Annotated in this window: 53 protein-coding genes and 2 riboswitches (1 of these 55 running past the window's edge); of the genes, 17 read left to right on the top strand and 36 right to left on the bottom strand. The window is 69.2% G+C overall.

Annotated elements, in window-relative coordinates:
• The first annotated feature begins 202 nt into the window (after positions 1-202).
• The 5 genes from IG98_RS0104025 (at position 203) to disA (ending at position 4,404) form a co-directional block, all read left to right on the top strand.
• Entirely contained in the window at positions 203-901 is a 699-nt protein-coding gene (locus IG98_RS0104025) for a class I SAM-dependent methyltransferase (protein WP_030905571.1), read from the top strand.
• 110 nt (positions 902-1,011) lie between these two features.
• Positions 1,012-1,392: a MerR family transcriptional regulator gene (locus IG98_RS0104030; protein WP_030905574.1), complete on the top strand. Its 381-nt coding sequence runs from the start codon at positions 1,012-1,014 to the stop codon at positions 1,390-1,392.
• Positions 1,389-1,703 (top strand): thioredoxin, encoded by a 315-nt coding sequence (gene trxA / locus IG98_RS0104035; protein ID WP_030905578.1) that lies wholly within the window; start codon positions 1,389-1,391, stop codon positions 1,701-1,703. The genes IG98_RS0104030 and trxA overlap by 4 nt, the downstream gene beginning before the upstream one ends.
• Before the next feature lie 103 nt (positions 1,704-1,806).
• Positions 1,807-3,210 (top strand): DNA repair protein RadA, encoded by a 1,404-nt coding sequence (radA, locus tag IG98_RS0104040; protein WP_030905581.1) that lies wholly within the window; start codon positions 1,807-1,809, stop codon positions 3,208-3,210.
• A gap of 117 nt (positions 3,211-3,327) precedes the next feature.
• Positions 3,328-4,404, top strand: coding sequence for a DNA integrity scanning diadenylate cyclase DisA (gene disA / locus IG98_RS0104045; protein WP_030905584.1), 1,077 nt, complete (start codon positions 3,328-3,330; stop codon positions 4,402-4,404).
• Between the two features lie 173 nt (positions 4,405-4,577).
• Here disA and IG98_RS0104050 read toward each other — a convergent pair whose 3' ends face one another.
• Positions 4,578-5,276 carry a hypothetical protein gene (locus IG98_RS0104050; protein ID WP_030905587.1) on the bottom strand — a complete coding sequence of 233 codons (699 nt, stop codon included), beginning with the start codon at positions 5,274-5,276 and terminating at the stop codon, positions 4,578-4,580.
• Between the two features lie 134 nt (positions 5,277-5,410).
• Between IG98_RS0104050 and IG98_RS0104055 the strand changes: the two genes are divergently transcribed.
• Positions 5,411-6,286 carry an HhH-GPD family protein gene (locus IG98_RS0104055; RefSeq protein ID WP_030905590.1) on the top strand — a complete coding sequence of 292 codons (876 nt, stop codon included), beginning with the start codon at positions 5,411-5,413 and terminating at the stop codon, positions 6,284-6,286.
• A 213-nt stretch (positions 6,287-6,499) separates the two neighbouring features.
• Here the strand turns inward: IG98_RS0104055 and IG98_RS0104060 are convergent, their stop codons facing one another.
• The 7 genes from IG98_RS0104060 to IG98_RS50115 form a co-directional block, all read right to left on the bottom strand.
• Positions 6,500-7,465: a phosphotransferase family protein gene (locus IG98_RS0104060; protein ID WP_037969303.1), complete on the bottom strand. Its 966-nt coding sequence runs from the start codon at positions 7,463-7,465 to the stop codon at positions 6,500-6,502.
• Between the two features lie 160 nt (positions 7,466-7,625).
• The gene (locus IG98_RS0104065) at positions 7,626-8,501 is read right to left on the bottom strand and encodes a hypothetical protein (RefSeq protein WP_030905596.1); all 876 of its coding nucleotides are present in this window, start codon (positions 8,499-8,501) and stop codon (positions 7,626-7,628) included.
• Positions 8,502-8,514: 13 nt separating this feature from the next.
• On the bottom strand, positions 8,515-9,342 hold the full coding sequence (locus tag IG98_RS0104070; RefSeq protein WP_051751507.1) for an aspartyl/asparaginyl beta-hydroxylase domain-containing protein: 828 nt from the start codon (positions 9,340-9,342) through the stop codon (positions 8,515-8,517).
• A 161-nt stretch (positions 9,343-9,503) separates the two neighbouring features.
• Positions 9,504-9,833 carry a hypothetical protein gene (locus IG98_RS0104075; protein ID WP_030905603.1) on the bottom strand — a complete coding sequence of 110 codons (330 nt, stop codon included), beginning with the start codon at positions 9,831-9,833 and terminating at the stop codon, positions 9,504-9,506.
• Positions 9,830-10,198, bottom strand: a complete 369-nt coding sequence (locus IG98_RS0104080) for a hypothetical protein (RefSeq protein WP_030905606.1) — start codon at positions 10,196-10,198, stop codon at positions 9,830-9,832. Before IG98_RS0104080 ends, IG98_RS0104075 begins: the two co-directional genes overlap by 4 nt.
• Positions 10,182-10,622 (bottom strand): hypothetical protein, encoded by a 441-nt coding sequence (locus IG98_RS0104085; RefSeq protein WP_030905609.1) that lies wholly within the window; start codon positions 10,620-10,622, stop codon positions 10,182-10,184. The genes IG98_RS0104080 and IG98_RS0104085 overlap by 17 nt, the downstream gene beginning before the upstream one ends.
• Before the next feature lie 116 nt (positions 10,623-10,738).
• Entirely contained in the window at positions 10,739-11,206 is a 468-nt protein-coding gene (locus IG98_RS50115) for a hypothetical protein (RefSeq protein WP_157594142.1), read from the bottom strand.
• A gap of 279 nt (positions 11,207-11,485) precedes the next feature.
• On the opposite strand from IG98_RS50115, the gene IG98_RS0104095 reads away from it, so the two are divergent.
• Both IG98_RS0104095 and IG98_RS0104100 read left to right on the top strand, forming a co-directional pair.
• Positions 11,486-12,232 carry a GntR family transcriptional regulator gene (locus IG98_RS0104095; RefSeq protein ID WP_030905612.1) on the top strand — a complete coding sequence of 249 codons (747 nt, stop codon included), beginning with the start codon at positions 11,486-11,488 and terminating at the stop codon, positions 12,230-12,232.
• 32 nt (positions 12,233-12,264) lie between these two features.
• Positions 12,265-13,353, top strand: a complete 1,089-nt coding sequence (locus IG98_RS0104100) for a type III PLP-dependent enzyme domain-containing protein (RefSeq protein ID WP_030905617.1) — start codon at positions 12,265-12,267, stop codon at positions 13,351-13,353.
• 183 nt (positions 13,354-13,536) lie between these two features.
• Here IG98_RS0104100 and IG98_RS0104105 read toward each other — a convergent pair whose 3' ends face one another.
• The 3 genes from IG98_RS0104105 to IG98_RS0104115 all read right to left on the bottom strand — a co-directional run bounded on the left by IG98_RS0104105 (position 13,537) and on the right by IG98_RS0104115 (position 18,135).
• A complete protein-coding gene (locus IG98_RS0104105; RefSeq protein WP_030905620.1) occupies positions 13,537-14,487 on the bottom strand; it encodes a TIM barrel protein in 951 nt (316 codons plus the stop codon).
• 515 nt (positions 14,488-15,002) lie between these two features.
• The gene (locus IG98_RS0104110; protein WP_030905625.1) at positions 15,003-17,510 is read right to left on the bottom strand and encodes an ATP-dependent Clp protease ATP-binding subunit; all 2,508 of its coding nucleotides are present in this window, start codon (positions 17,508-17,510) and stop codon (positions 15,003-15,005) included.
• 292 nt (positions 17,511-17,802) lie between these two features.
• On the bottom strand, positions 17,803-18,135 hold the full coding sequence (locus IG98_RS0104115) for a histone-like nucleoid-structuring protein Lsr2 (RefSeq protein ID WP_012895497.1): 333 nt from the start codon (positions 18,133-18,135) through the stop codon (positions 17,803-17,805).
• Between the two features lie 450 nt (positions 18,136-18,585).
• On the opposite strand from IG98_RS0104115, the gene IG98_RS50120 reads away from it, so the two are divergent.
• A complete protein-coding gene (locus IG98_RS50120; protein ID WP_157594143.1) occupies positions 18,586-18,843 on the top strand; it encodes a hypothetical protein in 258 nt (85 codons plus the stop codon).
• 567 nt (positions 18,844-19,410) lie between these two features.
• On the opposite strand, the gene IG98_RS54175 is transcribed toward IG98_RS50120, so the two are convergent.
• Positions 19,411-20,508, bottom strand: coding sequence for an RDD family protein (locus IG98_RS54175; protein ID WP_084195132.1), 1,098 nt, complete (start codon positions 20,506-20,508; stop codon positions 19,411-19,413).
• A 228-nt stretch (positions 20,509-20,736) separates the two neighbouring features.
• On the bottom strand, positions 20,737-21,390 hold the full coding sequence (locus IG98_RS0104130) for an amino-acid N-acetyltransferase (RefSeq protein WP_084195117.1): 654 nt from the start codon (positions 21,388-21,390) through the stop codon (positions 20,737-20,739).
• Between the two features lie 335 nt (positions 21,391-21,725).
• A riboswitch (cyclic di-AMP (ydaO/yuaA leader) is annotated at positions 21,726-21,872 on the top strand.
• A gap of 14 nt (positions 21,873-21,886) precedes the next feature.
• Between IG98_RS0104130 and IG98_RS0104135 the strand changes: the two genes are divergently transcribed.
• Positions 21,887-22,930, top strand: coding sequence for a C40 family peptidase (locus IG98_RS0104135; RefSeq protein WP_281178426.1), 1,044 nt, complete (start codon positions 21,887-21,889; stop codon positions 22,928-22,930).
• Between the two features lie 169 nt (positions 22,931-23,099).
• On the opposite strand, the gene IG98_RS0104140 is transcribed toward IG98_RS0104135, so the two are convergent.
• From IG98_RS0104140 to IG98_RS0104165, 6 genes are all read right to left on the bottom strand, one after another.
• Positions 23,100-23,300 (bottom strand): helix-turn-helix domain-containing protein, encoded by a 201-nt coding sequence (locus tag IG98_RS0104140; protein WP_030905642.1) that lies wholly within the window; start codon positions 23,298-23,300, stop codon positions 23,100-23,102.
• A 922-nt stretch (positions 23,301-24,222) separates the two neighbouring features.
• The gene (gene lysX / locus IG98_RS0104145) at positions 24,223-25,725 is read right to left on the bottom strand and encodes a bifunctional lysylphosphatidylglycerol synthetase/lysine--tRNA ligase LysX (RefSeq protein WP_030905645.1); all 1,503 of its coding nucleotides are present in this window, start codon (positions 25,723-25,725) and stop codon (positions 24,223-24,225) included.
• A gap of 135 nt (positions 25,726-25,860) precedes the next feature.
• Positions 25,861-26,643, bottom strand: coding sequence for a type III pantothenate kinase (locus tag IG98_RS0104150; RefSeq protein ID WP_030905648.1), 783 nt, complete (start codon positions 26,641-26,643; stop codon positions 25,861-25,863).
• Positions 26,643-29,183 (bottom strand): L-aspartate oxidase, encoded by a 2,541-nt coding sequence (locus tag IG98_RS0104155; RefSeq protein ID WP_030905650.1) that lies wholly within the window; start codon positions 29,181-29,183, stop codon positions 26,643-26,645. The genes IG98_RS0104150 and IG98_RS0104155 overlap by 1 nt, the downstream gene beginning before the upstream one ends.
• Before the next feature lie 247 nt (positions 29,184-29,430).
• Positions 29,431-30,258, bottom strand: coding sequence for a pantoate--beta-alanine ligase (gene panC / locus IG98_RS0104160; protein WP_051751561.1), 828 nt, complete (start codon positions 30,256-30,258; stop codon positions 29,431-29,433).
• A gap of 158 nt (positions 30,259-30,416) precedes the next feature.
• Entirely contained in the window at positions 30,417-31,307 is an 891-nt protein-coding gene (locus IG98_RS0104165; RefSeq protein WP_030905654.1) for a Rossmann-like and DUF2520 domain-containing protein, read from the bottom strand.
• Positions 31,308-31,715: 408 nt separating this feature from the next.
• Here IG98_RS0104165 and IG98_RS0104170 point away from each other — a divergent pair, with 408 nt between their 5' ends.
• The 3 genes from IG98_RS0104170 (at position 31,716) to IG98_RS0104180 (ending at position 34,670) form a co-directional block, all read left to right on the top strand.
• A complete protein-coding gene (locus IG98_RS0104170; RefSeq protein WP_030905656.1) occupies positions 31,716-32,681 on the top strand; it encodes an SAM-dependent methyltransferase in 966 nt (321 codons plus the stop codon).
• A gap of 43 nt (positions 32,682-32,724) precedes the next feature.
• Positions 32,725-33,483, top strand: a complete 759-nt coding sequence (locus tag IG98_RS0104175) for a GNAT family N-acetyltransferase (protein WP_030905658.1) — start codon at positions 32,725-32,727, stop codon at positions 33,481-33,483.
• A 131-nt stretch (positions 33,484-33,614) separates the two neighbouring features.
• On the top strand, positions 33,615-34,670 hold the full coding sequence (locus IG98_RS0104180) for a DUF418 domain-containing protein (protein ID WP_051751512.1): 1,056 nt from the start codon (positions 33,615-33,617) through the stop codon (positions 34,668-34,670).
• Between the two features lie 40 nt (positions 34,671-34,710).
• Here IG98_RS0104180 and IG98_RS0104185 read toward each other — a convergent pair whose 3' ends face one another.
• Together IG98_RS0104185 and IG98_RS0104190 are read right to left on the bottom strand one after the other, a co-directional pair.
• A complete protein-coding gene (locus IG98_RS0104185; RefSeq protein WP_030905662.1) occupies positions 34,711-35,910 on the bottom strand; it encodes a cytochrome P450 in 1,200 nt (399 codons plus the stop codon).
• Positions 35,911-36,202: 292 nt separating this feature from the next.
• On the bottom strand, positions 36,203-36,946 hold the full coding sequence (locus tag IG98_RS0104190) for a TerC family protein (RefSeq protein WP_030905664.1): 744 nt from the start codon (positions 36,944-36,946) through the stop codon (positions 36,203-36,205).
• Positions 36,947-37,153: 207 nt separating this feature from the next.
• Positions 37,154-37,269, top strand: a riboswitch (SAM riboswitch).
• A 61-nt stretch (positions 37,270-37,330) separates the two neighbouring features.
• Between IG98_RS0104190 and IG98_RS0104195 the strand changes: the two genes are divergently transcribed.
• Genes IG98_RS0104195 through IG98_RS44465 form a run of 3 tightly spaced genes read left to right on the top strand, consistent with a single transcriptional unit; the run spans position 37,331 to position 41,000 of the window.
• Positions 37,331-38,617 carry an aminotransferase class V-fold PLP-dependent enzyme gene (locus IG98_RS0104195; RefSeq protein ID WP_037969355.1) on the top strand — a complete coding sequence of 429 codons (1,287 nt, stop codon included), beginning with the start codon at positions 37,331-37,333 and terminating at the stop codon, positions 38,615-38,617.
• Positions 38,618-38,634: 17 nt separating this feature from the next.
• Complete coding sequence (locus IG98_RS0104200) at positions 38,635-39,816, top strand: NADH-quinone oxidoreductase subunit D (RefSeq protein WP_030905669.1); 1,182 nt, start codon at positions 38,635-38,637, stop codon at positions 39,814-39,816.
• A gap of 17 nt (positions 39,817-39,833) precedes the next feature.
• The gene (locus tag IG98_RS44465) at positions 39,834-41,000 is read left to right on the top strand and encodes an acyltransferase family protein (RefSeq protein ID WP_084195119.1); all 1,167 of its coding nucleotides are present in this window, start codon (positions 39,834-39,836) and stop codon (positions 40,998-41,000) included.
• A gap of 9 nt (positions 41,001-41,009) precedes the next feature.
• Here IG98_RS44465 and IG98_RS0104210 read toward each other — a convergent pair whose 3' ends face one another.
• The 11 genes from IG98_RS0104210 to dacB form a co-directional block, all read right to left on the bottom strand.
• Entirely contained in the window at positions 41,010-41,462 is a 453-nt protein-coding gene (locus tag IG98_RS0104210) for a DUF3180 domain-containing protein (protein ID WP_030905676.1), read from the bottom strand.
• A complete protein-coding gene (gene folK / locus IG98_RS0104215; protein ID WP_030905678.1) occupies positions 41,459-41,956 on the bottom strand; it encodes a 2-amino-4-hydroxy-6-hydroxymethyldihydropteridine diphosphokinase in 498 nt (165 codons plus the stop codon). Before folK ends, IG98_RS0104210 begins: the two co-directional genes overlap by 4 nt.
• The gene (gene folB, locus IG98_RS0104220; RefSeq protein WP_030905681.1) at positions 41,953-42,315 is read right to left on the bottom strand and encodes a dihydroneopterin aldolase; all 363 of its coding nucleotides are present in this window, start codon (positions 42,313-42,315) and stop codon (positions 41,953-41,955) included. The genes folK and folB overlap by 4 nt, the downstream gene beginning before the upstream one ends.
• 185 nt (positions 42,316-42,500) lie before the next feature.
• Positions 42,501-42,941, bottom strand: coding sequence for a nuclear transport factor 2 family protein (locus tag IG98_RS0104225; RefSeq protein ID WP_030905684.1), 441 nt, complete (start codon positions 42,939-42,941; stop codon positions 42,501-42,503).
• Positions 42,938-43,789 (bottom strand): dihydropteroate synthase, encoded by an 852-nt coding sequence (gene folP / locus IG98_RS0104230; RefSeq protein WP_030905687.1) that lies wholly within the window; start codon positions 43,787-43,789, stop codon positions 42,938-42,940. Before folP ends, IG98_RS0104225 begins: the two co-directional genes overlap by 4 nt.
• 302 nt (positions 43,790-44,091) lie before the next feature.
• Positions 44,092-44,673 (bottom strand): GTP cyclohydrolase I FolE, encoded by a 582-nt coding sequence (folE, locus tag IG98_RS0104235; RefSeq protein ID WP_030905691.1) that lies wholly within the window; start codon positions 44,671-44,673, stop codon positions 44,092-44,094.
• Between the two features lie 2 nt (positions 44,674-44,675).
• Positions 44,676-46,685, bottom strand: a complete 2,010-nt coding sequence (gene ftsH, locus IG98_RS0104240) for an ATP-dependent zinc metalloprotease FtsH (protein ID WP_030905694.1) — start codon at positions 46,683-46,685, stop codon at positions 44,676-44,678.
• Positions 46,686-46,964: 279 nt separating this feature from the next.
• Entirely contained in the window at positions 46,965-47,522 is a 558-nt protein-coding gene (gene hpt / locus IG98_RS0104245; RefSeq protein WP_211263872.1) for a hypoxanthine phosphoribosyltransferase, read from the bottom strand.
• 13 nt (positions 47,523-47,535) lie between these two features.
• A complete protein-coding gene (tilS, locus tag IG98_RS0104250) occupies positions 47,536-48,549 on the bottom strand; it encodes a tRNA lysidine(34) synthetase TilS (protein WP_030905700.1) in 1,014 nt (337 codons plus the stop codon).
• A gap of 77 nt (positions 48,550-48,626) precedes the next feature.
• Positions 48,627-49,721 (bottom strand): zinc-dependent metalloprotease, encoded by a 1,095-nt coding sequence (locus IG98_RS0104255; RefSeq protein WP_211263879.1) that lies wholly within the window; start codon positions 49,719-49,721, stop codon positions 48,627-48,629.
• 51 nt (positions 49,722-49,772) lie between these two features.
• Positions 49,773-51,131 (bottom strand): D-alanyl-D-alanine carboxypeptidase/D-alanyl-D-alanine endopeptidase, encoded by a 1,359-nt coding sequence (dacB, locus tag IG98_RS0104260; RefSeq protein ID WP_245651390.1) that lies wholly within the window; start codon positions 51,129-51,131, stop codon positions 49,773-49,775.
• A gap of 121 nt (positions 51,132-51,252) precedes the next feature.
• Here dacB and IG98_RS0104265 point away from each other — a divergent pair, with 121 nt between their 5' ends.
• Entirely contained in the window at positions 51,253-51,750 is a 498-nt protein-coding gene (locus IG98_RS0104265; protein WP_030905709.1) for an inorganic diphosphatase, read from the top strand.
• A 35-nt stretch (positions 51,751-51,785) separates the two neighbouring features.
• Here IG98_RS0104265 and IG98_RS53090 read toward each other — a convergent pair whose 3' ends face one another.
• The 4 genes from IG98_RS53090 to IG98_RS0104285 all read right to left on the bottom strand — a co-directional run.
• Entirely contained in the window at positions 51,786-53,075 is a 1,290-nt protein-coding gene (locus IG98_RS53090; RefSeq protein ID WP_030905712.1) for a C40 family peptidase, read from the bottom strand.
• A gap of 219 nt (positions 53,076-53,294) precedes the next feature.
• Positions 53,295-55,100 (bottom strand): RNA polymerase sigma factor, encoded by a 1,806-nt coding sequence (locus IG98_RS0104275; RefSeq protein ID WP_169750062.1) that lies wholly within the window; start codon positions 55,098-55,100, stop codon positions 53,295-53,297.
• A 184-nt stretch (positions 55,101-55,284) separates the two neighbouring features.
• Entirely contained in the window at positions 55,285-56,103 is an 819-nt protein-coding gene (locus IG98_RS0104280) for a hypothetical protein (RefSeq protein WP_030905717.1), read from the bottom strand.
• A gap of 64 nt (positions 56,104-56,167) precedes the next feature.
• Positions 56,168-57,039: the 3' portion of an ABC-F family ATP-binding cassette domain-containing protein gene (locus tag IG98_RS0104285; RefSeq protein WP_030905720.1), read on the bottom strand. 739 nt of this gene lie beyond the right edge of the window; only the last 872 of its 1,611 coding nucleotides appear in the window; the start codon falls outside the window, past its right edge — the gene reads right to left on this strand; the stop codon is at positions 56,168-56,170.

Genomic DNA, 57,039 nt, shown 5'->3' on the forward strand with positions numbered 1-57,039 from the left:
GGCGAACACCGCTGGGCATACCGGCCCGCTCGCTCATGTCGCTCACCTTTGCCAGCCTAAGCGGGTCCGGCGAGCAGTGCTGTCCGCCACCACCGACGCGACCGAGATCACATCGTCCTGCTCGGCGAGGAGACCGCCGGGCGTTCGAAACTGTCAGGAACCGCTCTCCTCACCGAGACGGAGGAGTCAATACGGTAGGGGCATGCCGAGGTTCGCCAGGGGTGCCATCCCCAGCCCCAATATCTGGAACACCCCCCAGACCTACGAGCTGGAGAACCGGGCGGTGGATCCCGAGGGGCGGGTCGAGGCCGCGATGGCGGCCGTCAGGTCGTGGACCGGGGCGACGGCCCTCGACATCGGCTGCGGCACCGGCTACCACCTGCCGTCCATGGCCGCCACCGCCGCCCGCGTGATCGGCGTCGAACCGCACGAGGACCTCGTACGGCTGGCCAGGCGCCGCTGCCACACCCTGCGGAACGTCGAGATCCACGCCGCCACCGCCCAGGCCCTCCCGGTGCCCGACGCCTCCGTGGACGTGGCCGTCGCCCGCTGGGCCTACTTCTTCGGCCCCGGCTGCGAACCCGGTCTGGCCGAGCTCTCCCGGGTGATGCGACGCGGCGGCGCGGCCTTCGTGATCGACATCGACACCACCCGGGGCGCCTTCGGCCGCTGGTTCGGCCAGTCCATCCCCGCGTACTCGGCCAGGGCCGTCGAGAACTTCTGGAACCGCCAGGGCTGGCAGGTGGAGAAACTCGACCTGCGCATGTGCTTCGAGCGCCGCGCCGATCTGGAGGCGGTGCTCCGCATCGAGTTCACCCCCTCGATCGCCGACCTCGCCATCGCCGAGACCCCCGGCCTGGAGATCGCCTACCCCAACCTGCTGCGCTGGAGGCGGTTCTGAGCCTGTCCCGCGGCCACCCGCCCGCCGACCGGGCGCGGGGGAACAACGGGACACAGGCTTGACCTTGACGTTGATGTCAAGGTTTATCGTCGGGTCATGAGGAGGGCCGGATGCGGATCGGCGAGCTGGCGCGGCGGGCGGGTGTCAGCACCCGGGCGCTGCGCTACTACGAGCAGCAGGGACTGATCACGGCCCGGCGCTCGGCCAACGGCTACCGGGAGTACGGGGAGACCGACCTGCGGCTCGTCTCCGAGATCCGGTCGTTGCTCGCCGTCGGCTTCACCCTGGAGGACGCCCGCCCGTTCGTGGCCTGCCTGCGGGCCGGGCACGCCTCGGGGGGATCGTGCCCGGAGTCCGTGGCCGTCTACCAGCGCAAGCTGGCCCAGATCGACGACGAGATCCGCGCGCTTCTCACCCGGAGGGCGGAGGTGGCGGCGCAGCTGACCACCGCCTGCCCAGGATGCGTACTGAGGAAAGCGGAAAAACCATGATCACACTGACCAGCGACAACTTCGACGAGCAGGTACTACGGAGCGACAAGCCGGTCCTGGTCGACTTCTGGGCCGAGTGGTGCGGGCCGTGCAAGATGATCGCACCGGTCCTGGCGGAGATCGAGGCCGAGTACGGCGACCGCCTCACGATCGCCAAACTCAACGCCGACGACTACCCCGAGATCTCCGCGAGGTACGGCGTCCTCGGCCTGCCGACGCTCAACCTCTACAAGGGCGGCGAGGTGGTCCAGCAGATCAAGGGCGCCAAGCCCAAGCGCCTGCTCCTGGCCGACCTCGAAGGTCACATCTGACGGCACATCCGAAGGACCGTCCGGCGCCTCTCCCGATGACTTTCATCCGGTACGGCGCCCCCGCCGGGTGAAAGTTGTCGGGTCCTACGGGTAACGTGCGGCCATGGCGAAGAAGGCTGGTGGCTACCGCTGTGCCGAGTGCGGGTGGCAGACGGCCAAGTGGGTGGGGCGCTGCGGCGAATGCCAGGCATGGGGCACGGTCGAGGAGGAGACGGCACCCGCGGGTGCGCGGGTGGCCTCCGCCGGAGCGGTGTCGGCACCGGCGGTTCCGATCGGCCAGGTCAAGGCCGAGGTGGCGCACGCGCGCGGCACCGGGGTGCCCGAGCTCGACCGGGTCCTCGGCGGCGGTCTGGTGCCCGGAGCCGTCGTGCTGCTCGCCGGTGAGCCCGGTATCGGCAAGTCCACCCTCCTGCTGGAGGCGGCAGCCAAGATCGCCCGGCAGCAGACCGTCCTCTACATCACGGGCGAGGAGTCGGCCGCCCAGGTGCGGATCAGGGCCGACCGGATCGGCGCGATCCAGGACCGGCTCTACCTGGCCGCGGAGACCGAGCTGGGCGCGCTGGTCTCGCACGTCGAGAAGGTCCAGCCCGACCTGCTCATCGTCGACTCGGTGCAGACGATCGGCTCGGCCCAGGCGACCGGCGTGCCCGGTGGGGTGACCCAGGTCAGGGAGGTCGCGGGAAACCTGGTGCGGCTGGCCAAGGAGCGTGGCATGGCCACCGTGCTGGTCGGCCACGTCACCAAGGAGGGCTCGATCGCCGGCCCCCGCACGCTGGAGCACCTCGTCGACGTGGTGCTCCACTTCGAGGGCGATCGGCACTCCCGGCTCCGCCTGGTCCGCGCGATCAAAAACCGGTACGGCCCGGTCGACGAGGTCGGCTGCTTCGACCTGCACGAGAGCGGCATCGAGGGCATCGCCGACGCCAGCGGCCTGTTCGTCTCGCACCGCACCGACCCGGTGCCCGGCACATGCGTCACGGTCACCCTGGAGGGCACCCGGCCGCTGCCGGCCGAGGTCCAGGCGCTGGTCGCCAGGACCGAGGCCCAGCAGCCACGCCGCTCCTCCTCGGGGCTCGACACCTACCGGGTGACGATGGTGCTGGCCGTGCTGGAACGGCGGCTCAACGCCAAGCTGGGCGGGTGCGACGTCTTCACCGCGACCGTCGGCGGGATCAAGCTCAGCGATCCCGCCGTCGACCTGTCCGTGATGCTGGCGGTCGCCAGCGCGGCCGGTGACAAGGCACTCCCCGCAGGCCTGGTGGTGCTCGGCGAGGTGGGCCTGGCAGGGGAGCTGCGCCCGGTGCGCGACGTGCGGCGCCGCCTGTCGGAGGCCGCTCGGCTGGGCTTCACCCGGGCACTGGTCCCGGCGGGCTCCCTGGAGGTGGGCAAAAGGCGCAACGGCGACAACTCCCTGGTCCCGGTGGCCGGGCGCGGCGCGTCCTTCGCGCCCGGTTTCGACGTGGTCGAGGCGGAGAACGTCTGGGACGCCCTCACCCACGTCACCTGAGGCGTGACACCCCGCGGACCTCGCGCGGCCCATGGTCATCAGATGATTCCGGACCGTGCGGGTCCTTCGCCGGTAAGCTGAGCGCTATACGCAGACCACGGGGGTCATGTGGCAGCAATGTACAAAGGGCTCGACGAACGCCGCAGGGACGTCCTCGCCGCCGTCGCACCGGGCACCGCCCTGCGCGACGGCCTGGAGCGCATCCTGCGAGGGCACACCGGCGGCCTGATCGTGCTCGGATACGACAGCACCGTCGAGGAGATCTGCAGCGGCGGGTTCGAGCTGGACGTCGAGTTCTCCGCGACACGGCTGCGCGAGCTGGCCAAGATGGACGGCGCCATCGTCCTCAACTCCGGCGACCTGCGGATCGTGCGCGCGGCCGTGCACCTGATGCCTGATCCGTCCCTGCCCACCGACGAGTCGGGCACCCGGCACCGCACCGCCCAGCGGGTGGCCCTTCAGACATCCTTTCCGGTCATCTCCCTCAGCAAGTCCATGCGGATCATCGCCCTCTATCTCGACGGCATCCGCTACGTGGTGGAGGAGTCGTCGGTCATCCTGTCCAAGTCCAACCAGGCCCTGGCCACGCTGGAGCGCTACAAACTCCGTCTGGACGAGGTCTCCGGCACACTCTCGGCGCTGGAGATCGAGGATCTGGTGACGGTCCGCGACATCGCGGTGGTCGCCCAGCGGCTGGAGATGGTCAGGCGCATCTCCGAGGAGATCGCGGGCTACGTGGTGGAGCTCGGCACTGACGGCCGTCTGCTCTCCCTGCAGCTGGACGAGCTCGTGGCCGGCACGGAGAGCGACCTCGAACTGATCGTGCGCGACTACCTGCCCGTGACGGGCCGCCGCCCACGCAAGTTCGCCGAGGCGCTCCACGAGCTCGACCAGCTCTCCTCCGCCGACCTGCTCGACCTCTCGGTCGTCGCCCAGATCCTCGGTCACTCGGGCAACGACGCCCTGGAGACACCGGTGAGCCCCAGGGGCTACCGCCTGCTGGCCAAGGTTCCGCGCCTGCCGGGCACGGTGGTCGAGCGCCTCGTCGACCAGTTCGCCAGCCTGCAGAAGCTGCTGGCCGCCAGCATCGGCGACCTCCAGGAGGTGGGCGGGGTGGGCGAGGCCAGGGCCCGCCACATCCGCGAGGGCCTGTCCCGGCTGGCCGAGTCGTCCATCCTGGAACGCTACGTGTGACAGACCCCCGGCCTCGCCGGGTCCTTCCGGTACGCCTCGCCCGGCGGCCTGGACCGGCGGGGGCCGCCGGTTCCCCCGGCGCCGGTGCGGTGACCGCGAACCTCGGCCGGTTCTCCGGCCGCCGTCTCGCGGAAGCGGCCCTTCGGTGCCCCGGGGCACGCAGACGGACATCGCTAGCGAAGGTGGAAGACAGCCTTGCGGCTCCTCAGACCGGGGGCGTGAACCACCGCGACGTAGGTACCGGGACGCGCGGCGGTGCGGTCGGCGGTGCAGTCGTTCCCGGACCTGCGGCGGTCCCACACCAGCTCCCGGACATAGGGGATGCCCCGGTCGAGCTTGCGGATGTTCTCGGTCTCACCGCTGACACAGTCGGAGGAGGACCACACACGGTCGTCACCGGAGGTGATGCGCACCTCCATGGTGCGCGGCCCCACGTCCGTGGTGCACATCACCTTGCCGACATTGACGAGGGTGAGAATGAACCTGGGCCGGATGCCCGGCGGGTAGACCGTCCCCTGGCCCTCCATGCTCAGTACGAGCTGCGGGGAGGTGCAGGCCTCACCGGGGCGCCGGGGCCTGGGGGCCGCCTTGCTCTCCCTCGGCTCCGGGATCGGGCTCACGGAGGGGCTTATGGGCGGGCTCACGGACGGCGAGGGGATGACCGTCACGGTCGGCAGGATGGCCAGCAGCGGGTCCGGCGCGTCCTTCTCGGCGGCCGAGGTGCCTTTCTCCCGGGCGTCCTGCGGCCCGCTCGTCGACGAGCAGGCCCACGCCACGACGGCGACCACCACGAGCACACCGACGAGCGCGGCCATCCGGCGCCGCCAGTAGATGTCAGCTCCGATATCGCTACGGAACGTGTCGGGATCCATACCGACAGTATGGTTAGTCCGCGCGGACCACAGGGGGAGACCCGCCGCTACCGTCCCCGTTTCGGCCACCGATCACCGCCAGAAGGCAGGTGAAGGAGGGGCAAGGGGACCTGATCCCGCACTATCGTCAAAAGGTGCCCGAGTCGAACCGCCTCCTCGAACCCGTCCTCGACTGGTACGCCGGCAATGCCCGCGACCTGCCCTGGCGGGCGCCCGGCGCCTCACCCTGGTCGATCCTGGTCAGCGAGATCATGCTGCAGCAGACACCGGTGGTCAGGGTGCTGCCCGTCTGGACCGAGTGGATGGAACGCTGGCCCACGCCCGCCTCCCTCGCCGCCGAACCTCCCGGTGAGGCCGTACGCCACTGGGGCCGCCTCGGCTACCCCCGCCGGGCGCTGAACCTGCACGCGTGCGCCCGCGCGATCACCGACCGGCACGGCGGCGAGGTCCCCTCGGAGCACGACGTCCTGCTGGCGCTTCCCGGCGTCGGCGAGTACACCGCGGCCGCGGTCGCCAGCTTCGCCTTCGGGGGCCGGCACGCGGTTCTCGACACCAACGTACGGCGGGTCCTGGCGCGAGCCGTCAGCGGCGAGGAGTACCCGCCGAAGGCCACCACGCCCCCCGAGCGCAGACTCGCCGCCTCGCTGCTCCCCGACGCCGACCGCGCCCCCGTCTGGGCGGTCGCCGTCATGGAACTCGGCGCACTGGTCTGCACCGCTCGTGCCGCCCGCTGCGCCGACTGCCCGGTCAGCGACCTGTGCGCCTGGCGCCTGGCGGGCAAGCCCGCCTACGAGGGTCCCGCGCGCAGGGGTCAGACGTACGCGGGCACGGACCGCCAGTGCCGTGGCCGTCTCCTCGCGGTTCTGCGCCAGGCTCACGGCCCGGTGCCCAAGGATGCCCTCGACGTGGTCTGGGACGACGCCCCGCAGCGAGAGCGCGCCCTCGACGGCCTGATCTCCGACGGCCTGGCCGAGGTCCTCGACGACGGCACCTACCGCCTACCCGGCTGAGCGCGCCACGCTCTCCCGTAACAGCGCGAGCATCGAAATCGAGCCGGGAACGACAGCCATATGCCGTGGCCGGCCGTGCAACTCGACGCCTACCACGCGCTCTGCGCCGAGCTGCGCCGGAGTTCAACCCGCCCACGGCCAGGGTGACGGTCAGCCGCCGAGCCTCGGCTTGCGGCCTGAACCTCGCAGGAGGACCTACGCTGTGTCGCTGGGTCACCAGCCGGTGCGGTACATCGTCCATGCGATGGCAGCAGCAGCCGCTCGGCGTTGGTAGCCGCGAAGGTTCGGGACGCCCGGCGGCGCGGGCTGCCGACTCATCCGGGTCCAGTACCCGGCGAACGATGCCGCATAGCTGGTGATCACTTCTGGTAGGGCGAAATCCCAGGCCGGGACACCGATCAGCGTTTTCTCCGCCGACACTGGAGAATGGCCCGCCATGATCATATGAGGAACGAGGTCAGCGATGTCCTGCCAGGCGGCTCCCCGGCTAGGTTGTGCCCAGTCCACGACGAACACGACCTCGCCTGCAGTGGCGATCATGTTGTCGGGGCGAATGTCGCCGTGAATCAGGGTGGAACCGTCAGCATGCTGTGCCCAGTGGGTTTCCAGCTCCGATAGATCGCACAGGTGACGTCGTTCCCAGCCGCCGAGGTCGGCCGGCGGGCAGGTGACCAGTTCACGCCAGCCATGCAGGAGGGAAACGCGAGTGGTGGAGGCCGATGGGAGGTCGGACAGCGGGGAGGGCGTCAGTAGTTCCACCAGGCCGGATACGGCCGTGACGACAGCGGGGACATCGGCCGAGCCCGGCGACAGATCGGGGTGGCGACCATCGAGGTCTTCGAAGATCAGAACGATCCACCCCGCCGATGCGTCGTACCACCGTAGACGTGGAGTCGGCGCGGTGGCGGGGAGGTCGGCGGAGGTCGCAGCCTCGGTCAGGTACTTGCCGGACAGGACATGATCGTCCGGGATGGCCTTGATGAACACCCGGTCGTCGTTAGCCAGACCGAGACGTGCGGCGACTCCGGGTGTGAAGCCTCCCCCTTGGACATCGGCGGTGACGACGGCGGAACCGAGATGAGCAGTGATGGAGTTCCGCAGGTTCCTGGGAAGCTCTTCCCAGGACGGCCGTATCGCGGTGGCGCCGAGCGGCGGGTGGTCGTACGAGGCAGGCGACATGGGAAAACCCCTTCGTGTCGGTCGGGCAGAGCGCAAAAGCACGCACCGGACAGGATGAGGAGGTTCCTCGTTATCCCTGTCCGGCGCTGATAGCTCGCCGTCCCGTGTGAAGAGGCATGTCGTTCACGGTATCGCGTGGCGACGGCTGATGGTCGTGCGCTCAGTCGAGGTCGAGGTGGTAGCGGTAGGCGTCGATGGACAGACACAGCCCCTCGACGGCATGCGGGGCTGCACGGTGGGCGAGTGCGAGGATGCGTTCCAGTGTTTCGGCCAGGGACTCGTGGGTGGGCAGCGGCGGGGAAGCGATCAGCGCTTCCAGCTCCCGCAGACAGGCCCGGCCGATGGGTGTGGTGCCGATGTCGGTGTCGAGGTGGTACCAGCCGTAGAACGCCGTCTGCGGGGAAAGCGCAGTCCGGACCAGGGTGCGCGCGGCGGTGTGAAGCATGTGCGTTTCGGCGTAGGCCATGAACCGCTGCCCCCGAATGATCCGCTTGTGGATCATCCAGCTCAGCGCCAGCATCTCGATGATGAGCTGCTCGCAGGTGGGCGGCACCGCCATGCGGTCGGCGATGAACTGAGTCACAGCCGGTTCGGGGGTGGTGTCGTTGGCCTGCGCGGTGTAGATGATCTGCCTGCGGGTGAAGGCGGCGATGCTCTCGATCTGGTCGGACGGGGCCAGGTACAGGTCGAGCTGGTAGAGCTTGCCGTCGTACTCGACCAGGTGGACGTAGCCGAGCCCGCCCATTCGGGGAACGATCGTGTCGAACCAGCCGGGCATGATCGCACCGAGCTGCGTGGCGGCGAGGGCATCGTGCATGGTGACGAAATCGATGTACGCCGAGGGGGCGATGCCGATGACAAGGTCCACGTCGGACAGCCGATCGGAAGTGCCCCGGGCGAAAGAGCCGCGCACGAGCAGGTGAGTGACGAAGGAACTGGTGGCCAGGAAGTCGGTGACGTTCTCCATGATGGTGAACTGGCGGGGCCGGTTCGCTGCCGCGAGCCGGTCGATGGCGTCCAGGCAAATAGCGGGCATGGGGTGTCCCTTCTCACGCAGTGAGGCCGAGCAGGATGGATTTCCGACTCCGCCATCTCTGGGCGATGTCGGGGGCGCCGATGGCGTCGTACATGTCGCTGATCAGGTCGTAGGCTCTGCCCTCGGGCAGGGAGTGCTTGAAGAACAACCGCAGCAGGTGCTGCTCGGCGGCCTGGGAGTAGCCGAGCCGGGCGAGACATATCGCCTGGTCGAGCTGTTGCTGAAGCGATTCGCCGTGCAGGGGCGGTAGGTGACGAACGTAGTTGTCAGGAAGCTGCTGGTCAGCGATGAGGGCGTCGAGTTCGGCGCTGGTGTAGCAGTCGAGAATCAAGTGGATACGGGTAGGCCCGTACAGGTTGCAAGCGCCGTGGACGAAAGTCGGAGTGAGCCTCCACAGAGCACCGGCCGCCAGATGCACAGCAGACCCGGCCAGAACCAGAAAGGCCGAGGGGCTGGTGACGATGGGGATGTGCAGGCGGTAGCGCTCAACCGATTGCAGCTCTCCGTAGTCGCGGTGTTCCCACAGGAAGGAGCCGGGAGTTAGCCGGGCGATCCGCGCCCACATGTAGTGAAAGCCGAGCCCGGACAGGAGCTGTTTCGTGGCGGGCATCGAGGCGAGCACGCTGGTCTCGACTGGCTCACAGTCGGTGATGGTTACGTCGGTGGCCACGCCGCTGGCGTTCAGCAGCGACAGCGTCCCCCAGCCGCCGGACTGGTAATCGCCGTACTCGGTGACCCACCCATCCGGAACCGTGAGCGTCTCGTGGCGGACACGCTCCAGGAGCGCGGCATCGAGGGCGCCGCTGGTGCAGGCGACTTGCTGGGTGAGCAAGGTTGTCATGGTGGAACCTCCCCTTACACATGCGGCCTTCTGGCCGCTGGATGTACGCGGTTGGTCGTGTCCGTCCCTGCGGGCGGCCCCTGGTGATGCACACCACCGCCCGCAGGGAGTTGGGGGCGCGACGGCACTGGAGATCAGGTCTCGCCGTGCCGTCACGCGGCTTAGGGCGGATCTATCGGTTCGGCGTAGTGCTTGCCGAGTAGTTCGGCGACGCGGCGCGCGACCTGCGGCATGTTGTCGGTCGGTGCCTGGTCGGCGGGCTCTTCGAGGAAGCAGGCTCCCCAGCAGAAGACCGTGCCCGCCTGGTCGGCCCATACGGTCAGCTCGGCACTGATCACGAGGCGGGGCTGGCCCTGGTCGTAGGCGATCTCTGGGTAGACGCGGTGGGTGTGCAGTTCGGTGCGCAGGTGCTTGAGTGCGCTGATGGCACCGGGGCGCCAGATGGCCACGCTCAGCCGGTCGCCTGCCGGGGTGCCGGGGTGCGGGATCACGGGCGCCTCCTTTTCCACGACGAGGGGCGTGGCCTCGGGGCTTGCTCGGTATGCGCTGGGAGCAGGGCGCGGGGGTGGGGAACGAGCCCCGGGGTCACCGGGAGTGGCGGCTCCAGGCTGGCCGCGCCGGGGGGCGGCGTGGCGCCGTATGGTGAGGTCCGCCACAGGTCGACTTCGGTCTGTTGCATGAGGTTCCACAGGGCGATGGCGCTTTGCGCGTAGACGATGCGGCATTCCTGAGGGTCGGTGCATTGCCAGGCTTCGAAGCGGCGGTGGCGCAGGCTCCAGATGACGAACCAGTCGGGTGCGTGCTGTTGGACCTGCTGGGCGGCTCGGGCCGCGTCGAGGTCAGCGAGGGTCAACATGCTCGGCACCGATCACGTCGGCCAGCAGGGGCAGCCCACCGCGCACCACGTCGGTAGCCTCCCGCGCACTCAGGATGGCGTGGTGTTCGGCGAGCTGGGTGGCGGCTTCGGCCAGGGTGAGCACGGAGCTGAGGATCGGTGCTCCGGCGTGGTTGAGTTCGGGGCTGGTCCACCAGAAGCTTTCGCCGTCGGTGTAGGCCAGCAGCCCGTAATGGACGGACACGATGGCGTTGCCGGAGGTGAACTCATGGACGTCGGCCACGATGCCGTGGACGTCGGCCAGGAGAGCGGCCAGGTCCTCGGCGTGCTGCACGGGGGACAGCCGCTCGGCAGCGGTCGACAACGTGGCGGCGATCGTCCGAGCGGCGGGACTGCCGCCGCGCCAACCGGTGGGGGCGTCGCCCCGTTCCGGAGTCTCGTTCATGCCGCGACCTCCTGACGATACGGGGCGAGTAAGGGAGAAGGCAGGGAGGTCGGTGGGTGGCCCCGGCCGAGGGCGATGGCCGCCCCGGCCGGAGGATCTGGTGCGGCTGACGCCGCTCACCCGCGTCGGGAAGGTGCGCGAGCTGCTGGAGAGGGGGCGTGTGCTTGCGCGCGCGGGCTGCGACGCAGGCTCGGCGGCGGGCGCACGGGTCTCGGGCGAGTGCCAGGCGGGCCGCGCGGTCCTGCCGGGTCTCGATGGGGCGGGGCGTCGGCCGTCGTCGCGCCCCGGCGGTGCGACGACGGCGGGGCGGATGTCTGACGGGGGAAGGGCCGAGATGTGCGCTTGGGCAGCGGCGTCGGCGCGGCCGGGGCGGGCTGCTCAGGGCGGCGCTGCGCGGGCACGAGGGGGATGATCTCGGCGTCGGCGAACGCCTCGGAGGCGGGCAGCGGGACGCCGAGGCGGCGGGCCTCCAAGCGGACGGCCATCAGCTCCCGGGACGGCTGGGCGTAGTCGTGGTCGGCGCCCTGGCCGGGGCAGCCGTGCGCGTAGGGGGCGTGCCCGCAGAGGGCGCAGCCCATTGGCATCGGTGAAGCCTCGGCGAAGCAGCCGCAGCCGATTGCCGCAGTCCGGTCGAGAACTGGGGTATTAGGGTTGTTCACGGGTTAGGAGCGCCTTCCTGATCAAGGGCCTGTTCGGTGTTCTCAGCACCTAGCAGGCCCGATCTTTTCTCTGACAGCTCAAGGCGGTACTCTAAACAACAAACGTTTAACATCTCCAGCTTGGCGCGACTGAGACCCCACGTCAAGAGATGACAAACGTTTGACCCTTATGCTGAGGTAGCTGCGAGAGAGGAAGACTGGATCATGAAGTTCACATACAGGGACATAGCCGAAGACCTACGTAAGTTGATCCGGAGTGGAACCTACGCTCCCGGTAAGACTCTGCCGTCCGAGACAGCCCTCGCCTCGGACTACGGCGTCTCTCGTAGCCTGGTGAACAAGGCGTTGCAGCTCCTGGCCGCTGAAGGCCTGGTACGTCCCCGGCAGGGAGACGGGACCCGAGTGACTTGGCTTCCGCCCCTGTCTCGGTCCGGCGCCCGCTATCGGCGCGACACGCGTGAGCACGAAGGAGCGAAAGGAGCGTTCGACGCTGAGATCCGTGCCATCGGCCTGGAACCGCAGCATGAGATCGCGGTTACGCGGACGACCGCTCCGAACGACATCTCCGCCCTCTTCGGCCTCTCGGAGATCACCGTGGTGCGCCGGTCACGTCGCCTGCTTGCCTCCGGTATACCCGTGAGCCTCGTCATTTCCTATATGCCTGCTGACATCGCGGTCGGCACCGCGCTCGAAGAGCCTGAGCCGGTGATCGTCGGGGGCATCAAGTCCCTGTACGCCAGTCTCGGTCATCCTCAGGTAGAGGCAGACGAGCGGATCTTGGTTCGCCTCCCAACCGACGAAGAGGCGGAGAAGCTGGAGATCAGTGCCGAAAGGCCGGTCTTCGACATTCTTCACACGGGGCGCATGGCTGACGGCCGGACCGTGGAAGTGACCACGACCGTCACGCCCACCAGCTACCTGATCATCGAATCCACGTTCCCTCTCACCTGATCCTCGGCATCCCACATCGATCGGAGATTTTTGTGGACGCTCTCACCGTAAGAGCCCGTGAGCTGGCGGCGGCTGGAAGGCTGCCCGCCTACGTGTACGACCTGGCCGCCCTGGACGCGCACGCGGCGGCGGTGCGGGCCGCGCTGCCGGGGATCGAGCTGTACTACGCGGCCAAGGCCAACCCGGACCCGGAGCTGCTGCGGGTGCTGGCCCGGCACGTGGACGGGGTCGAGGTCGCCTCCGGCGGCGAGCTGGAGCACGTGCTGGGCGTGCTCCCCTCGGCCAAGGTCGCGTTCGGCGGCCCCGGCAAGACCGACGGCGAACTCCGGCTCGCCCTCGATCGCGGCGTCGAACGGCTGCACGTGGAGAGCCCGAACGAGCTGCGCCGCCTGATCGCCACCGGGCGGGAGGCCGACGTGCTGCTCCGCGCCAACCTCGCCCTCTCGCTGGGAGACGTGGCCCTGGCGATGGGCGGCGGCGCGACCCCCTTCGGCATGGACCCGGCCGGCGTCGCCGAATGTCTCGCGCTTCTGGAGCGCCAGGACGCGGTACGCCTGCGCGGCGTTCACGCCCACTTGGCCAGCGGCCTGGACGCCTCGCGCATGCTGGAGGTCGCCGACGGCGTGCTCGACTACACCCGCGGCCTCGGCCTGACCGAGATCAACCTTGGCGGCGGCATGGCCGTCGACTACGCCGACCCCGGCGCCGTCTTCGACTGGGAGGCCTACGGCAAGGGCCTGGCGGGGCTGCGCCGTCCCGGCGAGACGCTGCGGATCGAGCCTGGCCGGTCGGTGTCGGTCTACTGCGGGCGGTACGTGACCCGTGTGCTGGACGTCAAGCGGGTCCACGGCGAGCTGTTCGCCATCGTGGCAGGCGGCACCCACCACATCCGCACGCCCGCGACCAAGGGCCACGACCAGCCGATGGTCATTGCCAAGGAGGGCGAGCCGGTTACGATCGTTGGCCAGCTCTGTACTCCCAAGGACACCCTCACCCGCCGAGTCCCGGCGGCCTTGGCAACTGGCGACATCGTGCAGTTCCTCATGGCCGGCGCCTACGCCTGGAACATCTCCCACCACGACTTCCTGATGCACCCGCATCCGGAGTTCTCGTACATCTGAGGTGTGCCATCTCGGTGACACAGAAGCCCTTGGCTCTTGTTGGAGCCGAGGGCTTCGATGATTCCTCGGCGATGAGCGCTGTGACACAGAGAGATCATGAAACCCCTCTCAGATCTGTCTGGCGCCGAGTTCCGTAAATCCAGCCTCAGCGGCGGCACAGACACGATGGGGCGGAGGGGTCAGTCAGGCGGCGAGGCGCAGACCGAGGGCCGTGAGGCTGGTGCGGGCCCAGTCGAGCTCCTCGGCGATCACGTTGACCAGTGCGCCGGGCCCCTTGGCCCGAAGCGGCACGGCCAGGTCGTGCGTCTCCACCTCGATGTGCGCGGTGCCGTTCACCGCACCGGAGAGCATCGCGGTGAGGGTGTCCTCCAGGACCGAGCGGGTGCTGGGCAGCTCCTGGCAGGCGGCGGCCATGTGGTTGTGCACGTGTCCGAGCTTGACGACCGGGGCTCCGGCATCCGCCAGGCCGCGCAGGGCGACTCCGGGCTCCTCAGCGCCGCCGGAGAGGTAACAGGCGTCCAGGCAGACCCCCAGGTGCTCGGGGTCGATGCCGGAGACCCTGTCGAGCGCCTGCTTGGTGGTCTCCAGGACGCAGCCGGGCCACGGCTCGAAGCCGACCCTGATCGTCTTTCCGGTGACGCTGTACAGCCCGCGCAGCTCGCGGGCGAGGCGCTCCAGCCGGCGCGAGGCTATCGCGTGCAGGTCGGCCGGCCAGTCGCGGCGCCAGCCGATGGGGATGGTGGAGATGCTTCCGAAGCGGACGTCCTGCGGGAGCAGGAAGGCCAGGATCTTGGCGAGTGCCATCGTGTAGCGGTAACGCTCGGGCTTGGCCCAGTCGGGACCGGGGGACTCCTGGTTCCTGCCGCCGGTTCCGTTGAGGCTGACGACCTCCAGGCCGCGTTCCTCAAGGGAGCGGCGCAGGCGCACCAGCTCTATCCTGTCCGCGGTGAGATGATCGGCGACGCTCGGGGAGAGCCAGAGGCCGACGCCCATGCGCTCCACTCCGAGGCGCTTGCGCACCGGCACCGCGTACCTCGTCAGGTGCGCGATGAGGTTCTCGAGGTCCTCGGCGGGGTGCACGCCCGCGTTGTAGGCCAGGTGAACGAGCGTCCCGTCCTCGTGCCGTAAACGCATGCGTGCCTCCAAAGAGTACTTCCGTGTAAGCGTCTCCGATCGCCCCGCGCCGGTGTTCCAGCGCCGTGAGCCGGAGGCCCTCCCTGCCGGAGCTCGACCCCGCCGTCTGAAGCATTCCGTGCGGCCACCGGGCTCCGCGTCACTCACGGAGCTGATTTCCCGGTACGCCGCCAGGCTGACCTCGGCGCCGATCTCACCAGGATCACTGCGACCCACGGATCACTCGGCAAGACTTATCGAACTCGCTCTACGCAGTGTAGTACTACCTATCGTGGCGAGACACCTTCTTTGGTAACAAATAGACAGACCCCGCCGTGAGTATCCTCACGGCGGGGTCTGTCCTTCCTGCCTGATCAGGCCATGCCCGGTGCCCTGCGCCTTGGACCTTCAGCCTGCTGCGGCCGGTCAGACGACACCTCGCCCGGCTCGTCGTCGGTCACCGCAGCACGCTGCGGTGACCTCCGCCGACCTTGCGAGGCACCATCCGACCAATCCTCAACGGTCAGGGCCCGCGGCTAGTTCTGGATCGGCTCCGCGATGGCGGCGGCCGAGTCGGGAACCCGGTCGACCGGCGCGTCCTCACCGACGAAGGTGAACTTCGCGTTCTCGCCCTCGCCCTCGATCCCGATCTTCACGATCTGGCCGGGACGGAGCTCGCCGTACAGGATCTTCTCCGACAGGGTGTCCTCCAGCTCGCGCTGGATCGTACGACGGAGCGGGCGGGCGCCCATCACCGGATCGTAGCCACGGTCGGCCAGCAGCTGCTTGGCCTCCTGCGTGAGCTCCATCCCCATGTCGCGGTCCTTCAGACGCAGACCCACCTGGGCCAGCATCAGGTCGACGATGCGGATGATCTCCTTCGGCGTGAGCTGGTGGAAGACCACGATGTCATCGACACGGTTGAGGAACTCCGGCCGGAAGTGCTGCTTGAGCTCCTCCTGCACCTTGGACTTCATCCGGTCGTAGTTGGACTCGGCGTCGTTGCTCTTCGCGAAGCCGACCCCCTGACCCTTGGAGATGTCCCGGGTGCCCAGGTTCGTCGTCATGATGATGACGGTGTTCTTGAAGTCCACCACCCGGCCCTGGGCGTCGGTCAGGCGACCGTCCTCCAGGATCTGCAGCAGCGAGTTGAAGATGTCGGGGTGGGCCTTCTCGATCTCGTCGAACAGCACGACCGAGAACGGCTTGCGCCGCACCTTCTCGGTGAGCTGGCCACCCTCCTCGTATCCGACGTAGCCGGGAGGCGAGCCGAACAGCCTGGAGACGGTGTGCTTCTCCATGAACTCCGACATGTCCAGCATGATCAGCGCGTCCTCGTCCCCGAACAGGAACTCGGCCAGCGCCTTGGACAGCTCGGTCTTACCGACACCGGAAGGACCGGCGAAGATGAACGAGCCACCGGGACGGCGCGGGTCCTTCAGACCGGCACGCGTACGACGGATCGAGCGGGACAGACCCTTGATGGCGTCGTCCTGGCCGATGATCCGCTTGTGCAGCTCGTCCTCCATGCGGAGCAGTCGCTGGGACTCCTCCTCGGTGAGCTTGAAGACCGGGATGCCGGTGGCGGTCGCCAGGACCTCGGCGATGAGCTCCTCGGTGACCTCGGCGACGACGTCCATGTCGCCGGCCTTCCACTCCTTCTCGCGGCGCTCGCGCTTGAGCTGGAGCTGCTTCTCCTGGTCCCGGAGAGCGGCGGCCTTCTCGAAGTCCTGCGCGTCGATCGCGGACTCCTTGTCGCGCCGCACGTTGGCGATCTTCTCGTCGTACTCGCGGAGGTCCGGCGGCGCGGTCATCCGGCGGATGCGCATGCGCGAGCCGGCCTCGTCGATGAGGTCGATCGCCTTGTCCGGCAGGAACCGGTCGCTGATGTAGCGGTCGGCCAGCTGCGCGGCGGCCACCAGGGCACCGTCGGTGATGGAGACGCGGTGGTGGGCCTCGTAGCGGTCCCGCAGACCCTTGAGAATCTCGATCGTGTGGCTGAGGCTGGGCTCGGCCACCTGGATCGGCTGGAAACGCCGCTCAAGCGCCGCGTCCTTCTCCAGGTGCTTGCGGTACTCGTCCAGGGTGGTGGCACCGATGGTCTGCAGCTCGCCTCGGGCCAGCATCGGCTTCAGGATGCTGGCGGCGTCGATCGCTCCCTCGGCGGCGCCCGCACCGACGAGCGTGTGCAGCTCGTCGATGAACAGGATGATGTCGCCGCGGGTGCGGATCTCCTTGAGGACCTTCTTCAGGCGCTCCTCGAAGTCACCGCGATAGCGCGAACCCGCCACCAGGGCGCCCAGGTCCAGGGTGTAGAGCTGCTTGTCCTTGAGCGTCTCGGGCACCTCGCCCTTGACGATCTTCTGGGACAGGCCCTCCACGACGGCGGTCTTGCCGACGCCGGGCTCACCCACCAGGACCGGGTTGTTCTTGGTCCTGCGGGACAGGACCTGCATGACCCGCTCGATCTCCTTCTCCCGGCCGATGACCGGATCGAGCTTGCCCTCGCGAGCGGCCTGGGTCAGGTTGCGGCCGAACTGGTCAAGCACCAGAGAGGTCGAAGGAGCGGCCTCGGCCGGACCGCCGGCGGCGGTCGGTTCCTTGCCCTGATAGCCGTGGAGCAACTGGATGACCTGCTGCCGGACCCGATTGAGATCGGCGCCCAGCTTCACCAGCACCTGGGCGGCCACGCCCTCGCCCTCACGGATGAGGCCGAGCAGGATGTGCTCGGTGCCGATGTAGTTGTGACCCAGTTGCAGCGCCTCGCGCAAGGACAGCTCAAGGACCTTCTTGGCACGCGGGGTGAACGGAATGTGCCCCGACGGCGCGGACTGGCCCTGGCCGATGATCTCCTCGACCTGCTGACGCACACCTTCAAGACTGATGCCGAGGCTCTCCAGAGCCTTGGCGGCAACGCCTTCACCTTCATGGATCAAGCCAAGAAGAATGTGCTCCGTACCGATGTAGTTGTGGTTGAGCATCCGGGCCTCTTCTTGGGCCAGGACGACAACCCGCCGTGCGCGGTCGGTGAACCTCTCGAACATCTCGTCGCTCCTCACAGAGCGGTCAGGCAGGTCCGGGATATCCGGGCCCTGTCATCCCGCATGGTAGCCCCGACCCGGCGACCGCTCTATGCAGAAGACGTTCCCCGAGAGCAGGGCGTTCACCCTCCATCCAACTACTTACGGGGGGTGGGATGTTCCCGCTACGCCGCAAGCGAACGACGTTTGTCCGTCAGACAAACACATCATGCGGTCATGGCCGCCACCGGACCCCACCGTGACCGCCATAACCGCATGATTCACTCGATCTACTGAGCCGATCTAGTGAGCCGATCTAGTGAGCCGCTTCGTACTGCTCGACGATCTTGGAGGCGATTCGACCGCGCTCGCTGACATTAAGGCCGTGGGACTTCGCCCATGCCCGGATGTCGGCGCTCTTCTCTCGCGTGAGTGCCCGCGCGCCACCCGCGCGGCGACGGCGGGGTGCCAGCGCGCCGGAACGACGGGCGCTCTGCACGAAAGGCGACAGGGAGTCGCGGAGCTTCTTCGCGTTAACGTCACTCAGGTCAATCTCATAGCTGGTGCCGTCAATCGCGAAGGCGACAGTCTCATTGGCCTCGCCCCCATCGAGGTCGTCGATGAGAATCTCCTGGATCTGCTTGGCCATCTACACAATCCTTTCGCGGAGTATTGTTTCATTCGCAAGCTAAACATATACCCGAGATCGAAGAGCGGCAATTCCAGGAGCCCGGCGATTCTCACAGGCAACCGAGACACTCTCAGTCGGCGCTCCGGTGGATCAGCTGTTCTGCGACTCGGCCGGGTCGGAGTGTTTTGGCCGGCGACCGGCGGCTTCACTCCGAAGTAGCTTGACGACTCCGAAGATGAAGGCTCCGCCGACGACCGCCGGAGGTATCAACGCGGACAATACGTCGTACATTCGTCCTCGCTCCGTACCGCTAGGTGGCTTTCTGGAGACCATGAAAATTTGGCGACGACTCCCGAAGCCACGCGGGTGTCCGCCCGATCAGTCTGGAACCGCCCACAGATGACCATAGCGCCACCGGACGGCGACGCGTGTCAGCAGGGGCGACCATGCCCGTCACTCTCCAGCCTAATGCTTCTCTCCAGCCGCCTTACCGGTTGCAGTCGTAAAGCCGCAGGGAAAAACCGACAGGACGATCAGGTGATCATCGCCGCCTTCGGAAATACCAATGCCCGCCCGCTCTCCGGCCGCCGCGCCACCGGCCTCGGAGGAGCGAAGCTCCTGGTGGGAGCGCCTGCCCGTCGGGATGAACAACGCCTTGTCACGGAACCGGAGATCACCTCGGGCGGGTTCATCACGAGAATGTCCACCGTCGGCAGAACATCCTGATGGAGAGCGGCTCGCTTCATCACCCGGGTGGCAGCCGATGCGACGCAAGCCTGCGGAACAAGACGGATCTTCAACGCTTTCTTGCCAAGAGTACGGCCCACTCTGGTGTGGAGTACATAGTCGTAGACCGTATAACCACCAAAGACGATGGGCTCACCGGACAACCCAGGCAACACCACACACCCATGATCCAGCTCCGCGAGAAGACCCCTGAACGCGCGACGGAAGGTGAAGGAGAGAAACCCGCGGACCGTCACCGGGGATGCGGGAGGCGAGCCGGTCCCACCATTCGATGACTGGTGTACGAACCCTCGGCGGGGGCAGATCCGGCATTGGCGTCTCATAGCGGCTTGCGGGCTCTCCTGAGCCCCTTGTCCGGCCTCAAACACGAATATTCCGCCACACCGGGGCCCGATCATAAGTCCCCCCGCGTCACCCAAGGCACGGCAAATGATTTTTACGCTTCCGCGGCCGAGGCGGTTACCCAGCCCTAACGGTCCCCGTTTTTCTGGTTCGGGCGCGAAATCGGGGCCGACGGTTCAACCGCCGGCCCCGATTTACCCGGAACTACTTGATCTTGACGACGACCGTCCCGGCCACCTTGTCGTGCAGCGCCTGCTGCAGGGGCTTGTCCCACAGCAGCCACAGCACGTTCACGAGGCTGAAGATGTTGATAATCCAGCCGACGAAGGGGATCCAGCTCAGGAACTGCGGGCCGAAGAACACACCGCCGCGCTTGAGCGCGACGTCGGAGCTGAGCCCGCCCGGCGGCAGGGTGCTGCCGACGGGCACGATCTTGATACCCATGACCATCTTGCCGACGGTCTGCCCACCCCTACTGATCATGAAGAACTCGTAGGCGAAGTAGATCGCCGCGGAGACCAGGGAGCTGAGCAGAGTCGCGAGGAAGACGCCGCTTCCTTCGGTGACGACACCCGTCTCAAGGTTGAAATCGGAAGACGTCACGAGGATGCCGGTCAGCACCGCGCCGATGATCAACGTCGGGATCACCAGGATGATCCCGTCGACGATCCGCGCCACCAGGCGCTGCCACCACTCGGCGAGCGGGGCAGGAGCGCCGGGGGGACCACCATAGGGCTGGCCGTACCCCTGCTGCTGACCGTAACCGGGCTGCTGACCGTAGTCGGGCTGCTGACCGTAACCGGGCTGCTGACCGTAGTCGGGCTGCTGACCGTAACCGGGCTGCTGGCCATAACCGGGCTGCTGACCGTAGCCCGGCTGCTCGTGGGACGCCTGCTGCCCGTAGCCGGGTTGCTGACCGTACTGCTGCTGGCCATAACCGGGCTGCTGACCGTAGCCCGGCTGCTCGTGGGACGCCTGCTGCCCGTAGCCGGGTTGCTGACCGTACGCGCCGGTCCCGCCCTGCTGCCCGTAGCCCGGCTGCTCATGGGACGCCTGCTGCCCGTAGCCGGGCTGCTGACCGTACGCGCCGGTCCCGCCCTGCTGGCCGTAGCCCTGCTGCTGGCCGTACGCGTCCGTCCCGCCCTGCTGACCGTACGACTGCTGCTGCTGCCCGTAGCCCTGCTGGCCGTAACCGGGCTGCTGCCCGTATCCCTGCTGCTGCCCATAGCCCTGTTGGCCGTAGCCAGGCTGAGCCACCCCCGGGCCGGTGTTCGGCTGCGACCCCTCCGACCGATATCCCATGATCGTCACGTCGGGGTCGAGTTCACCAGGGGCTCGACCCGGGTTGTGCTGTCCGTAATCCGGCTGTCCCGAAGGTGTGCGACTGCGCTCGGGATCATCCTGCGGATACGGCGGCTGTCCGGTGCTCACCGCGTCACCTCACTTAGACTGCGCATGTGGCAAATGTCAGACGCACATGCTTGCTGTTGCACAAGGTATCGACATAGGAATCAACAGTCACCTTTCCAGTCAGTCATCTCTAAAGTCATCAGAGTCGGGCTCGCGTGTCAGGTGCAGCAGCATCCGGGTGTTTCCCAAGGTATTGGGCTTGACGTGCTCCAGATCGAGGAACTCCGCGACGCCCTCGTCGTAGGAGGCGAGAAGTTCGGCGTAGACCTCCGGGGCGACGGGTGTGCCCTGGATCTCCTGAAATCCGTGCCGGGCGAAGAAGTCGACCTCGAAGGTCAGGCAGAAGACCCTGCGCAGACCCAGCTCGGCGGCCGTGCGGATGAGCGCCGAGACGATCCGATGGCCGATTCCCGTTCCCCTGCGGGTCGGATCGACGGCAACGGTCCGGATTTCGGCAAGATCCTCCCAGAGAACATGAAGCGCCCCGCAACCGAGGATCATCCCCTCCGCGTCAGTCGCGACCCAGAACTCCTGGATGTCCTCGTACAGGGTGACGGTGGCCTTCTCCAGCAGGCGCGGGCCGGCTCCACCGTAGGTGTCGACGAGCCGCCTGATGGCGCGGACGTCCGGGGTGCGGGCACGGCGGACCGTGACCGCCGGGGGTGCGCCGGGGGCGGGTGATTCCCGCCCCTCTCCCTCGGATCCGGTTCGCCGCTCCCCCTCTTTCCCGGGGTTCGCGAACGGCACGGGAGAATGCTCCGCAAGCTGCTCCATGACCGATCAGCGTACGTCCTCTCCGGCCTTCAATTACGGCTCACCCTTAACTCTCGCCCCGAGGGCATCACATGACCCTTGGTAGTTGGATTACCACGCTGGGTGCACGGCGCCTCTAATGTGTCACAGCTCATCTTTGGCACGGTCCCGGACCTGGGAAGACCCGCGCCAGGCCCGCGACAGGGAAGGCAAAGGCAGCGTAATGGCCATGTTGATCATATTGCCATGTGATCTTTCCGTGACATTTCAGTTGCGAAACCTCTACTGAGTTCGCAGTTCTGGTTGAGCAGGAACCACGAGTGCACTAATCTCCGTGCTCGATGTCAGAGACGTAAAAGCCTGACCCGCCGAATCTCCCGACAGGGGAACCGGGGACCCAACACGTCCTTCGGGGTGAATCCGAGTGCCACCGGCGCACCCGGTAGGGCTGCCTCCGGCCCGAACCCGTCAGCTAACCCGGTAGGCGGCCGAGAAGAGGAGCCCGTTGGTGAAGCGCATGCGCGACCGCGCAGCAGAGCACGCGGGCGGCGACGCCCGCTGTCGAGAACGCGCGCCGCGGAGGCGAAGTCGCCGCCGGATGGCGGTCATCGGCATGGCGTTCGCCATCATGACCCTCGGCACCCCCCTGGTCTCGGCCACGGCGGATCCCGAGCCCAGCCTCCAGCAACTGGCCAAGCAGGCCGAGAAGCTGCACGAGGAGATCGGCACGCTCGCCGAGCAGTACAACGGCGAGCGGGTCAGGCTCAAGCAGGCCCAGCGAGCCGCGGAAAGCGCCAAGAAGACCCTCGCGACGAGCGAGTCGGAGCTCGCGACCCGGCGCACCAAGGCCGCCCTCCTCGCGCAGAGCAGCTACATGTCCGGCGGCCTGAGCTCCGGACTCGCCTTCAGCCAGTCGACCGACCCCGACACCTTCCTCGACCAGGCCACCACCAACTACGCCCTCCAGCAGCAGCAGAGTGAGGAGGTCGCCCAGGTCGGCCGGGCGATCGAGGCCGCCGAGCGGGCACAGGCCAGCGCCAAGGCGAGGACCTCGGAGGTCAAGGTGCTCCTGGAGGAGATCGAGGGCAAGCGCAGCAGGATCGAGCGACTGGTCACACGGGTCGAGAGCGACCTGTTCAGCGAGGTGCGCACCAGGGCCGTCAACAACAGGAGTGCCCGGGTGAAGGTCGACGTGCCCATCGTGGGCAGCGGCAAGGCGGCGGAGGCGGCCCGCTGGGCGCTCACCCAGCAACTCAAGCCGTACGTCTGGGGCGCCGAGGGCCCCAACTCCTTCGACTGCTCCGGCCTGGTCATGTGGGCCTACCAGAAGGTCGGCATCAGCCTGCCGCACTACACCGGCAACCAGTGGACCGCGGGCACCCACATCTCCAGAAACGACCTGCGCCCAGGCGACCTGGTCTTCTTCTACAGCGACCTGCACCACGTCGGGATCTACATCGGCGCGGGCCTGATGGTCCACGCGCCCCGGACGGGTGACGTCATCCATATCGCCACGATCGACAACCGGCCCTTCGCCGGCGGGGTGCGGATCGCCGACTGAGCGGCCGAGCCGCCCGGCCCCTGGCCGGAGCGAGCCCCGCTCCGGCTCCTGTCCGGCGGACCCTGCCCTGCCGAGGGCCGGTCAGATGGTGTCCCGCGGGCACGGTGACGATGACAGCGCGGCGAGGCGCCACCCGACCGCGGTGGGCGGAAGCCCCAGGGGGCAGGGCCTAGATCAGGCGGCGGCGGGCCGCCCAGGCCACGGCCTCGATCGCCGTGGCGACACCGATGCGGTCGCAGATGCCTCTGAGCCTGCGTCTGACGGTCCGGCCGCTGATATCGAGGCGGCGCCCCACCCTGTCGACGGTGACACCCTTGGCGAGTTCAGCCAGCAGCACGAGGTCGTCGTCGCTGAGACCGATATCACTCATGCCCAGGGGGCTGTCGCCATGGCGAGAATCCACTTCTGGATATGCCATCAAGAGTCACTCCCCCCACTCTGGAAACCGGGTGCGAGACGCCGGAAATGAATACCGTCCGCCAGGAACGGTAAACGCCTTGTTCAAAGGTCGTCAAGTTCTACTCTTCATAGCGCGCGCCCACTATTGACATACTAGGTGCTACGTGAAGTACTCATGATATGTCAGTGCCTTTGGGGTTAAGTCACCACCGTGCCCCCGCACGAGCCCGCAGGTGCCCCCCTGGCTGCGACAACAGAAGTCCTGGCAGAACAAGGTTTTGCCGGAACCGTCGCGGCGGCGCGCACCCGCGGGGCCGCATCCTCGGCGGAAGCGAGCCGTCCGCTTTTCCCCGGGAAAACTGATCTCTTCCTGACGCTCTTCGACGGCCACGCCGCCTGGCGCCTTGACGGCACCTCACGGAAAACTCTGAAATGGGAAGCCTGCGAGAGCACCTTTGCGGCATTCGCGAAGTATCGGGTGCCGACAACGGACGTCAGGCGATATTGGACATGCTTAAAAGGGAGTTTCTGCGCGATGCAGAAAGCCGTCCGAAATTGCATGGGGGAGAGTGAGCACGGCCCCACGATTTCCGGCCCATCGGGATTCGACCCGTCCGCCCAGGCGTCGTCCGCGTGCCGCGTTCGTGCCCACCCGGGCCGGCACGGAGCCGTGCGGGACGGTGCGGAGGTGCCCGCGAGGTGGCGAGGGCGCTACCCGGTACGCCGGCCGGGATTCGAAGGTGCGCGCCGAGCCCGACCGGCCCGCCCCGGAGATGCCGTCGCAGGCCGTCATCCGGGCTTCGGTCCCGGCGGACACCGCCTGGCGGAAACGGTCGCGTCGCCGGACCGGGTGGGACGGGGTCCCACCCGGTCCGGCGACGCCGCCCTCGGACTCAGCCGGTCGGCTTGACCAGCGGGAACAGGATGGTCTCGCGGATGTTCTTACCGGTGAAGGCCATGATGAGGCGGTCGATGCCGAGACCCATGCCACCGGTGGGCGGCATCGCATATTCCAGTGCGGTGAGGAAGTCCTCGTCAAGCTGCATGGCCTCGGCGTCCCCGCCCGCGGCGAGCAGGGACTGCTCGGTGAGGCGGCGGCGCTGCTCGACCGGATCGACCAGCTCCGAGTAGGCGGTACCGAGCTCGGTGCCGAACCCGATCAGGTCCCACTTCTCGGTGAGGAGCGGGTTGTCACGGTGCTGGCGGGTCAGCGGGGAGGTCTCCACCGGATAGTCCATGACGAACGTGGGCTGGACGAGCGTGTGCTCGACGAGCGCCTCGAAGATCTCCTGGACGAGCTTGCCCTGACCCCACTTGGCGTCCCAGTGGATCTCCCGGGCGTCCGCCAGCTTGCGTACGTACTCCAGGGACGTCGCGGTGGTGATCTCCTCGCCCAGTGCCTCCGAGACCGACCCGTAGAGGGTGATCCGCGGCCACTTCGCCAGGCCGAGGTCGATCTCCTGCCCCTGGTGGACGACCACGGAGTGGCCGAGGGCCGCCACGACCGCCTTCTGGATCATCCGCTGGGTCAGGTCGGCCATGTCGTTGTAGTCGAGATACGTGCCGTAGGCCTCGAGCATCGTGAACTCGGGATTGTGCGTGGAGTCCGCGCCCTCGTTGCGGAAGTTACGGTTGATCTCGAAGACCTTCTCGATACCGCCGACCACGAGCCGCTTGAGGTAGAGCTCGATCGCGATGCGAAGGTAGAGCTCCATGTCGTAGGCGTTGATGTGGGTCTTGAAAGGCCGGGCCGTGGCTCCACCGTGGATCGGCTGGAGCATCGGCGTCTCGACCTCCAGATAGCCCTCCTCATGCCAGAAGTCGCGGATGGACCGCACCACGGCGCTACGGGTGTAGGCCAGCTTCCTGGCCTCGTCGTTGACGATGAGGTCGATGTAGCGCTGGCGGACCCGCGCCTCGGGGTCGGTGAGCCCGGCGTGCTTCTCCGGCAGCGGGCGCAGGCACTTCGAAGTGATCGCCCAGCGGTCGGCGAGGATGGACAGCTCTCCCCTGCGGGAGGTGATGACCTCACCCTCGATGCCCACGTGGTCGCCGAGGTCGACGTCGCGCTTCCACGAGGCCAGCGCCTCCTCGCCCACCCTGTCCAGGGAGATCATGACCTGGAGATCGCCGGAGCCGTCGCGGATGGTGGCGAAGCAGAGTTTGCCACCGGTCCTGGACAGCATCACCCGGCCGGTGACACCTACCGTGTCGCCCGTCGCGGTGTCAGCGGAGAGATCGGCGTATTTCCGGCGGATCTCGGCGTTGGTCGCGGTGCGCGGGAAGTTCACCGGGTAGGGGTCGACCCCCTCGGAGCGGAGGCGGTCGAGCTTCTCCCGGCGCACGCGCATCTGCTCGGGCAGATCCTCGGCGATGTTGGTCACTTCATCGGTCACAGTTCCAAAGGGTACCGATGTGGCGAACCTCGTGAGGTCGTCGACCGCCGGGGGCCGGAGAGGACTCCAGGGCGCCATGGGGTCCTCCGGGAACACCGCGGCACCCCCGGCCGCGGCACCGGTGTCGTAACGCTCTCAGGTGGCGTTGCGGTGGTAGATCAGGCGCAGCCCGATCAGCGTGAGCCAGGGCTCGTGCATGTCGATCGAGCGCGCCTCGCTGACCACCAGCGGCGCCGCGCTGCCGGTGGCGACCACCGTGACGTCGTCGGGGTTGGCGGCGAGTTCGGCCGCCATCCGCTCGACGATCCCGTCCACCTGACCGGCGAAGCCGTAGATGATGCCGGCCTGGAGCGCCTCGACGGTGTTCTTGGCGATCACGGAGCGGGGGCGGACCAGCTCCACCTTGTGGAGCTGCGCCCCCGCCGCGGCGAGCGCGTCCACCGAGATCTGGATGCCGGGGGCGGTCACCGCGCCGACGTACTCCCCCTTGGCGGAGACGGCGTCGAAGGAGGTCGCGGTCCCGAAGTCGACGATGACGCACGGCCCGCCGTACAGCTGGATGGCCGCCAGCGCGTTGACGATGCGGTCGCTGCCGACCTCCTTCGGGTTGTCCATCCGGACCGGCACCCCGGTGCGGACGCCCGGCTCGACGATCACCGCCGTCACGTCGCCGTAGTAGCGGCGACACATCTCGCGCATCTCGTTGAGCACCGACGGAACGGTGGAGCAGATCACGATGCCGTTGACGTCGGTGCCCTTGAGCAGCGGTGACTGCCCGAGCAACCCCTGGAGCACGACGGCGATCTCGTCCGCCGTACGCCGGGCGTCCGTGGCGATCCGCCAGTGCTCGATGACGTCCTCGCCCTCGAAGAGGCCGAGAACGGTGTGAGTGTTGCCGACGTCAATGGCAAGCAGCATCAGTTCCCCCGAAGGTCCAAGGCGATGTCCAGCGCCGGCGCCGAATGCGTGAGCGCGCCCACGGCAAGGTAGTCAACACCTGTCTCGGCCACATCACGAGCGAGTTCGAGGGTCAGCCCTCCGCTGGACTCCAGCCGCGCCCTGCCGTCCACCAGCCGTACGGCCCGTGTCAGCTCCTCGACCGTGAAATTGTCCAACAGGATCTCCTCCGCTCCCTCGGCCAGCACCGGCTCGATCTGGTCGATCCTGTCGACCTCGACCTCGATCGGCAGACCGGGGTAGGCGTCACGGACCGCCCGGAACGCCTCGGCGACCCCACCGGAGGCCACCACGTGATTGTCCTTGATCAGCGCGGCGTCCGAAAGTGACATGCGGTGATTGATACCACCGCCGCACCGGACCGCGTACTTCTCCAGGGCACGCAGCCCCGGCAGCGTCTTGCGGCTGTCCCTGATCCGGGCCCCGGTCCCCTCGACGGCCTGGACCCACCTACCGGTCAGGGTCGCGATACCGGACAGGTGGGTGAGCAGGTTGAGCGCGGTGCGCTCGGCGGTCAGCAGATCCCTGGTGGGACCGGTGACGGTCATCAGTACGTCGCCCCGCTCGACGTACTCGCCGTCCTTGACCCTGCGCTCGGCCGTCAGACGGCCTCCGCTGAGGTAGGAGAAGGCACCCTCGGCCACGGCCAGCCCCGCGACCACGCCGTCCACGCGGGCGACCACGTCGGCGGTGTCGCGCCGGTCCGCCGGGATGGTGGCGATGCTGGTGACGTCACCCTCCGCCACGTCCTCGGCCGCCGCGGCCTCAAGGACCGCGACCACCCCGACCGGGTCGAGACCCGCCTCGGTGAGATCGTTCTCCACCTGCGGCGGCAGCACGGTCGCTCGCTGCCCGTGCGGTACGTATGTCATGGTCGGTCCCTCCGCTGTCAGGGTCACATCGAGGTGCCCCAGCCACAAGGCGTCGTCTCTCTCGGAAAAGTCCTCGCGCCAGTGTGACCCCCTGGTCTCCTGGCGGGCGCGGGCGGCCGCCACGAGCGTGGAGGCGACCGTCAGCAGGTTGGTGGTCTCCCACGACTCGGTACACGGCTCGACCGCCACCGGGGTCCATCTGAGGTTCAGCAGGGTCCTGGCGGCCTCTCCCAGCGACTCCCGGCTGCGCAGCACGCTCGCCCCCCGGCTCATGTGCCCCTGGATCCTGCCCCGGGCCCGGGGGTCGATCAGGCCGGTGGGGCGGTCGTCGGGCACCGGTTCGCCGGCTGTGGCCCGCCCCTCGCGGACATCGGCGTGGATGTCGGCGGCGATGCGCCCGGCGAAGACCAGGCCCTCAAGCAGCGAGTTGGAGGCCAGCCGGTTGGCACCGTGCACGCCGGTGCACGCGACCTCGCCGCACGCGTACAGACCGGGCACGCTGGTACGGCCGCGCAGGTCGGTGCGGACGCCGCCGCTGGCGTAGTGGGCGGCGGGGGCGACGGGGATGAGCTGGGTGACCGGATCGATGCCGTGTTCCAGGCAGACCGCGTGGATCGTCGGGAAGCGGGTGCGCCACTTCTCCTCGCCGAAGTGGCGGGCGTCGAGATACACGTGGTCGGCGCCGGTGGCGTGCATCCGTCGCATGATCGCCTTGGCCACGACGTCACGGGGGGCGAGGTCGGCCAGCTCGTGGACGTCCCGCATGAACCGGGTGCCGTCCGCGTCGACCAGTACCGCGCCCTCGCCCCTGACCGCCTCGGAGATCAGCGGCTGCTGGCCGCTCGCGTCCTCCCCGAGCCAGAACACCGTCGGGTGGAACTGGACGAACTCCAGGTCCCTGACGACAGCCCCCGCCCGCAGCGCGAGCGCCACCCCGTCCCCGGTGGAGACGACGGGGTTGGTGGTGGCGGCGTAGACCTGGCCCATGCCGCCGGTGGCCAGCACCACGGCCCCGGCCGTGACCGCGCCCACCCCGTCGCGCTCGCCCACACCCATGACGTGCAGGGTCACCCCGGCGGCGCGCCCCTCGGCGTCCTTGAGGAGGTCGAGGACGAGGGCGTGCTCGATCACCTCGATCCCCGACTTCCGGACCGCCGCCACGAGCGCCCTCTGCACCTCGGCCCCGGTGGCGTCGCCGCCCGCGTGCACGATGCGATCGCGCCGGTGGCCGCCCTCCCGGGTGAGCTGGAGCTCCCCGGTCTCGTCGGTGTCGAATCTGGCGCCCATCGCGATCAGGCCGCGCAGCGCGTCGGGCCCCTCCGTCACCAGGACCCGGACGGCCTCCTCGTCGCAGAGGCCCACCCCCGCGAGGAGCGTGTCGGACAGATGCTCGGCGGGGGTGTCCCGCGGGTCGAGCACCGCGGCGATGCCGCCCTGGGCCCAGCGGGTGGACCCGGACGACAGGACGTCCTTGGTGACGACCAGGACCTTCGCCTCGGGGTCCAGGTCGGCGTACCGCAGTGCCAGGGTGAGACCCGCGATGCCGGAGCCCACCACGACCACGTCCGCCTGGACCGTCCATCCCGGAGCAGGAGCGGTCAACCTCTGGGGTATGGCCGGGATGCTCATTGCCGCCTCCTCGCGGAGTCATAGAGGCCGTTCATTTCGTCAGCGTGACGATAACGCCAACCCCGGCGCGGCTGTTCCCCGGGGTGGGGCATTTCGCCCGCCCTCCGAAACCACCGTGCCTCTGGGCCGCGGACGGCGGGAACGGGACCCCGCGTCGGGAACTCACCATCGGGGCAGAAGGGCACGGCGGCCCCGGGCGCCGGGCGCGGGGGAACCGGGCAGCACCGGGGACGAGGGCCTCCGGAGCTCAGCGAAGGGTGAGCGTGACATTGTCGATCAGCCGGGTGGACCCCACCCGCGCGGCCACCGCGAGGACCGCCTCACCCGCGTGGCCGTCGCCGACCTCGGTGAAGGTCGCAGGGTCGACCAGGACCAGATAGTCGACGGCCAGCGACGGCTCGGCCGCCAGAACGGCGAGCGCGGTCCGGCGGATCTCCACCGGCGTGCGCTGCCCGGCTCCCGCGTTCAACGCGCGGGACAGGGCCAGACCGGCCACCCGGTCCTCCGGCGACAGATAGCGGTTGCGGCTGGACAGCGCCAGCCCGTCCGGCTCGCGGACCGTGGGCGCCCCGACGACGGAGACCGGCAGATTCAAATCGGCGACCATCCGGCGGATCATCGCGAGCTGCTGGGCGTCCTTCTGCCCGAACACCGCCACATCCGGCTGGACCAGGTTGAACAGCTTCAGCACCACGGTCAGCATGCCGTCGAGGTGCCCCGGCCGGAACTCTCCCTCGACGATCGAGCCCATCTTCCCCGCGGAGACGCTGACCTGCCTGTCCGGCAGGTACATGTCCTCGACCGACGGGGCGAACACCACGTCCACCCCCTCGGCCGCGCAGACCTCCAGATCGGCATCGAACGTACGGGGATAGCGGGAAAAATCCTCGTTCGGGCCGAACTGGAGCGGGTTCACGAAGATGCTCACCGCCACGTGGGCCGCCCTCTGCCGGGCCAGCCGGACGAGCGAGCGGTGTCCCTCGTGCAGCGCGCCCATGGTCGGCACGAGTGCCAGCGCGCCGCCGCCCCCTGAGGCGCCCGCGCCGATTCCCAGGGCCTCTCGGGCCTTGAGCAGCCCTGCGCGGTCGTCCGCCACGATCAATGGAACCTCCCGGGGGTGCTCCGGCCTGCCGGCCGGAGAGGGGCGACGTTCAGCGAAATTCCTGGAGAGTGGAGACCCCCGACCTCAAGCGTACGGAAGGAGAGAACGGCACCGACCGGCTCCCCCGGATCTCAGGTCCACACGTTGCCCCCCAGGGCGTCCAGGAGGCGTTCGGCGGCCTCGGGCTTGAGCAACCCGGCCGCCAGCGCCCGGTCGGCCGTGAGCCTGGCGAGCGCCACGTAGGCGTCCGCGGCCTCCGGGGCCGCGAGGATCAGCGCGTCCACATGCCTGCGGACAGTACCCGCGTCACCGCGCACCACCGGGCCGGTCAGCCCTGAGATGCCGAGTCTCAGCACGTTCTCCAGCGCCGCGCCGAGCAGCGGACCGAGCATCCGTCCCGGCTGCTCCACGCCGATCTTCTCCAGCAGCTCGGAGGACTCCGCGATGAGCGTCACCATGTGGTTGGCCGCTCCCGCGAGGGCCGCGTGGTAGAGCGGCCTGTCCTCGTCGGCGATCCAGACCGGCTCGCCCTCCATCTCGATGACGAGGGCCTCGGCCACCGGGCGGAGCCCTTCGGGCGCGGTCACCCCGTAGGAGATGCCGGTGAGGCGGCGCAGGTCGTCGTCACGGCCGGTGAAGGTCATCACGGGATGCAGCGCCAGCGGCAGCGCTCCGGCCTTGATCGCCGGATTGAGCACGGCCAGGCCGTACGCGCCGCTGGTGTGCGCCACCAGCTTGCCCCGCAGGTTCGCACCGGTCTCCACCAGGCCGGAGACCAGCTCGGGCAGCGCGTCGTCGGGAACCGTCAGCAGGACGAGGTCCGCTCCGGCCACCACGTCCTCGGGCCGTACCGGGACGAGCCCGAGGCGCTCGACCGCACGTTCCCTGGAGTCGTCGGAGACACCGCTCGTCGCGACGATCCGGTGTCCCGCCCTGACGAGCGCCGCACCGAGCGCCGAACCGACCTTGCCCGCTCCAACCACTCCGACGGCCAGCCGTGCCGGGCGATCGACTGCGTCCATGACGTCACGTCCTTCGACCATGTAGGGCTTCGTGCCTGATTAACCAGCGTAACGGGCCGCGCCGCCGCAACCGCGGCAAGACGCGTGTTCCGTCGCGACGGCCCCGGTCTCACCCTGGGAGCCCGGAACCGGGAGTGTATGAGACTCGCCGGGGAGTCCGGCCCACCCGGTGATCAAGGTGACAGCGCGTCAACCTCCCGCCAAGGTCCCCGAACCGGGCGACACACACCGTACGGGGCCCACCCAGAGCCGGAAAACCCGGCCCACACGGCGATCCCGGTGGCGACGCGCCGACCTGGCATCAACAACGATCATGCGAGCCGGTGACAGAATGCAGTCATGTACCCAGTCGAAGCGTCAGCGCGAGTTGATCTCGTTCCTCCGCCTCGGCGGGTAGCGTCTGAGAGTGTGTGGCTCACCTGGCGCGCCGCGATGGAGCACGCGCTCTACGGCGAGAGCGGTTTCTACCTCCGCGAACGACCCTCCAGTCACTTCCGGACCTCGGTCGGCGCCTCCCCCGTCTTCGCCGAGGCCGTACTGCGCGAGCTGATCTCGGTTGACGAGGCGCTCGGCGGCCCCGAGGTGCTCGACCTGGTCGACATCGGCGCCGGTGAGGGCCTGCTGGCGACCGGGGTGCTCGCCGCCGCACCACCCGCGCTGCGGTCGAGGCTCCGAGTGACCGCGGTGGATCTGGCGGCCAGGCCGCCGGCGCTGTCCGAGGAGATCGTCTGGGTAAGGGCCGCGCCGGACGGGATCTGCGGCCTGGTGATCGCCAACGAGTGGCTGGACAACATTCCCGTCGACATCGTGGAGCAGACCGCCGACGGACCCCGGCTGGTCCTGGTCAACGTCACCGACGGTGAGGAGCGGCTCGGTGGCAGGCCGGCCGAGGCCGATCTCGCGTGGCTGGCCCGCTGGTGGCCGATGCGCGCCACCGGTGAGCGGGCCGAGATCGGCAGGCCACGCGACCGGGCCTGGGCCTCGGTGATCGTACGGTTGGCACGCGGCCGGGCGATCGCGATCGACTACGCCCACTCCCTGGCCGACCGGCCGCCGTACGGCACGCTGGCCGGATACCGCGACGGGGCGATGGTCGCGCCGGTGCCCGACGGCTCGTGCGACATCACCGCCCACGTGGCGCTCGACGCCTGCGCGGCCGCCGGCGAGAGCGCCGGGGCCGTCACAACGGCGCTGACCACGCAGCGGGAGGCGCTGCGCGCCCTCGGCGTCACCGGGAACCGCCCGCCGGTCGAGCAGGCCAGGATCGACCCGCGCGGCTACCTGCACGCCCTCGCGCGGGCCTCCGAGGAGGCGGAGCTGATCGCCTCCGGCGGCCTCGGCGGCTTCGGCTGGCTCTCCCAGACCCGCCTCTGAGGGGGCCGAACAAAGATTCTTTTCGCCTCGTAGGGTCGGTGCCATGAGCACTCCCCCGACACACGCCGTTCCCGCCGGACACACGGCCTCTCTCCAACTGGCCGTCCAGAACTCCGCCGCCTTCTGGGCGGCTCTCGCCCGGACCCGGGGAAACGAGCCGATCCGCCGCCCCGGCTTCCTCGGCTCGGACGGACGCGAGCGCGGCGGGCTGCGGATCCTGCTGCTCTCCCCGGACCCCGGTCCGGACGATCTCGCCGAACTGACGGACCTGGCCCGGCGCCGGCTTTCCGGCGGGGTCATCGTCGAGGACCCGTTCGGCTCGGTCGACATGAGCGCTCTGGGCCTGGCCCCGGAGCGGCTCCCCATCATGATCCGTCACCCCGGCCCGCTCCCCGCACCACCGGCCGTGGAGATCATCCACGTGGAGACGGTGGCACGGCTGCGGGCCGCGGAGAACATCGTGGTCCACGGATTCCCGCTGACCAACTTCCAGCCCTACCGCCCGGGTGACGCCTTCCCCGAGGACCTGCTGGGCCACCCCGGCGTCGATCTGTTCCTCGCCGTGCGGGACGGGGTGCCCGCCGGGGCCTGCATGACCGTCGTCGACGGTACGGTCGGCGGGACCTACTGGGTGACCACCCTGCCCGACCACCGCTCCCACGGAGTCGGACGGGCGCTCATGCACACGGTCCTGGCACACCTGGGAGACCTCCCCGCCACCCTGACCGCGGCCAAGGCCGGCAAGCCGCTCTACGATTCCCTCGGCTTCGACACCATCACCGATGCGACCTGGTGGATGTGAGTGAACGCGTGAGCGTGGACGACCGGCCCGTACCAGGCCGCGCACCCTACCGGTCAAAAGTACGACCGAGACGGTGCGAACCCTGCTTTTGACCGATGCCGGGTACCGAACCGGGTCCGCAGGATGCCTCCATGCCAAACGACGACTCCTCTCCGGCGCCGAAGGTCGCGGACCTGACCAGGCGTTACGACAGCGGGCCTGGCCGGCCGCGCATCTCCGCGCTCGACGTACTGCGCGGGTTCGCACTGTGCGGGATCCTGCTGGTCAACATCAAGCCGATAGCCAACGTCGACGTCGGCCATGTCGTCGTGGATTCGCCGGCGGACCCGGAGGGCGCCTGGCTGGGGCTGCTCGCCGATCAGCGCTTCTTCCCGATCTTCTCCCTGCTGTTCGGCGTCGGCTTCTCACTGCTGCTGAACTCCGCCGCGGACCGCGTCGCCGGCCCACGGCTGCTCCTGCTCCGCCGGCTCCTGGTGCTGCTCGGGGTGGGCCTGGCACACATGTTCCTGCTGTGGCGGGGCGACATCCTCACCATCTACGCCGTCGTCGGCCTGCTGGTGCTGCTGCCCTCGACCTGGCTGCCCCGGTGGGCCGTGGCCGGCCTCGCCCCCGTGCTCCTCGCGGCACCGTTGATCGCCGGCCAGAACGGGATCGTGCTGGTCCCCGGGCTGTTCCTGCTGGGCTCGGCCCTGGTCAGGTACGGGGTGATCGACCGGATGGAGCAGTCCACCCGGGTACCGGCCGCGCTGGGCCTGGTCTTCGCGGCGGGGGCGGTGCCCGCCCTGCGGTGGCAGATCGGGACGGCCGGCGACGCGAACGACCCGAGTTTCGGCCTCTCGATGGCCGTGACCGGGCTGCTGCTCGCCGGAACGTACGTGTGCGCGCTGCTGGTCCTGCTCAGGACTCCGCTCCGACCGGCGCTGCGGGCCGTCTTCGCGCCGCTGGGCCGGATGGCGCTGACCAACTACCTGACCGCCACGATCCTGGTGCTGGCGGTCGGTCGTGTCCTTGGCGGCTCACCGGAGAGCTGGTCCCTGGCGACCGTGTTCCTGATCGCCGGCGCCATCCTCTCCGCCCAGTGGCTCCTCTCCACCCTCTGGCTGCGCCGATACCGCTATGGCCCCCTCGAATGGCTCTGGCGCTGGGCCACCTGGGCCCAGCGCCCGCCCTTGCGCCGCGCCCTCTGAACAGCACCGCGCCCTATGACAGCACCGCGCACGAGCCGGGTCAGACCCGTACGTCGAGCGCGGTGAGGCCGCGGATGACGTAGCCGGGACCCCAGCTGGGCTCGGTGGCGAGTTCCAGCTTCGGTGCCTTACGGAGCAGGGCGCCGAAGGACTCGATCAGTTCGATCCTGGCCAGGGGGGCGCCCAGGCAGAAGTGGATGCCCGCGCCGAAGGAGATGTGCGGGTTGTCCACCCGGCCGACGTCGAAGCGGTCGGGGTCGGCGAAGACCTCGGGGTCCCGGTTGGCCGAGCCGAACAGCAGCGCCACCTCGGTGCCGCGCGGGATGTCCACCCCGCCGACGGTGATGTCCTCCAGGATCCAGCGCTCGAACATCTGCAGCGGGGTGTCCCAGCGCATCATCTCCTCGATCGCGGTGGGCAGCAGGCCGTGATCGGCGCGGAGCCGCTCCAGCTCGCCCGGGTTGCGGAAGAGCGACCACCAGCCATTGCCCGTGACGTTGACGGTGGCCTCGTGCCCGGCGTTGAGCAGCAGCACGCAGGTGCCGACCAGCTCCTCCTCGGTGAGCCTGTCGCCCTCCTCGGCCACCAGGGCGAGCGCGCTGATCAGGTCGTCGCCGGGGTTCGCCCGGCGGGCGCGGGCCAGCTCGACGAGGTAGGCGGAGAACTCCTCGGCCGCGCGTACCGCGGTGTGCTGGGCCTCGACGGAGGGGTTCAGCTCGTACATCCCGCAGATGTCGGCGGACCAGGGGCGGAGCAGGTGCCGGTCGGCCTCGGGCACGCCGAGCATCTCCGCGATCACGGTCACCGGGAGCGGCTCGGCGACCTCGGAGATCAGGTCTCCGCCGCCGCACTCGACGAAGCGGTCCACCAGTCCCCCGGCGATCTCGGCGACCTTGGGGCGGAGCGCCTCGACCATGCGCGGGGTGAACGCCTTGGAGACCAGGCGCCGGAGCCGGGTATGCACCGGCGGCTCGACGTCGAGCATCCCGGCCCTGACCACCCGCCAGAACGGGTCCTGGAACTCGGGGTCGTCGGGCCTGCCGAACTCGGCGTGGGTCGCCATGTGCAGGTAGGAGCGGCCGAGTCGACGGTCGCGCAGCAGCGCGTTGACGTCGGCGTGCCGGGCGACCAGCCACTGGCCGGTCGGTTCAAAGAAGCTGACCGGCCGCTGCCGCCTCAGCTCGTCGTAGACGTCGTACGGATGGGCGACGAATTCCGGATTCCAGGGATCAAAGCGCACATGGACATCGTAATGTCGCCCATGCGTCAATTGCCTGGTCCGCCCCTTGGAGCTGGGCAGACGGATGCCCGGATGAGAACACCATCGCACGGGGCCGGGTCCTTCGCCCCCCGGGCCGCCGCGCTACCGGATCGCGGGCCAGTGCTCACGCCTTCAGACCGGAAACGCCTGTGGAGGCCAGGTGGGACCACCGCTTTCGGTGGCACAGGCCGACGAGGCAGGAAGCCACCCAAGTGCCGCATGAGCATGTGCGGCACAGGCGGAATCCCCGGGCCTCAGCCCGAGGAGCACGTCAGACCTCGGTCGGGCTGTCCGACTTCTCGGACTGGGACGTCTTGGTGCGCAGCCGGATGTTCAGCAGTTCCACGATGAGCGAGAAGGCCATCGCGAAGTAGATGTAGCCCTTGGAGATGTGCTGCCCGAGACCCTCGGCGATCAGCACGACGCCGATCAGCACCAGGAACGACAGGGCGAGCATCTTGATGCTCGGGTGCTTGTCCACGAAGCGGCTGATCGGGCCCGAGGCGAAGAGCATCACCAGGACCGAGACGATCACGGCCGCGATCATGACGCCGAGCTGGTCGACCATGCCGACCGCGGTGATGACCGAGTCGAGGGAGAAGATGATGTCCAGCAGCATGATCTGGACGATCACCGAGCCGAAGGAGGCCGCGACCTTGGTGCTGCCGTGCCCGGCCTTGCCCTCGATGCTGTCGTGCATCTCGATGACGCTCTTACCCAGCAGGAAGAGACCGCCGGCGAGCAGGATGAGGTCCCGCCCCGAGATCGACTGACCGAGGACCTCGAAGAGCGGCGAGGTGAGTTTCACCACCCACGCCAGTGCCAGCAGCAGCGCCAACCGGCTGACAAGGGCCGCGAGGAGGCCAAGTTTGCGAGCCTTGTCGCGCTGCTCGGGCGGGAGCTTTCCGGCCAGGATCGAGATGAAGATGATGTTGTCGATGCCGAGCACGATCTCCAGCCCGACAAGGGTGACGAACCCTATCCAGATCTCCGGGTTGGTCACCCAATCCAGCATTCGTGCCTCCAACTGGTTCTACTTGATCACCACCGGCACGACGAGACCCGTCGTTCGGCATTGTTCAGCCACTACCAGGACAAACACCACCAGCCGCCCGGCTTCACCCTGCCCACTGCCCAGACGAACGGGACTCCTCATGAGTTCCCGAACATGCGAGACAGCACTTGCGAATTCCCGCCAGACGTCGGTTATAGTTCCCCCGTAGGTCATGAGTGCCAGTGACAAGCCCCGGCTCGCTGGCCGGCAACCCTCGCGTCCGCGGCGGGGTGCCCCGGGTGAGGACCTGGTCCGGCACGAGGTGTGCCGGGCAAGCGCGGGCTCCAGGCACCTGTGCCATGGGTTGGGGTCCGATGACCTCGAAGGAGCCCTGGCGTGTCCGTACTGACGACCCTCACCGCCGACGCAGCCGACGCTGCCACCCCCGCGACCCGTACGTCCGACGACCGGCCGATCCCCGGCGTGCTCGGCTCCGACCTGGAGGTTCCGGTCAGGGGCGGCAGGCTCGTCCGTTACGCCAACCTCGACTACGCCGCGAGCGCCCCCTGTCTGGAGCCGGTGAGCGCCGCCGTCGCCGCCGCGCTCCCGGCGTACTCCAGCGTCCACCGAGGCGCCGGATACGCGTCCCAGCTGACCACGGCCCGCTACGAGCAGGCCCGGCAGACGGTACGCGCCTTCGTCGGCGCCCGCACCGACGACTCGGTGATCTTCACCAGGAACACCACGGACGCGACCAACCTGCTGGCCCGCAGCCTGCCCGAGGGCACCACCGCCGTGGTCTTCGACACCGAGCACCACGCCTCGCTGCTGCCCTGGGAGCGTGCCCTGCGGCTGCCGGTCCCCGCCTTCCCCGGCGAGGCGGTCCGCGCCGCCGACGAGGCCCTGGCCTCGATCGAAGGTCCCAAGCTGCTGGTCGTGACCGCCGCCTCCAACGTCACCGGGGAGCTCTGGCCGATCGCCGCGCTGGCCCACATCGCCCACCGCCACGGCGCCCGCGTCCTCGTCGACGCCGCACAGCTCGTCCCGCACCGCCGCCTCAACCTGACCGCGCTCGACCTGGACTACGTGGTCTTCTCCGGTCACAAGCTCTACGCTCCGTTCGGTGTCGGCGCGCTGATCGGCCGTTCCGACTGGCTGGCCGACGCCGAGCCGTACCTGCGGGGCGGCGGTGCGGTGAAGGCGGTGAACGACGACGGGACCGAGTGGCACGACGACCCCGAGGCCCGCCACGAGGCCGGGACCCCGAACGTCCTGGGTGCCGTCGCGCTGGCCGCGGCCTGCGACGCGCTGACCGCCACCGGCTGGACCCCGCTGGTCCGCGAGGAGGAGCGCCTCCTCGACCGGCTGCGCGCGGGCCTCGCCTCCGTCCCCGGCGTGCAGGAGCTGTCCCTGTGGGGTCCCGACCACCCGCGCGTCGGCATCGTCTCCTTCGTGGTGAACGGCTTCACCGCCCGCGAGGTCGCCGAGACCCTGTCCGGCGACCACGGCATCGGCGTCCGGGACGGCAAGTTCTGCGCCCACCCCTTCGTACGGCACCTGCTGGACGCCAAGGACGGCGGCTGCGACGACCCCACCGCCTCCGCGGTACGCGCCTCCATCGGCATCGGCACCACCTCCGAACACGTCGACCGGCTGATCGCCGCCCTGCGGGATCTTGCCTCGCGCGGCTGACGTGACAGCATGGACATATGACTGAGCCTCGCCGTGAGCTGAACGTGGGGATGGGCGCGGGGGCCGCCGCCGTGCGGGAGGCGCACGGCAAGGAGCTCGCGACCGAGGACATGATCCTCAACATCGGGCCGCAGCATCCGTCCACGCACGGCGTGCTGCGGCTGCGGCTCACCCTGGACGGGGAGCGGATCAGCTCGGCCGAGCCGATCGTGGGCTACATGCACCGGGGCGCGGAGAAGCTGTTCGAGGTGCGTGACTACCGGCAGATCATCGTGCTGGCCAACCGGCACGACTGGCTGTCGGCGTTCGCCAACGAGCTGGGCGTCGTCCTCGCGGTGGAGCGGATGCTCGGCATGGAGGTGCCGGTCAGGGCGGTCTGGACCCGCACGCTGATGGCCGAGCTCAACCGGGTGCTCAACCACCTGATGTTCCTCGGCTCCTACCCGCTGGAACTCGGTGCGATCACCCCGTTGTTCTACGCGTTCCGGGAACGCGAGACCCTCCAGGCCGTGATGGAGGAGATCGCCGGCGGCCGGATGCACTACATGTTCAACCGGGTCGGCGGCCTCAAGGAGGAACTGCCCGAGGGGTGGCTGGGCCGGGTCACGACGGCCGTGGCCGACGTGCGGCGACGGCTGCCCGACATCGAGAACCTGATCTCCGGAAACGAGATCTTCCTCGCCCGTACCCGCGGGGTGGGCGTGCTGGACCGCGAGACGGTCATGCAGTACGGCGTGAGCGGCCCGATCGCCCGTGCCTCCGGCGTCGACCTCGACCTGCGCAGGGACGAGCCCTACCTCGCCTACGGCGAGCTGCCGGTGAAGGTGGTCACCCGATCCGCCGGAGACTGCCACGCCAGGTTCGAGGTGCTGCTGGAGCAGGTGAAGGTCTCCCTGGACCTGGCGGACGCCTGTGTGCGGCGGCTCCGCGAACTACCCCAGGGGCCGATCAACCAGCGCCTGCCCAAGGTGCTGAAGGTCCCCGAGGGCCACACCTACGCCTGGACGGAGAACCCGCTCGGCCTCAACGGCTACTACCTGGTCTCGCGCGGGGAGAAGACACCGTGGCGGATGAAGCTCCGGTCCGCCTCCTTCAACAACGTCCAGGTGCTGCGCGAGATGCTCCCCGGCAACCTGGTCTCCGACATGGTCGCCATCCTGGGCTCGATGTTCTTCGTCGTCGGCGACATCGACAAATGAGGCACGGTCCGGAGGACATGATCGAACCAGGCGAGGACCAGGAGAAGGCGCCCCCTCCGACGACACCTGCGTCCCCCGCCGATCCCGGCGACTCTCCGGCCGCCGGCAGGCCACCGCGGGACCGGTACGTCGACTGGTTGCGCGCGTTCAGCCTGCTCGTCGTGGTGGTCTGGCACTGGGCTTTCACGATCCTCCAGTGGGGACCGGACGGCCCATCGCCGACGAGCCCGCTGGGCTTCACCTCGGGGCTGTGGATCCTGACCTGGCTGCTGCAGGTGTTGCCGCTCTTCTTCTACGTGGGCGGGTACGTCCACCTCCTGTCCTGGAACCGCGCCTGCGAAGGCGGGATGGGCATCGGCACCTTCGTGTGGCGGCGCATCCGCGGCCTCGCGATCCCGACGCTGGCGCTGGCCGGAACCTGGATCGTGCTGGGCTCGGCCGTGACCTGGGCATTCGGGATCAGGTGGATGGACCGGGTGGTCCTGCTCGTCATCAGCCCGCTCTGGTTCATCGGTGTCTACCTCACGCTGATCGCCCTGCTCCCGGTCGCGCTCTGGCTGCACCGGCGCTTCGACGTGCTGATCCTGATCTGGCTGGCCGGGGCGGCACTCGTCGTCGACGTGCTGCGGCTGCGCTACGGGTACGAGGCCGTGGGCTGGCTCAACATGATCATTGTCTGGGGGCTGGCCCACCAGGCCGGGTTCTTCTACGCGAGGGTGGTGGCGCTTCCCCGCCGCTTCGACGTCGCCATCCTGTGGACCGGGCTGTTCGCGCTCTTCGGCCTGGTCTACTCGGACATCTACCCGGGGTCGATGGTCGGCGTGCCCGGCGACAAGCTGTCCAACATGGCGCCGCCCACCTTCGTCATCGTGGCATTGCTGATCTTCCAGATCGGCCTGGTGGAGGTGCTGCGGCCGGCCATGGAGCGCCTGCTCGACCACCCCAGATGGCAGCGCGTGAACGAGACGGTCAACCGGTTCGCGCTCCCGCTCTTCCTGTTCCACACGACCGGCATGGCCATCTGGGTGGCGCTGACCTGGTGGCTGGCGGGCAGCGGGCCGGGCAGCCGGGTCCGGCCCGACCTGCTCTGGTGGCTGGAACGCCCCCTGGCCGTCGCCGGGCCGCTGCTGTGCACCCTCCCGGTCATCATGCTCTTCGGCCGGAAGTGGGCCAGGGGTCGCTGAGACGTCCCCTCAGCGGTCGTCGTCGGAGGAGTCCTTGGGCACCTTGCAGCAGTGCTCCAGGTACAGGGCCGCGCAGACCAGCAGCACGCACACCAGCATCGACCCGCCGGTGATGAAGAAGTCCTGACGGGGCACCCTCTGGTCGAGCAGTTCTGCGGTGTAGAGGGTGAATCCGGCGAAGAGCCCCGCGAAGAACACCCCGGCGTACGCGGAGGCCTTGGCCAGGGCCGCCAGCCGGGCCACCGCCAGGGCGTCGACGGGCTTGGTGTCGGGTCTGCGCTCGATCCTGGCCTTCGTCATCCACCCGCTGTACGCCTCGCCGATCGCCAGCACGAGCACCGTCGGGATCGCCGTCCACGGCACGGTCGGCAGGGACACGTAGAGCGGCTTGAGCAGCGCCCAGGTGAGGATGGTGACCACGACGAAGAGCCCGACGAGGATGCCGGGTCGGCTGGGCCTCACCCGGCCCCCTGCAGGACCAGCTCGGGACGGGGGCGAACGTAGTCCTGGTCGAGACCGGCCAGCAGATCGGCCACCCGACGCCCGGACAGGACCGCGTCCGGATCGGCCCGCACCCACGGGACCAGTACGAACGCCCGCTCGTGCGCCCTGGGATGCGGCAGGGTCAGGTCTGGGTCGTCCATCACGACGTCTCCCACGGTGATCAGATCGACGTCCAGGGTGCGCGCTCCCCAGCGCTCCACCCGGACCCGGCCGAAGGCGTTCTCCACACCTTGAGCACGATCGAGGAGGGCCCGGGGTTCCAGCGCGCTCTCGGCGATCACCACCGCGTTGAGGTAGGCGCCCTGCTCCGGTCCGCCGACCGGGTCGGTCTCGTAGACCGGCGACACCGCGACGAGCGTGAGCCCCGGCTCGGCGAGGAGGGCGTCCAGCCCGCCCCGCAGGGTGCCGAAGCGGTCGCCCAGGTTGCTGCCGAGCGCCAGGACCGCCCTCATACCCGGCCCCGGGTGATCGTCACGATCACGTCGTCGAACGGCAGCGGGATCGGCGCGGCGGGCTTGTGCACGCTCACCTCCGCCGCCCGGACGAGCTCGCGGGCCAGGCAGACATCGGCCAGGCGCTGGGCCAGGGTCTCGATCAGCTCGACCGGCTCGCCCGCCACGACCCTCGCCAGATCCTCGGCGAGCTCACCGTAGTGGACCGTCCTGTCGAGGTCGTCGCGGGCCGCCGCGGGCGCCGTGTCGAGGAAGAGCGTGACGTCGACGACGAACTCCTGGCCGAGCTCCCGCTCCGCCGCCAGCACGCCGTGCCGCCCGTGCACCCGCAGCCCCTTCAGGCTGATCCGGTCCGCCACCTGGCCCGACGGCAGGCCGTACACCGCACCTGCCGGATCCCCCAGTGGGTCCTGGAGTGGATCGCCGATCAGGTCCGCGACGTCGTCGTTGATCCGCAGGGGCCGTTGGTCGTGGGATCTGTCACCGACCCTTACCTCGGCCACCCGGAAACCGTTCCCGTCGGGCCGTCCGCCGGTGCGCTCGCTCACGCCACCTCCTCTTCCTCTTCGTCGTCGTCACCCTGCAGCACGGGCGAGCCGTGGTGCAGCCAGAGCCGCCACCCCGCGGACGTGCGCACGAAGGTGTTGCTCGCCACCACCTTGCCCGCGGCGAAGCTGGAATCACCCTCGTCCCCCGCGGTGAGGATGTTCTCCTCACAGGTGAGGATGGCGACGTCACCCAGGACCATGACGCGGACGTCGGTCAGCACGAACTGGATGTAGGGCGTGTTGGCCATGATGAGCGCCCATGAGCGCAGCACCTCCTGACGGCCGTTCACGATCGGCCACCCGGGGTGTACACAGCTCACCTGCTCGCCATCGATGTCCTCGGCCCAGATCTCGGTCATCTTGTCGAGGTCGGCGTCCTCGATGGCGGTGTAGAACGCCTGGTTGACCGTCTCGACGGCGGTGGTGTCGACGCTCATGGTCTCGCTCTCTGAACTGCGGCAGCCACACGGACGGCGTCCGCGTTCGGGCGGACATCGTGCACGCGCACGCACCAGGCCCCCGCCTGGGCGACGAGGGCGGTCACGGCGAGCGTGGCGTCGTCACTGCGACTGAAAGGACGTGGCGTGCCGTCCGGGGCGGCCAGTAGGCGACCCAGGAACCGTTTCCGTGAGGCCCCGACGAGCAGCGGATAGCCCAGCTCGGCGAGCCTGTCGAGGCCCGCGATCAGAGCCCAGTTGTGGTCGGGGTTCTTGGAGAAGCCCAACCCCGGGTCGAGCACGATCTGTTCCTCCGCCACCCCCTCGGCCAGCACGGACTCGACCCGCTTGGTGAGCTCCTGGCAGACCTCGGTCACCACGTCGCCGTACACGGCTCTGTCCTGCATGGCGTGACTGTGCCCCCGCCAGTGCATCACCACGTACGGCACGCCGGCGGCGGCCACGACCCTGGGCATCGCCGGGTCGGCCAGCCCACCGCTGACGTCGTTGACCAGTTTCGCCCCGGCCTCCACCGCCACCTGGGCGACCTCGGCCCGCATGGTGTCGACGCTGACGGCGACCCCCGCGCGGCTCAGCTCCCTGATGACCGGCTCGATCCTGGCCACTTCCTCCTCCAGCGGCACCCGCGCGGCGCCCGGCCTGGTGGACTCGCCCCCCACATCGACGATGTCGGCCCCCTGCTCGACCAACTCCAGGCCGTGACGCACGGCCTCCGCGGGGTCGAACCATCGGCCGCCGTCGGAGAAGGAGTCGGGAGTCACGTTGACCACGCCCATCACGAGACACCGGCCCACGTCCGGCAGCCCGGGCACACTCCACGTAGTCATGCGGACAAGCCTAGGCGTTGCGTACCGTCCGCCCGTCTCGCGGGTCCGGCTTGTGCCACCACGAATCCGTACACCCGTCACGGAGCGGACGGCCTTTGGTCGGGGCGTCCGGCCTGCATGCGTCCTCCTCCTGGGGGACCCTGGGGCGTGTCCACCGCGATCCGAAGATCACAGAGCACCCGGTCCTGCCGGGTATGGCGATATTAGCCGGATCAAGGTCAGCTTGGGGGATTTCTCTGGGCGACAACGCGGAACCCCGTCCGGATCTGATCCGGACGGGGTTCCGCGGCTGCTCTGCGAGATCAGCGGATGATCAGGGCCATCGCCTCGGCGCGGGTCCTGTCGCTGTTACGGAAGTCCCCGCGCACCGCCGAGGTGATCGTCTTGGCGCCGGGCTTGCGGACACCTCGCATGGTCATGCAGAGGTGCTCACACTCGATCACGACGATGACCCCGCGCGGCTCCAGCACCCCCATGAGCGCGTCGGCGATCTGGGAGGTCATCCGCTCCTGCACCTGGGGGCGCCTGGCATAGACGTCGACCAGGCGGGCGAGCTTGGACAGGCCGGTGACCTGCCCCTTCTCGTTGGGGATGTAGCCGACGTGGGCCACACCGTGGAACGGCACGAGGTGGTGCTCGCAGGTCGAGTAGACCTCGATGTCGCGAACCAGCACCATCTCGTCGTGGTCGACGTCGAAGACCGTGGTCAGCACGTCCTCGGGGGTCTGCCCCAGGCCGGCGAACTGCTCCGCGTAGGCACGGGCGACCCGGGCCGGGGTGTCCCGGAGACCGTCGCGGTCGGGATCCTCACCGATGGCGATGAGGATCTCGCGAACCGCGCTCTCCAGCCGGACCGCGTCGACCTGAAGCGGCTTGACACCCACGCTCAGTTCCCGTCCCTCTGCACGGGGTCGGGCTGGCCCGAACCGTTGGGAAGGACGCCGTTACCCTCGGTCACCTGCTCACCGGGAGGGAGCGAGCCGTTGCCGGACTGCTCCTTGCGGGACAGGATCGGCGGGCGGTTGGAGGGCAGCCGCTTGCCGTAGCCGGAGTAGGAGGGCCTCTTCTCCTTGACGACGACCGGGGCGAAGATCTGCAGAACCTGCTCGCGGGAGAGGGTCTCCTTCTCCATCAGCTCCAGCACCAGGTTGTCGAGCACGTCGCGGTATTCGACGAGGATCTCCCAGGCCTGGTCGTGGCCCGACTCGATGAGGCGGCGGACCTCCTCGTCGATCGTGGAGGCGATCTTCTCGGAGTAGTCGCGCTCGTGGCCCATCTCACGGCCGAGGAAGACCTCGGCGTTGCCACTGCCGAACTTACGGGCGCCGAGCTGCTCGCTCATGCCGTACTCGGTGACCATGCGGCGGGCGATGGAGGTCGCCTTCTCGATGTCGTTGGAGGCACCGGTGGTGGGCTCGTGGAAGACGAGCTCCTCCGCCGTGCGGCCGCCGAGCAGCATCGCGAGCTGGTCCAGCATCTCCGAGCGGGTCGCCAGGAACTTGTCCTCCATCGGCAGCGTCATCGTGTAACCGAGGGCGCGTCCGCGGGACAGGATCGTGATCTTGTGGACCGGGTCGGAGTTGGGCAGCGCGTGCGCGACCAGGGCGTGGCCGCCCTCGTGGTACGCGATGATCTTCTTTTCCTGGTCCGACATGACACGGGACTTGCGCTCCGGACCGGCCATCACGCGGTCGATGGACTCCTCAAGGAGCTCCATCGTGATCAGCTTCTGGTCGGCCCGCGCGGTGAGCAGCGCGGCCTCGTTGATCACGTTGGCCAGGTCGGCACCGGTGAAACCGGGCGTCCTGCGGGCGATGATGTCGAGGTCGACGCCCTCGGCGAACGGCTTGCCGCGACCGTGCACCTTGAGGATGCCCTTGCGGCCCTCCAGGTCGGGGCGGTCGACGGTGACCTGGCGGTCGAAACGGCCGGGACGCAGCAGCGCCGGGTCGAGGATGTCGGGCCGGTTGGTCGCGGCGATCAGGATCACGCCGCCCTTGACATCGAAGCCGTCCATCTCGACGAGGAGCTGGTTCAGCGTCTGCTCGCGCTCGTCGTGACCACCGCCGAGACCGGCGCCGCGGTGACGGCCCACCGCGTCGATCTCGTCGATGAAGATGATCGCCGGGGCGTTCGCCTTGGCCTGCTCGAACAGGTCGCGGACTCGCGAGGCGCCGACGCCGACGAACATCTCCACGAAGTCGGAACCGGAGATGGAGTAGAACGGCACCCCGGCCTCACCGGCGACGGCCCTGGCGAGCAGGGTCTTGCCGGTTCCCGGCGGGCCGTAGAGCAGCACACCCTTGGGGATCTTGGCGCCGATCGCCTGGAACTTGGCCGGGGCCTGCAGGAACTCCTTGATCTCCTGGAGTTCCTCGATGGCCTCGTCGGCACCCGCGACATCGGCGAAGGTGGTCTTCGGAGTGTCCTTGGTGATGAGTTTGGCCTTCGACTTGCCGAAGTTCATCACCCGGGAGCCGCCGCCCTGCATCTGGTTCATGATGAACAGGAAGATCAGCACGATGATGACGATCGGCAGGAAGCTCACCAGGAGGCTGAGGAGGAAGTTCTCCTTGGGCACGTCGACGGTGTAGCCCTTGTCGAGCTTCTTCGCCCCGACGGCGGTCTGGAGCTGGTCGGCGAGCTGAACGCCCTGACCGGTCACCCACGAGGAGTAGTAGCGCTTGCCGTCGGTCAGCGTGACCTCGATGCGCTGTTCCTTGTCGATGATCTTCGCGTTGGAGATCTTGCCCTCGTTGATCCAGCTGATGATCTGAGAGGTGTCTCTCTTCTCGAAGTTGCCGTCGCCGCCCCACATGGTGGTGACGAGAAGCAGCAGAACGACGATGCCCAGGATCCACAGCAGTGGCCCACGTGTAAATCGCTTGAGATCCATCCGATGCGGAACCCCGGCGGGCCCGTCCCTTCCTGACCAGAGCCTGGCAACCCCGGGCGGACCCGGGGTTCGCGGTATCCCTAACCGCTCCAACTGACTGTCCGAAAACGGCGGAGGCCACCTCTTCGGTCGTCCGAAGGTACACCGGCGTGGCGTGCGGGGTCACCGCGCGGACAGCACCGGCTTTCCCTACCAACGTACGTCAGGTAGGTCCGTGTTCCCCGCCGCTATGGGCAATGTCGCGTTTGTGAATGACACACTTCGCGCAGGGCGTACTTTTCACTCCGCTCCGTACACGTGCGGCGCGAGAGTTCCGATGAAGGGGAGGTTTCGGTAGCGCTCGGCGTAGTCGAGGCCGTAACCGATGACGAACTCGTTGGGAATGTCGAAACCGATGTACTTGACGTCGATCGGCACCTTGACCGCGTCCGGCTTGCGCAGCGCGGCGCAGATCTCCACCGAGGCGGGGTTGCGCGACTTCAGGTTGTGCACCAGCCACGACAGGGTCAGACCCGAGTCGATGATGTCCTCGACGACCAGCACGTGGCGGCCGGCGATGTCGGTGTCGAGATCCTTGAGCACCCGCACGACGCCCGACGACCTGGTGCCCGCTCCGTAGGACGACACCGCCATCCAGTCCATCTGCACCGGCACGTGCAGTGCCCGCGCCAGGTCCGCCATCACCATGACCGCGCCCTTGAGCACGCCCACGATCAGCAGATCCCGGCCCACGTAGTCCTCGTCTATCCGGCTCGCGAGCTCCTTGATCTTGGCCTGGAGCTCTTCCTCGGGAATGAGGACCTTCGAGAGGTCCTTGCCCATGTCGGCTGCGTCCACCTGGGATTTTTCCTTACGAAACGGGGCTGACTGACTGTCTGGCGAGTATCAGGGTGTCATACCGGCGGATCGCCCCCACCCCCCCGGGCACCTCTATCCGCCGCTGTCCCCGCCACTGGGTGACCAGACGGTCCACCTGCAGGATGTGCGAGGCCGCGAGGGTACCGGGCGGTGCCCCCGCGTCGATCGCCGCTCTCCGCAGCACCCTGCGACGCACGGCCGCGGGAAGGCGTTCCAGGTCCCGTACGGCCATCGTCACCGGCCCGATATCGCTAAGAGCGCAATCTCGTACCGCGACGCGGGCGTAGACCTCGGCGGCCCAGGCGTCGAGCGCGTCGGCGTCGTCACGGCAGAGGTCGGCGGTCCTGGCCAGTGCCTCGGCGACGCCGGGGCCGAGCTCGTCCGCCAGGGCGGGGAGCAGCCGCTCACGGACCCGGACCCGGGCGTAGCGGGCGTCGAGGTTGTGCGGGTCGTCCCACGGGGACAGGCCGAGCGCCGCGCAGGCCGCCACCGTCGTCGCGCGGCCCAGCCCCAGCAGCGGCCGCCGGTAGATCCCGGTCCGCGCGGGCATCCCGGCCAGCGACCGGGTGCCGCTCCCCCTGGCCAGCCTGAGCAGCACGGTCTCCGCCTGGTCGTCCCTGGTGTGCCCGAGCAGCACCGCCGCCGCCCCGAGGCGCTCGGCGGCCTGCGACAGCGCCGCGTACCTGGCCTCTCTGGCCGCCGCCTCGGGGCCTCCCGAGGTGCCGACGGAGACCGCGAGCGCCTCGGCGAGATCGAGCCCCAGACCGGGCGCGAGCCGTACCACGTCGGCCGCGCGCTCCCCGGAGCCCGCCTGCAGGCCGTGGTCGACGGTCAGCAGGCCGGCCCGGAGCCCGGCCCTGGGCGCGGTGAAACCCAGCGCGGCGGCCAGGGCCAGGGAGTCGGCACCCCCGCTGCACGCGGCCAGCACCAACTCGCCCGGCTCCAGGTCGCCCAGCGCCTGCCGTACGGCACGGCGGACGTCGGCGACGGCGGGATGCGGACCCATGCTGGCCATTGTCCGGCCTCGGACAGGGGAGCGGCACCGCGCGAGGCCGCGCCGTCCCCCAGGTGTTCCCCCGGGCCCTAGCCGGAAGTGCCGCCGACCTCGGAGATGGCCGGGGCGTCGATCACCCTGGCGATCCACCGCTCGGGCTTGGAGATCTCTCCCTGGGTGGGAAGGGTCTCGGGTGAGGTCCAGACCTTGTTGAAGCCGTCGATGCCCACCTGGCCCACGACGGTATGGACGAAGGCCGATCCCTCGGCGTACTGCTTCATCTTGAGGTCGAGGCCGAGCAGCTTGCGGATCGTGCGGTCGAAGCGGGAACCGCCCTCGCGGCGGTGGTGGAACTTGGCCCGGATGTCGGCGACCGAGGGGACCACCGAGGGGCCGACCGCGTCCATGACGTAGTCGCCGTGCCCCTCGACCAGGGTCATCACCGCGGTGAGCCGGTCGAGGATCACCTTCTGCTCGGGCGTCTGGATCGCGTCGATCAGATTGCCCTCGCCACCCCGGATGACGTCCGTGAACGTGCCGGCGGCCGAACGGAGCCGATCCAGCAGGGCGGGCAGGTCGATGTCGGAGGCCAGCAGGAAGTCCGTCGTCTGCGTCCTGACGTACTCGCGCAGCCAGTGGACACCGGTGAACTGCACCCGGTGGGTCTCCTCGTGCAGGCAGACCCAGAGACGAAAGTCATCGGGGTTGACGTTGAGCTCGTGCTCGGCGTGGACGATGTTGGGTGCCACCAGGGTGAGGCGCCCCGTGGCCGCCTGGCCGGTCGGGTCCGGCGGCAGGAACAACTCGTACTGCCCGAGGACACGGGAGGCGAGGAAGGCCAGCACCGCGCCCACCTCGACCCCGGTGACCCGCGAGCCCATCGCACCCATGATCGCCGGCGCCTGGCTCGCGCGGGCGGCCATCCGCTCGGTGAGCGGCTCCAGCACCACCCGGAACCCGTCGATGTTGGCCTTGATCCAGCCGGGCCTGTCGACGATGGTCGCGGGCTGCGGCGCGGTCTCGGTGTCGATTCGGGTGAACTCGCGGACGTGCCCTTCGGCCTCGCGCGAGAGCCGCCGCAAATCGGCGACGGCCTGCCGGGCCTCCTCTCGGCTCACTTGCGGCCCGGGGCGCACCAGGCGCGTTCCGGTCGCTACGGCAAGATCCCAGTCGATCACCTGCATACCGTCCACCGTACGTGCTCCCTTCCCGGGCCGCGCACCCGGAACCCGTGATCAACTGGCGGCGACCGCCGCCGCGAGCCTGTCGAGGGCCGCCTCCGCCTTGCCCCAGCCGGGTGGCACGTCGTCCGCCATGAAGGCGAAGGTCACCAGGCGTCCGGCACGCGTGGTGGTCATACCCGCCAGCGTGTTGACCCCGTCCAGGGTGCCCGTCTTGGCACGGACGAGCCCGTAGGCGGAGCGCGTCTTGTCGAATCTGTGCCCGAGGGTGCCGCTGAAGCCGGCGACCGGCATGCCGCTGACGATCGGGTTCAGGCCGGGGTTGGCCGGGGAGGTCGCCACCGCGACCAGGCGGGCCAGGGCCTCGGGGGTGATCCGGTTCCTGGGGGACAGCCCGCTGCCGTCGAAGACCAGCACGCCCTTGCCGGCGTCGAGCCTGGCCAGCACCTTGCCGACGGCCCGAGCGCCGCCGTCGAAGGAGGCGGGCTCGCCCTCCTTGATCGCCACGTGCCTGGCCAGCGCCTCGGAGAGGTCGTTGTCGCTGAGCGTGAGTGCCCGCTCGACCAGGGCGTAGACCGGCGCGGACTCGACCCTGGCGATCTCCTGGGCACCGGCCGGTGCCGCAGACCGCCTGGCGGACTTGGAAACCGTGATGCCGTACTTCGACAGCAGCGACACGAACGCGCCGTGCGCCGCGCGGGAGGGGTCGGAGGTCCGCTGGCCGCCGCTGGAGACCCTGCCCTCGTCCACCATGAGCGCGGTGACGGGGGCCACGCTGCCCTCGGGCACGTAGCCGGGCTTCCACGACGCGGCGGTGCGCGGTCCCACGTAGAGGGAGTCGTCGTAGGCCACCGTCACCTTGGACGTCCCCGCCGCCTTGAGCGCCCTGGCGGTGCGCGAGGCGAGGGTGGCGAGCGAGGCGGGCCTGGGATAGACCTGGCTCGCCGCCGTTCTCGGGCTCGCCAGGGTGGGGTCGCCGCCGCCGACGAGGATGATCGAGCCCGGCGAGGAGCCCCGCACCACCCGAGTGCTCAACCTGGTGTCGGGCCCCAGAGAGGCCAGCGAGGCGACAGAGGTGACGACCTTGGTGGTGGAGGCGGGGGTGATGCCCTTGACCTCGTGGCTGCCGAACAGCACGGCGCCTGTCTCCACGTCGATGACCGCGGCCCCGACGCTTCCGCCAAGGGCGGGGTCCCCCAACGCCTCGGTCAACCGCCCTGCCAAAGTACCCTTGGCGGGGAGAGGTCCGTTCCCCCCCGCGGCCAGCACCGGACCCGCGGTGATGACCGGGACGGGGGGCGGCGCCGGCGCGACACGCTCGGACTCACCTTTGACCAGCGCACCGCTGGTGATCAGGTGTGCCCCGGCCGCGACGACGAAAATCTGCAGCAGGACGAGAGTGACCAAGGCCACCCACCGCTCACGCCGCATTACGTCGCCGACCTCTCATCATCGGTACCCAAAAGGCATAAAACGCCTACGAGACATTAACGCCCAACCGGGGGTGCCCGGGGGTCTGAGTGGAGGAAACGCGGTGGAGTTCGACGTTCTCGTTGAGATTCCCAAGGGGCAACGGAACAAGTACGAGGTGGACCACGAGTCAGGCCGCATCAGGCTCGACCGCATGCTCTTCACCTCCACGCAGTACCCCGCCGACTACGGCTTCATCGAAGACACGCTGGGCGAGGACGGTGATCCCCTCGACGCCCTGGTGCTGCTCCAGGAGCCGACCTTCCCCGGCTGCCTGATCAAGTGCCGCGCGGTCGGCATGTTCCGCATGACCGACGAGAAGGGCGGCGACGACAAGGTCCTCTGCGTCCCCGCCACCGACCCCCGGATGGAGCACATCCGCGACATCCACCACGTGCCGGAGTTCGACCGCCTGGAGATCCAGCACTTCTTCGAGGTCTACAAGGATCTGGAGCCCGGCAAGTCGGTCGAGGGCGCCAACTGGGTCGGCAGGGTGGAGGCCGAGGAGGAGATCGTCCGTTCCATCAAGCGCGCCCAGGACGAGGCCCCCGGCAAGCACTGAGCCGTCACGGGTGACGGCTCAGTGCCGCTGAGCCGTCACGCGGGACGGGTCGCGCCGACGAGGTCGCTGCGCCACATCGGCGCGACCCGGACCACGTCCCCCGTCTGCGGGGCGTGCACCATCAGCCCCCGGCCGACGTAGATCCCCACATGGTGGATGTCTCCGGGATTCCCCGTGGCCTGCCCGTAGAAGAGCAGGTCGCCCCGGCGGAGCTCGCTGAGCCGCACGTGCGGGCCCGAGGTCCACTGGGTGCCGGTCCAGTGGTCCATGACGATCCCGACCCGCTCCCAGGCCCGCATGGTCAGCCCCGAGCAGTCGTAGGCGGCCGGCCCGGCGGCCGCCCACACGTACGGCTTGTCGAGCTGGGTGAGCGCCCAGTCCGCGGCGATGTCACCCCTGGCCGACTCGGCGGTCACGTTGAGCGCCCAGCGCGACACGGGCTCTCCCGAGGCCACTCCCATCCGAGCCGCCTCGCGGCGCATCGCGGCCGCCTGGTATCGGGCGCGCTCGGCGTTCTCCCTGGCGATCCTGGCCTGCTCCAGAGCCACCTCGCGCTCCCTGGCGAGTTTCTCGGCCGTACTCCGCGCCTCGTCGGCCAGCCTCTCCAGCCGCGCCTGCTCCTCCTCGATCCGCCGGGTCTCGTCGACCTGTCTGGCGACGGCCTCCTCCGCGGCCTGCTTCGCCTCCTCGGCCTCAGCCTGCGCCTCCCGCTGCTCGGCGTACGCGTCCTCCGCCTGGGCCTGGAGGATGGCGAAGACCTCCTGGGACTCCCTCAGCTGCTTGAGCGTCTCGGCCTGTCCCCCACCCATGTGGGCCAGGATGCTGGCCCTGCGCAGGTAGCCGTCGTCCGTGGGCCCGCCGTTGCCGGTCATCATGGCCATCATGGGCTGGGCGATGTCCAGCCCGCCGTAGCTCTGGGTGGTGATCGCGGCCACCGCCTCACGGGCCTTGGCGACCTGGGAGCCGGCGGTCTTCGCCCGCTCGGCCGCCTGGACGGAGAGCTCCTTGGCGCGAGCCGTCTTGACGAGCTCCCCGTTGTACGACTCGACGAGCCTCTCCGCGGTGGTGACGAGCTCCTCCAGCCTGGCCCGTGCCTCGGCGACCAGGACCGTGGTCTCGCCGAGCCGCTCACCACGCTCGCGGGCCGTGGCCCGTGCCTCGGCGACCTCGTCGGCCGACGGACCCGTCACGCCGCCGGGCGCGGAATCGTCGGCCGGTCCCGACCTGCCCGGCACGGCGCCGGCGGGGAGCCCCTGCCCGGCGATCAGGCAGCAGGCCAGGCTCGCCACCGCGGCGGCATGGCGGCGCCGTCTGACTGAATGCATGCGTCTCCCCCCGGAGTCCCCCTTGAACACCGCTTGCCGCGGTCTCACCGCGGAACGCGGCGCGTCGCCGCGTGCCAGGCGGCCTACCTCAACATTCCCATTCGTCACTCTACGCACACATGACACTCACGCCGCGTAGTCATCGCCCGCCACAATACCGCCGCCCGTGAGGGGCTCCGGCCCGTACCGCCGAAGGGATGCCCGAAAGCGTCTCGACGCTCAGACGGCCGGCGCCCTGCCGCCAGGAGAGCGCCGTTCGACGAGGAGCGTGGCCGGCCCTTCATGTGGGGCGGAAGGCCCGGAGAAGGGGGGAGAGCCGGGCTGCGGGGGCGGAGCGGGATTCGATCCGGGGAACGCCGGCCGGGAGACGTCCGGGGACGGCCGCTGAGCGGCCCTCGGCCGGCCGAGGTCTCTCCGTGGCCCGGGACGCGGAGGTCTCAGGTCTCCCCGCGACGGCCCAAGGCCGGTGGACGGAGCCTGCGGATCGGCGAGCGGCGGCATCGGGCCGGCATACGGCGGCCGAGGATTCGCCCGCGGTGGCCGGGGGTCCGCCTGCGGGGGTCTCGGGGCATCCTGCGGGGGCCGTGGGGTCGCGCGGGGTGGCCTGTGCTCTCCTCGTGGGGGCCTCGGACCGCCCGGGTCCGTCGATCGACGTGTGTCACGGCAGGGGCGGAAAGGCCGATGTCCGTGGTGGTCGCGGTGCGGGGGGCGCCCGTCCGGCGCACCGGCCCCGGGAGCCCCTGGCAGCACCGGCCCGCCACCCGACGGTCCACCGGCTGAAGATCCGTCGGCCGAAGGTCTGTCGCCCGGCGGTGGGGGCGGGGTCTCCGCCGGGCGACGGGTCGGCGCCGGCACCGGCCGGTCGATCTTGGAGCCGGGCCCGGTGACGCCGACCGGCTCCGTCACTCCGAGCGAGCCGGTCCGTCCGACGGCCGTTTCCGCGCGGACGGGCTCCGGCATCGGCGACGCGTCCACCCGTCGACGCCCCCCTGACCGGCCGGACCCCTCGGACCCGTGGTACTCCCCCGTCCGCTGGTGCCCGTCCGGCCGCCGGACGGCCGGAGGCTCCGCCGACGCCGGGAACACCCCCGAGGCGGCACCGGGGCCGGTGTCTTCGGACCGGAGGGTGGTCTGGGTGAGGAGCAGGGCGAGCGCCGCCGACGCGGCGACCGCGGCCGCCGTACCGGCCATCACGTAGGAACGGCGACGGCCTCCGCGCGCCGTACCGGCGGGAAACCCGGCACCGTCGAGGGGACCGACCCGGTGGGCGACGTCGTGCCGGTAGGGGATCCGCGCGGGGTCGGTGAAGCAGTCCATCACCCGCGCGCGCAGCGTCGGCGGCGGCGCGACCGCCGGGAGCAGGTCGAAGACCTTGGCCGCGGAGACCTGCCTGACCCGGTGCGGGGCGCAGGTGTCGCACCGGTTCACGTGACGGATCACCCGCTCGCGCGTCCGCGCGGTGAGCTCGCCGGTGAAGCCGGTCAGCATGCGGGCTCGGCTCGCGCAGTCGTGGGGCCCCTTGCGGACGAGGACCTCCGCGGTGACGGCGTCGCGCAGCCGCTCCCTCGCCGATTCGTACCGCGCGGCCGCGACCCTGGCGGTGACGCCCAGGACCGCGGCGAGGTCGACGGGCCCGAATCCGTGCCGGCAACCCAGGTCGAGGACCTCCCGGTCCTCGGGTGACAGGCTCCGGGTGGCGTTCCACGCCATCATCCGCAGATCCGCCTCGCCGGCGCCCGCCGGAACGGGGACCCGCGGGTCAGGCTCCCCGGCGAGATCACGCCGTACGCACTCCCCCCGAGCGAGTGCGTACAGCCACGCCTCCAGCCGACGGGCGTCGGCGAGCGTGTGAATATGGGCCTCGGCCGCGATGAAGGTGTCAAGGCACGCCAGTTCCGCACCCGCCGAGACGCCGAGCATCGAATGGCAGTATCGGTAGACGCTTTCCGCATACGAGTCGTAGAGACGGGAAAGAGCCGCAGGTTCCCTCGCACGCAGCGCTTCGACCAGGACACCGTCAGTCATACAACCGAAGGTAAACAGGCGGCGACTGTAAGTTCCAGCCATTTCCCCATGGTGACTCCAACTGTCTCCACGGGGTCAACACATCCGGTTAATAACCCCTCGCACCCATAATCATAAATATTGAAGAATAGTCATTTATCCAGATTAATCGCACTTATCGGTATGGTGCGGAGGGGATTCCCGATCACGGGTGGGCGGCGCTCGCGAGCGGGGCCTGCCTGCCCCGGTCCTTGGCGAACGGGGGCATCTTCGGCTTGACCGTGTGCAGGGGCAGCGCGCCGCCGAGGGCGAGCTGCTCGAAGGGGCGGCTGCTCGATCCCCAGGTGCGCGCGGTCACCTCGGCGGAGGCGATGTCGCGGGTGTTCTGGACACTCTTGATCTGCAGGATGAACCGGCGGTTCTCACCCGCCTGGAGGTTGTCCACGAACGTGCTCCCACCGCCGAGCAGCTTGCCCCGCTTGTCGCGCAGCAGCGCGGTGACGGCCAGACTGCGGGTCGGCATCACGTACGGGGTGCCGACGTAGCCGGTGACGAGATAGTTGCCGTCGGCGGTGCGGTCGGTCAGCACGCCGCGGACCGGGAAGGGCTGGAAGGCCGAGACGATCCGGCCGGCCAGGTGCCAGCGTGCCGGGCGGTACGCGATGCTCACGTCGGCGGGCTTGTCCTGGGTCACCACCTGGCCCGTGAAGGGCAGGGTTCCGGCGGGAGGCACCGCGTCCAGCGGCTGTTCCAGCCGGACCACCTCCTTGCCCGCGGCGTTCTTGGCCACCACGGTGGCCACGATGTGCTCGCCGAAGTGCCACGGGTTGGTGTTGGCCAGCACTCCTGCCCAGTTCACCACATATCCATCGTCACCCTTGATGATGGACGAGGCCTGCTCCCTGACCGCGATCGGCTGGAGCGCGGCGGCCCGCTTCTTCTCCGCCTCCTCCTCGGTGCATCCGGCACTTCCGATGAGGAGAAGGAGGGCGAGGGCGCCGACGATTCGGGTGCTGTGCGTCACCTAGCCGTGATAACCGGTGGCGACACCTCTCCCACTCCGACGCGCCGGGGAACGACCCGAGTCTTTACCTCTGGCGGACCACCCTGGTCTCGTCCCACACCGGCTCGGATGATTCGTAGACCTTCCCATCGGCACCGAAGACCAGATACCGGTCGAAGTCATCGGCGAACCAACGGTCGTGGGTTACCGCGACCACGGTCCCGTCGAAGGCGTCCAGCCCCTCCTGGAGAGCCTCGGCGCTGGCCAGGTCGAGGTTGTCGGTCGGCTCGTCCAGCAGCAGCAGGGTGGTGCCGGACAGTTCGAGCAGCAGGATCTGCAGCCGGGCCTGCTGCCCGCCGGAGAGCGTCTCGAAGCGCTGTTCGGCGATGGTTCCGGCCAGTTCGTAGCGGGACAGCACCTTCATCGCCTCGTTCTTGAGCCGGGCGTGCTCGGTCATGACGATCTCGCAGGGCGTCCGGCCGATGAGCTCCGGGCGAGCGTGCGTCTGAGCGAAATGTCCGGGGACCACCCGGGCGCCGAGCCTGGCCACCCCGGTGTGCCTGACCTCCTCCCCGGCGATCAGGCGCAGGAAGTGCGACTTGCCCGAGCCGTTGGAGCCCAGCACCGCGACCCGCTCGCCGTACCAGATCTCCAGGTCGAACGGCTTCATCAGGCCGGTGAGCTCAAGCCCCTCGCAGATCACCGCCCGCTTGGCGGTCCGGCCGCCCTTCAGCCGCATGCTGATGAACTGCTCCTTGGGCGCCGCCTCCGGCGGCCCGGCCTCCTCGAACCTGCGCAGCCGGGTCTGGGCCGAGTGGTAGGCGGCGGCCATGGTGTCCATGTACTTGGCCTTCTGCTTGAGCATCAGGACCAGCCGCTTGATCTTGGCGTGCTCCTCGTCCCAGCGCTTCTTCAGCTCGTCGAGGCGCTCGTTGCGCTCCCTGCGCGCCTGGGCGT

The organism is Streptosporangium amethystogenes, from assembly GCF_000721075.1.
Taxonomy (GTDB): Bacteria; Actinomycetota; Actinomycetes; order Streptosporangiales; family Streptosporangiaceae; genus Streptosporangium; species Streptosporangium amethystogenes.

Bases quoted from the DNA above. Each gene is read 5' to 3' on its own strand.
- IG98_RS0104025 (WP_030905571.1), top strand. From the start codon at position 203: ATGCCGAGGTTCGCCAGGGGTGCCATCCCCAGCCCCAATATCTGGAAC.
- IG98_RS0104030 (WP_030905574.1), top strand. From the start codon at position 1,012: ATGCGGATCGGCGAGCTGGCGCGGCGGGCGGGTGTCAGCACCCGGGCG.
- trxA (WP_030905578.1), top strand. From the start codon at position 1,389: ATGATCACACTGACCAGCGACAACTTCGACGAGCAGGTACTACGGAGC.
- radA (WP_030905581.1), top strand. From the start codon at position 1,807: ATGGCGAAGAAGGCTGGTGGCTACCGCTGTGCCGAGTGCGGGTGGCAG.
- disA (WP_030905584.1), top strand. From the start codon at position 3,328: ATGTACAAAGGGCTCGACGAACGCCGCAGGGACGTCCTCGCCGCCGTC.
- IG98_RS0104050 (WP_030905587.1), bottom strand. From the start codon at position 5,276: ATGGATCCCGACACGTTCCGTAGCGATATCGGAGCTGACATCTACTGG.
- IG98_RS0104060 (WP_037969303.1), bottom strand. From the start codon at position 7,465: ATGTCGCCTGCCTCGTACGACCACCCGCCGCTCGGCGCCACCGCGATA.
- IG98_RS0104065 (WP_030905596.1), bottom strand. From the start codon at position 8,501: ATGCCCGCTATTTGCCTGGACGCCATCGACCGGCTCGCGGCAGCGAAC.
- IG98_RS0104070 (WP_051751507.1), bottom strand. From the start codon at position 9,342: ATGACAACCTTGCTCACCCAGCAAGTCGCCTGCACCAGCGGCGCCCTC.
- IG98_RS0104080 (WP_030905606.1), bottom strand. From the start codon at position 10,198: ATGTTGACCCTCGCTGACCTCGACGCGGCCCGAGCCGCCCAGCAGGTC.
- IG98_RS0104085 (WP_030905609.1), bottom strand. From the start codon at position 10,622: ATGAACGAGACTCCGGAACGGGGCGACGCCCCCACCGGTTGGCGCGGC.
- IG98_RS50115 (WP_157594142.1), bottom strand. From the start codon at position 11,206: ATGCCAATGGGCTGCGCCCTCTGCGGGCACGCCCCCTACGCGCACGGC.
- IG98_RS0104095 (WP_030905612.1), top strand. From the start codon at position 11,486: ATGAAGTTCACATACAGGGACATAGCCGAAGACCTACGTAAGTTGATC.
- IG98_RS0104105 (WP_030905620.1), bottom strand. From the start codon at position 14,487: ATGCGTTTACGGCACGAGGACGGGACGCTCGTTCACCTGGCCTACAAC.
- IG98_RS0104110 (WP_030905625.1), bottom strand. From the start codon at position 17,510: ATGTTCGAGAGGTTCACCGACCGCGCACGGCGGGTTGTCGTCCTGGCC.
- IG98_RS0104115 (WP_012895497.1), bottom strand. From the start codon at position 18,135: ATGGCCAAGCAGATCCAGGAGATTCTCATCGACGACCTCGATGGGGGC.
- IG98_RS50120 (WP_157594143.1), top strand. From the start codon at position 18,586: ATGCTTCTCTCCAGCCGCCTTACCGGTTGCAGTCGTAAAGCCGCAGGG.
- IG98_RS54175 (WP_084195132.1), bottom strand. From the start codon at position 20,508: ATGGGATATCGGTCGGAGGGGTCGCAGCCGAACACCGGCCCGGGGGTG.
- IG98_RS0104130 (WP_084195117.1), bottom strand. From the start codon at position 21,390: ATGGAGCAGCTTGCGGAGCATTCTCCCGTGCCGTTCGCGAACCCCGGG.
- IG98_RS0104135 (WP_281178426.1), top strand. From the start codon at position 21,887: ATGCGCGACCGCGCAGCAGAGCACGCGGGCGGCGACGCCCGCTGTCGA.
- IG98_RS0104140 (WP_030905642.1), bottom strand. From the start codon at position 23,300: ATGAGTGATATCGGTCTCAGCGACGACGACCTCGTGCTGCTGGCTGAA.
- IG98_RS0104150 (WP_030905648.1), bottom strand. From the start codon at position 26,643: ATGCTGCTTGCCATTGACGTCGGCAACACTCACACCGTTCTCGGCCTC.
- IG98_RS0104155 (WP_030905650.1), bottom strand. From the start codon at position 29,183: ATGAGCATCCCGGCCATACCCCAGAGGTTGACCGCTCCTGCTCCGGGA.
- IG98_RS0104165 (WP_030905654.1), bottom strand. From the start codon at position 31,307: ATGGACGCAGTCGATCGCCCGGCACGGCTGGCCGTCGGAGTGGTTGGA.
- IG98_RS0104175 (WP_030905658.1), top strand. From the start codon at position 32,725: ATGAGCACTCCCCCGACACACGCCGTTCCCGCCGGACACACGGCCTCT.
- IG98_RS0104180 (WP_051751512.1), top strand. From the start codon at position 33,615: ATGCCAAACGACGACTCCTCTCCGGCGCCGAAGGTCGCGGACCTGACC.
- IG98_RS0104190 (WP_030905664.1), bottom strand. From the start codon at position 36,946: ATGCTGGATTGGGTGACCAACCCGGAGATCTGGATAGGGTTCGTCACC.
- IG98_RS0104200 (WP_030905669.1), top strand. From the start codon at position 38,635: ATGACTGAGCCTCGCCGTGAGCTGAACGTGGGGATGGGCGCGGGGGCC.
- IG98_RS44465 (WP_084195119.1), top strand. From the start codon at position 39,834: ATGATCGAACCAGGCGAGGACCAGGAGAAGGCGCCCCCTCCGACGACA.
- folK (WP_030905678.1), bottom strand. From the start codon at position 41,956: ATGAGGGCGGTCCTGGCGCTCGGCAGCAACCTGGGCGACCGCTTCGGC.
- IG98_RS0104225 (WP_030905684.1), bottom strand. From the start codon at position 42,941: ATGAGCGTCGACACCACCGCCGTCGAGACGGTCAACCAGGCGTTCTAC.
- folP (WP_030905687.1), bottom strand. From the start codon at position 43,789: ATGACTACGTGGAGTGTGCCCGGGCTGCCGGACGTGGGCCGGTGTCTC.
- ftsH (WP_030905694.1), bottom strand. From the start codon at position 46,685: ATGGATCTCAAGCGATTTACACGTGGGCCACTGCTGTGGATCCTGGGC.
- tilS (WP_030905700.1), bottom strand. From the start codon at position 48,549: ATGGGTCCGCATCCCGCCGTCGCCGACGTCCGCCGTGCCGTACGGCAG.
- IG98_RS0104255 (WP_211263879.1), bottom strand. From the start codon at position 49,721: ATGCAGGTGATCGACTGGGATCTTGCCGTAGCGACCGGAACGCGCCTG.
- IG98_RS53090 (WP_030905712.1), bottom strand. From the start codon at position 53,075: ATGCATTCAGTCAGACGGCGCCGCCATGCCGCCGCGGTGGCGAGCCTG.
- IG98_RS0104275 (WP_169750062.1), bottom strand. From the start codon at position 55,100: ATGACTGACGGTGTCCTGGTCGAAGCGCTGCGTGCGAGGGAACCTGCG.